Origin of the sequence: Leclercia sp. EC_58 (genome assembly GCF_019584355.1) — a bacterium.
Lineage (GTDB): Bacteria > Pseudomonadota > Gammaproteobacteria > Enterobacterales > Enterobacteriaceae > Enterobacter.
Map to the genome: position 1 here is coordinate 4,053,465 of NZ_VDAM01000001.1, position 57,671 is coordinate 4,111,135.

The 57,671-nt window shown below is 55.6% G+C and carries 46 protein-coding genes, 3 pseudogenes and 2 riboswitches (2 of these 51 cut by a window edge); of the genes and pseudogenes, 24 read left to right on the forward strand and 25 right to left on the reverse strand.

Going from position 1 to position 57,671, the window contains the following annotated elements; translation table 11 throughout:
- The 3 genes in view from wzc to FHC51_RS19875 are tightly spaced (at most 5 nt apart) and all read right to left on the reverse strand, a layout consistent with a single transcriptional unit that may run on beyond the window.
- Positions 1-832, reverse strand: partial view of a tyrosine-protein kinase Wzc gene (gene wzc / locus FHC51_RS19865; RefSeq protein WP_114386131.1) — the start only. 1,331 nt of this gene lie to the left of the window's left edge; only the first 832 of its 2,163 coding nucleotides appear in the window; its start codon is at positions 830-832; its stop codon lies off the left edge, out of view.
- A gap of 2 nt (positions 833-834) precedes the next feature.
- A complete protein-coding gene (gene wzb / locus FHC51_RS19870; RefSeq protein WP_220436419.1) occupies positions 835-1,278 on the reverse strand; it encodes a low molecular weight protein-tyrosine-phosphatase Wzb in 444 nt (147 codons plus the stop codon).
- A gap of 5 nt (positions 1,279-1,283) precedes the next feature.
- Entirely contained in the window at positions 1,284-2,420 is a 1,137-nt protein-coding gene (locus FHC51_RS19875) for a polysaccharide export protein (RefSeq protein ID WP_103825076.1), read from the reverse strand.
- 691 nt (positions 2,421-3,111) lie between these two features.
- On the opposite strand from FHC51_RS19875, the gene FHC51_RS19880 reads away from it, so the two are divergent.
- Entirely contained in the window at positions 3,112-4,695 is a 1,584-nt protein-coding gene (locus FHC51_RS19880) for a TerC family protein (protein WP_103825075.1), read from the forward strand.
- A 39-nt stretch (positions 4,696-4,734) separates the two neighbouring features.
- Here the strand turns inward: FHC51_RS19880 and asmA are convergent, their stop codons facing one another.
- From asmA to udk, 3 genes are all read right to left on the reverse strand, one after another.
- Positions 4,735-6,588 (reverse strand): outer membrane assembly protein AsmA, encoded by a 1,854-nt coding sequence (gene asmA / locus FHC51_RS19885; RefSeq protein WP_220436420.1) that lies wholly within the window; start codon positions 6,586-6,588, stop codon positions 4,735-4,737.
- A gap of 27 nt (positions 6,589-6,615) precedes the next feature.
- Positions 6,616-7,197 carry a dCTP deaminase gene (gene dcd, locus FHC51_RS19890; protein ID WP_103825073.1) on the reverse strand — a complete coding sequence of 194 codons (582 nt, stop codon included), beginning with the start codon at positions 7,195-7,197 and terminating at the stop codon, positions 6,616-6,618.
- An 89-nt stretch (positions 7,198-7,286) separates the two neighbouring features.
- Positions 7,287-7,928, reverse strand: a complete 642-nt coding sequence (gene udk, locus FHC51_RS19895; protein WP_032612454.1) for a uridine kinase — start codon at positions 7,926-7,928, stop codon at positions 7,287-7,289.
- 343 nt (positions 7,929-8,271) lie between these two features.
- Between udk and FHC51_RS19900 the strand changes: the two genes are divergently transcribed.
- Positions 8,272-11,601: a diguanylate cyclase gene (locus tag FHC51_RS19900; protein ID WP_220436739.1), complete on the forward strand. Its 3,330-nt coding sequence runs from the start codon at positions 8,272-8,274 to the stop codon at positions 11,599-11,601.
- On the opposite strand, the gene alkA is transcribed toward FHC51_RS19900, so the two are convergent.
- A complete protein-coding gene (gene alkA / locus FHC51_RS19905; RefSeq protein WP_220436421.1) occupies positions 11,569-12,435 on the reverse strand; it encodes a DNA-3-methyladenine glycosylase 2 in 867 nt (288 codons plus the stop codon). The genes FHC51_RS19900 and alkA overlap by 33 nt on opposite strands.
- Before the next feature lie 133 nt (positions 12,436-12,568).
- Between alkA and yegD the strand changes: the two genes are divergently transcribed.
- The 7 genes from yegD to baeR all read left to right on the forward strand — a co-directional run bounded on the left by yegD (position 12,569) and on the right by baeR (position 25,141).
- The gene (gene yegD, locus FHC51_RS19910; RefSeq protein WP_114314498.1) at positions 12,569-13,921 is read left to right on the forward strand and encodes a molecular chaperone; all 1,353 of its coding nucleotides are present in this window, start codon (positions 12,569-12,571) and stop codon (positions 13,919-13,921) included.
- Positions 13,922-14,162: 241 nt separating this feature from the next.
- Entirely contained in the window at positions 14,163-15,395 is a 1,233-nt protein-coding gene (locus FHC51_RS19915; RefSeq protein WP_103825069.1) for an MdtA/MuxA family multidrug efflux RND transporter periplasmic adaptor subunit, read from the forward strand.
- The gene (locus FHC51_RS19920) at positions 15,395-18,520 is read left to right on the forward strand and encodes an MdtB/MuxB family multidrug efflux RND transporter permease subunit (protein WP_220436422.1); all 3,126 of its coding nucleotides are present in this window, start codon (positions 15,395-15,397) and stop codon (positions 18,518-18,520) included. Before FHC51_RS19915 ends, FHC51_RS19920 begins: the two co-directional genes overlap by 1 nt.
- A complete protein-coding gene (gene mdtC / locus FHC51_RS19925) occupies positions 18,521-21,598 on the forward strand; it encodes a multidrug efflux RND transporter permease subunit MdtC (protein ID WP_220436423.1) in 3,078 nt (1,025 codons plus the stop codon). It abuts the gene before it with no gap.
- Positions 21,598-23,013, forward strand: coding sequence for an MFS transporter (locus FHC51_RS19930; protein WP_220436424.1), 1,416 nt, complete (start codon positions 21,598-21,600; stop codon positions 23,011-23,013). The genes mdtC and FHC51_RS19930 overlap by 1 nt, the downstream gene beginning before the upstream one ends.
- On the forward strand, positions 23,010-24,419 hold the full coding sequence (baeS, locus tag FHC51_RS19935; RefSeq protein WP_220436425.1) for a two-component system sensor histidine kinase BaeS: 1,410 nt from the start codon (positions 23,010-23,012) through the stop codon (positions 24,417-24,419). Before FHC51_RS19930 ends, baeS begins: the two co-directional genes overlap by 4 nt.
- Positions 24,416-25,141, forward strand: a complete 726-nt coding sequence (baeR, locus tag FHC51_RS19940) for a two-component system response regulator BaeR (protein ID WP_114314493.1) — start codon at positions 24,416-24,418, stop codon at positions 25,139-25,141. The genes baeS and baeR overlap by 4 nt, the downstream gene beginning before the upstream one ends.
- Before the next feature lie 37 nt (positions 25,142-25,178).
- On the opposite strand, the gene FHC51_RS19945 is transcribed toward baeR, so the two are convergent.
- Positions 25,179-25,922 (reverse strand): MerR family transcriptional regulator, encoded by a 744-nt coding sequence (locus FHC51_RS19945; protein WP_103825100.1) that lies wholly within the window; start codon positions 25,920-25,922, stop codon positions 25,179-25,181.
- 114 nt (positions 25,923-26,036) lie between these two features.
- Positions 26,037-27,257, reverse strand: coding sequence for a diguanylate phosphodiesterase (locus tag FHC51_RS19950; RefSeq protein ID WP_220436426.1), 1,221 nt, complete (start codon positions 27,255-27,257; stop codon positions 26,037-26,039).
- Between the two features lie 304 nt (positions 27,258-27,561).
- On the opposite strand from FHC51_RS19950, the gene ycgZ reads away from it, so the two are divergent.
- The 5 genes from ycgZ (at position 27,562) to yegS (ending at position 31,834) form a co-directional block, all read left to right on the forward strand.
- Positions 27,562-27,801 (forward strand): regulatory protein YcgZ, encoded by a 240-nt coding sequence (gene ycgZ / locus FHC51_RS19955; RefSeq protein WP_114314491.1) that lies wholly within the window; start codon positions 27,562-27,564, stop codon positions 27,799-27,801.
- A 137-nt stretch (positions 27,802-27,938) separates the two neighbouring features.
- On the forward strand, positions 27,939-28,256 hold the full coding sequence (locus tag FHC51_RS19960) for a hypothetical protein (RefSeq protein WP_220436427.1): 318 nt from the start codon (positions 27,939-27,941) through the stop codon (positions 28,254-28,256).
- A gap of 38 nt (positions 28,257-28,294) precedes the next feature.
- Complete coding sequence (locus tag FHC51_RS19965; protein WP_220436428.1) at positions 28,295-28,573, forward strand: biofilm development regulator YmgB/AriR family protein; 279 nt, start codon at positions 28,295-28,297, stop codon at positions 28,571-28,573.
- Positions 28,574-28,746: 173 nt separating this feature from the next.
- Positions 28,747-30,108: a tRNA 5-hydroxyuridine modification protein YegQ gene (gene yegQ, locus FHC51_RS19970; RefSeq protein WP_220436429.1), complete on the forward strand. Its 1,362-nt coding sequence runs from the start codon at positions 28,747-28,749 to the stop codon at positions 30,106-30,108.
- Positions 30,109-30,934: 826 nt separating this feature from the next.
- Positions 30,935-31,834 carry a lipid kinase YegS gene (yegS, locus tag FHC51_RS19975; RefSeq protein ID WP_114314489.1) on the forward strand — a complete coding sequence of 300 codons (900 nt, stop codon included), beginning with the start codon at positions 30,935-30,937 and terminating at the stop codon, positions 31,832-31,834.
- Between the two features lie 93 nt (positions 31,835-31,927).
- Here yegS and FHC51_RS19980 read toward each other — a convergent pair whose 3' ends face one another.
- The 9 genes from FHC51_RS19980 to thiM all read right to left on the reverse strand — a co-directional run bounded on the left by FHC51_RS19980 (position 31,928) and on the right by thiM (position 41,337).
- A complete protein-coding gene (locus FHC51_RS19980) occupies positions 31,928-32,701 on the reverse strand; it encodes an ABC transporter ATP-binding protein (RefSeq protein ID WP_220436430.1) in 774 nt (257 codons plus the stop codon).
- A gap of 9 nt (positions 32,702-32,710) precedes the next feature.
- Positions 32,711-33,574 (reverse strand): ABC transporter ATP-binding protein, encoded by an 864-nt coding sequence (locus FHC51_RS19985; protein WP_220436431.1) that lies wholly within the window; start codon positions 33,572-33,574, stop codon positions 32,711-32,713.
- On the reverse strand, positions 33,546-34,451 hold the full coding sequence (locus FHC51_RS19990) for an ABC transporter permease (protein WP_103825056.1): 906 nt from the start codon (positions 34,449-34,451) through the stop codon (positions 33,546-33,548). Before FHC51_RS19990 ends, FHC51_RS19985 begins: the two co-directional genes overlap by 29 nt.
- On the reverse strand, positions 34,448-35,485 hold the full coding sequence (locus FHC51_RS19995; protein WP_103180251.1) for an ABC transporter permease: 1,038 nt from the start codon (positions 35,483-35,485) through the stop codon (positions 34,448-34,450). Before FHC51_RS19995 ends, FHC51_RS19990 begins: the two co-directional genes overlap by 4 nt.
- Entirely contained in the window at positions 35,482-37,098 is a 1,617-nt protein-coding gene (locus FHC51_RS20000) for an ABC transporter substrate-binding protein (protein WP_220436432.1), read from the reverse strand. The genes FHC51_RS19995 and FHC51_RS20000 overlap by 4 nt, the downstream gene beginning before the upstream one ends.
- Before the next feature lie 36 nt (positions 37,099-37,134).
- Positions 37,135-38,289: a mandelate racemase family protein gene (locus FHC51_RS20005; protein ID WP_220436433.1), complete on the reverse strand. Its 1,155-nt coding sequence runs from the start codon at positions 38,287-38,289 to the stop codon at positions 37,135-37,137.
- Positions 38,290-38,598: 309 nt separating this feature from the next.
- Positions 38,599-39,651 carry a class I fructose-bisphosphate aldolase gene (gene fbaB / locus FHC51_RS20010; RefSeq protein ID WP_103180254.1) on the reverse strand — a complete coding sequence of 351 codons (1,053 nt, stop codon included), beginning with the start codon at positions 39,649-39,651 and terminating at the stop codon, positions 38,599-38,601.
- 118 nt (positions 39,652-39,769) lie between these two features.
- Positions 39,770-40,570 carry a bifunctional hydroxymethylpyrimidine kinase/phosphomethylpyrimidine kinase gene (gene thiD, locus FHC51_RS20015; protein WP_114314485.1) on the reverse strand — a complete coding sequence of 267 codons (801 nt, stop codon included), beginning with the start codon at positions 40,568-40,570 and terminating at the stop codon, positions 39,770-39,772.
- Positions 40,567-41,337, reverse strand: coding sequence for a hydroxyethylthiazole kinase (gene thiM, locus FHC51_RS20020; protein ID WP_220436434.1), 771 nt, complete (start codon positions 41,335-41,337; stop codon positions 40,567-40,569). The genes thiD and thiM overlap by 4 nt, the downstream gene beginning before the upstream one ends.
- 35 nt (positions 41,338-41,372) lie before the next feature.
- A riboswitch (TPP riboswitch) is annotated at positions 41,373-41,469 on the reverse strand.
- A 382-nt stretch (positions 41,470-41,851) separates the two neighbouring features.
- Between thiM and FHC51_RS20025 the strand changes: the two genes are divergently transcribed.
- Both FHC51_RS20025 and FHC51_RS23040 read left to right on the forward strand, forming a co-directional pair.
- Complete coding sequence (locus tag FHC51_RS20025) at positions 41,852-42,019, forward strand: hypothetical protein (RefSeq protein ID WP_220436435.1); 168 nt, start codon at positions 41,852-41,854, stop codon at positions 42,017-42,019.
- A 986-nt stretch (positions 42,020-43,005) separates the two neighbouring features.
- Entirely contained in the window at positions 43,006-43,299 is a 294-nt protein-coding gene (locus FHC51_RS23040) for a hypothetical protein (protein ID WP_255584933.1), read from the forward strand.
- A 530-nt stretch (positions 43,300-43,829) separates the two neighbouring features.
- On the opposite strand, the gene FHC51_RS20035 is transcribed toward FHC51_RS23040, so the two are convergent.
- Positions 43,830-44,444 (reverse strand): XRE family transcriptional regulator, encoded by a 615-nt coding sequence (locus tag FHC51_RS20035; protein WP_220436436.1) that lies wholly within the window; start codon positions 44,442-44,444, stop codon positions 43,830-43,832.
- A gap of 197 nt (positions 44,445-44,641) precedes the next feature.
- Positions 44,642-45,154: pseudogene (locus FHC51_RS20040) on the reverse strand (integrase); the annotation flags it as partial.
- Between the two features lie 67 nt (positions 45,155-45,221).
- Positions 45,222-45,317: riboswitch (TPP riboswitch) on the reverse strand.
- A 353-nt stretch (positions 45,318-45,670) separates the two neighbouring features.
- Here FHC51_RS20040 and FHC51_RS20045 point away from each other — a divergent pair.
- Positions 45,671-45,922, forward strand: a complete 252-nt coding sequence (locus tag FHC51_RS20045) for a hypothetical protein (RefSeq protein WP_220436437.1) — start codon at positions 45,671-45,673, stop codon at positions 45,920-45,922.
- A 25-nt stretch (positions 45,923-45,947) separates the two neighbouring features.
- Here the strand turns inward: FHC51_RS20045 and FHC51_RS20050 are convergent, their stop codons facing one another.
- Positions 45,948-46,232: a hypothetical protein gene (locus FHC51_RS20050; RefSeq protein WP_220436438.1), complete on the reverse strand. Its 285-nt coding sequence runs from the start codon at positions 46,230-46,232 to the stop codon at positions 45,948-45,950.
- A 544-nt stretch (positions 46,233-46,776) separates the two neighbouring features.
- Between FHC51_RS20050 and FHC51_RS20055 the strand changes: the two genes are divergently transcribed.
- The 6 genes and pseudogenes from FHC51_RS20055 (at position 46,777) to FHC51_RS20080 (ending at position 52,019) form a co-directional block, all read left to right on the forward strand.
- The gene (locus tag FHC51_RS20055) at positions 46,777-47,247 is read left to right on the forward strand and encodes a PAAR domain-containing protein (RefSeq protein WP_220436439.1); all 471 of its coding nucleotides are present in this window, start codon (positions 46,777-46,779) and stop codon (positions 47,245-47,247) included.
- A pseudogene (locus FHC51_RS20060) lies at positions 47,247-47,927 on the forward strand (PAAR domain-containing protein); the annotation flags it as partial. The gene FHC51_RS20055 and the pseudogene FHC51_RS20060, both read left to right, overlap by 1 nt.
- 110 nt (positions 47,928-48,037) lie before the next feature.
- Positions 48,038-48,136: pseudogene (locus FHC51_RS20065) on the forward strand (IS1 family transposase); the annotation flags it as partial.
- A 311-nt stretch (positions 48,137-48,447) separates the two neighbouring features.
- Positions 48,448-48,909, forward strand: a complete 462-nt coding sequence (locus FHC51_RS20070) for a hypothetical protein (protein ID WP_220436440.1) — start codon at positions 48,448-48,450, stop codon at positions 48,907-48,909.
- A gap of 242 nt (positions 48,910-49,151) precedes the next feature.
- A complete protein-coding gene (locus tag FHC51_RS20075) occupies positions 49,152-50,534 on the forward strand; it encodes a diaminobutyrate--2-oxoglutarate transaminase (RefSeq protein WP_103825048.1) in 1,383 nt (460 codons plus the stop codon).
- A gap of 18 nt (positions 50,535-50,552) precedes the next feature.
- Entirely contained in the window at positions 50,553-52,019 is a 1,467-nt protein-coding gene (locus tag FHC51_RS20080) for an aspartate aminotransferase family protein (protein WP_103825047.1), read from the forward strand.
- A gap of 42 nt (positions 52,020-52,061) precedes the next feature.
- On the opposite strand, the gene FHC51_RS20085 is transcribed toward FHC51_RS20080, so the two are convergent.
- From FHC51_RS20085 to FHC51_RS20095, 3 genes are read right to left on the reverse strand one after another with little or no spacing between them, the layout of a single operon-like run.
- A complete protein-coding gene (locus FHC51_RS20085) occupies positions 52,062-54,263 on the reverse strand; it encodes a polysaccharide biosynthesis tyrosine autokinase (protein ID WP_220436441.1) in 2,202 nt (733 codons plus the stop codon).
- Entirely contained in the window at positions 54,245-54,709 is a 465-nt protein-coding gene (locus FHC51_RS20090; protein ID WP_103825045.1) for a protein tyrosine phosphatase, read from the reverse strand. Before FHC51_RS20090 ends, FHC51_RS20085 begins: the two co-directional genes overlap by 19 nt.
- Positions 54,709-55,848 (reverse strand): polysaccharide export protein, encoded by a 1,140-nt coding sequence (locus tag FHC51_RS20095; RefSeq protein ID WP_114314455.1) that lies wholly within the window; start codon positions 55,846-55,848, stop codon positions 54,709-54,711. Before FHC51_RS20095 ends, FHC51_RS20090 begins: the two co-directional genes overlap by 1 nt.
- A 497-nt stretch (positions 55,849-56,345) precedes the next feature.
- Between FHC51_RS20095 and FHC51_RS20100 the strand changes: the two genes are divergently transcribed.
- Positions 56,346-56,678 (forward strand): RcnB family protein, encoded by a 333-nt coding sequence (locus FHC51_RS20100; RefSeq protein ID WP_114314454.1) that lies wholly within the window; start codon positions 56,346-56,348, stop codon positions 56,676-56,678.
- A gap of 85 nt (positions 56,679-56,763) precedes the next feature.
- Here FHC51_RS20100 and apbC read toward each other — a convergent pair whose 3' ends face one another.
- Positions 56,764-57,671, reverse strand: partial view of an iron-sulfur cluster carrier protein ApbC gene (gene apbC / locus FHC51_RS20105; protein ID WP_103825043.1) — the 3' portion only. It continues 202 nt past the right edge of the window; only the last 908 of its 1,110 coding nucleotides appear in the window; its start codon lies off the right edge, out of view — the gene reads right to left on this strand; the stop codon is at positions 56,764-56,766.

Sequence of the window (57,671 nt, forward strand, 5' to 3'; positions counted from 1 at the left end):
CCGGGAGCTGTTTTGCGAGGAAGTCGAGGCTTTTTGACGCCTCTTCCGACTTACGCTTCACGTTCTGCGCCTGGTAATTGCGGGTAATGCTGTTGAGAATGTCGCGGATCTTGTCCTTATCCTCGCCGGTAAAGGTCAGTCTCAGCACCCCGGTATCCTTTCCGGTTTCGGTGACCGACAGGTTGCCCTGCAGGTTATTGATCATCCCGAGCATTGAGAATTTGCTGACGGTGAACTCGCTGCCGCTCTGGGCATGGATGTCGCTGACCATCATGCTCACGCCATCTTTATTCAGCATCTCCCCCACCTTGCCGCGGGCGCTAAACCCGGCGTCGCTGGTAAGCTGATACTGGTCTTTCCCCAGCACCTCGAGGGTAAACTCCTGGCTGGCGCCCCCGGCAGGAAGCTGGAAGGTGGTCACTTTAACCGTGTCATTCTGACGGCCCATCAACCGGTCCCAGCCCGCACCAAACACCGGGAAGGTGTTTTTAGTAACGCCGATATCGAGGTCCAGATCGTCCACGGTTTTTCCCAGCACAAGGCGGGACTGGATCAGCTCAATTTCCGCCTGCGAGGCGGGCGGCTTGTTTGCCAGCGCCGATCCAATGTCCTGCACCAGGGAATTGCCGGTGTTTTGCTCTATTTGTACCAGCGCGTCGGCGCTGTAGATCGGAGTGGCAAAAAAGGTGTAAATCACCGCCGCAACGGCAAAGAGCGCGGTGATGCCAATCACCCACCAGCGCGCCTCGACCACGGTCCCGATCAGACGACCAATATCAATTTCATCACTGCCCGCGCTCGGGGCGGCAGAAGGTTTTACGTTTGCTGTCATTATTATCCCTGCTGAACGTTCAGTGCCTCTGCCCACTGGCGGGCAGACTGGTCGAGTAAGGTGTAAACCGCCTCAAACGCTTCATGGCTTTTGCGGTACGGGTCGGGGATCTCACGCTCGTTGTCCCAGTGACCAAACAGCATCACTTTGCCGCGCATCTCCGGTGCGATATCGCACAGGGCATGAATGTGGCGTTTTTCCATCGCGAGGATCAGGTCGTAGTCACGGCACAGGCCGGCCGTCACCTGACGGGCACAATGCCCGTCGAGTGAAAGCTGATGCTCCGCCGCAACCTGACTTGCACGCTCATCGGCCCCTTTGCCCACCAGCGCACCCAACCCGGCTGACGCCACGGTGAGCTGCGGTTGGTACTGCTTAAGTAGCCGCTCAGCGGTAGGGGAACGGCAGATATTCCCCACACAAACCACCAGAATTTTGTTAAACATCGTTATCACCAGTTGTGGTACTGATGTACCGTGTCGGTCATAGTATGGATATTGTTGATGGTCGGCATCAGCTGGTTCATCACACGGTTCCAGCGCGTTATCGGCGCGGTGGTGACATAGACCACGTCATACGGCTGGAGGCGGAAGCCGGTCGCCATCACCAGTGAGGTGGCATCAGACATATCCAGCTGGTAAACGTTGGCAATCTTGCCGTTCGCATTGTTTCCTGTAATCGGACGGATCACGAAGATACCGCTGGCATCGGAGGTGCTCATATCCAGCCCTTCCGCGTTGCCCAGCGCTTCGGTCAGGGTCATACCGCTCAGGTCCATCTTGAGGGTGCTCTGTTTCTTCACTTCACCCATCACGAACACTTTCAGGTCGTCATTGCGCGGCACAAACAGGATGTCGCCCGGATAGAGCAGACGGTTCTGGCTCAGATCGCCGTTCTGCATCAGCGCCTGCAGGGAGATACGCTCCTCTTTGCCTTTATGGGTCAGCACCACATTGCGCCAGTCGGCGCCATCAGTAAGCCCGCCCGCGGAGTTGATGGCGTCAAGCACCGTCAGCGGCACGTTGGTGATCGGCTGTTGGCCGGATTTATTCACCTGGCCGGAGACATAGACTTTCTGCGAACGGAATGCGGCGATATTAACGTCCACCTGCGGGTCAGCGATGTACTGCGCTAAACGGCCGGTAATATCACTACGGATTTGTGCGAGCGTTTTGCCCGCCACGCGAAGTTTGCCGACATAGGGATAGAACATGGTGCCATCCGCCTGAACCCAGTTGCCGGTATCGCTGGAGCTACGATACTGCCCCGCCGGGGTGGTCAGCTCCGGGTGATCCCAGACGGTGACGTTAATCACGTCCCCGGGCCCGACGCGGTACTGGTAGTTGGCGATCTCCTGGTCGAGATCGACATTCGGCCGTGCGACAATCGGGCGAGGGCGTAATTGTTCAACCAGCTGCGGGGTCATGGGATAAACGTTAACCATGCGGTTGATGTCAAAATCAGCATCCTGCTGTTTAATCACATCCTTACCGGAAGTTGAGATATTGCTGCCGGGGAAGATCGTACAACCACTCATCAAGGTCACAGAGACCAATAATGGCATCAATTTCATTTTGGATTTCATCATTGATTATTTATCACTATGGCAGAGTAATTATCCTGTGCATTTAAATAAGTGCGAAGGCGTATTACTTTTAGCATGCAGTCAATAAAAGAGAAATATAACTGGCATCAGTCCTAAAAGAAGCTTATTCGCTCTCAGGCTATTGACAGAATAATCGAGGCTGATTAACACGCTTTCAGGCACGCTACCGCCCTTGGCTTTCAGTTACCAATCTACTGTTTAAACAGCTAGTTAGGGGCAAGCACCCTCTTTGACAGGGTTTAATGAGAAAATATAACGGGCAGGATTAATCCGAACACGATATACATTTTTCAGGTCATTAAACCGACACAGAAATAGCACCAAAAACGACCGCTATTTGATGCTGAAAGAATTGTTGCAGCTATCCGAAAAGCAGGCAAGGAATCATCAACGAAGGCGTGGCTTTTAAGAATAATATTAACGGTCGCATTTCCGTATTTTTAGGAATAGCTTTATATTGACATTATTAAATAACGCCAGAGAACCTGCGATATTTCTTATTTTAATTTATTCGGAATTATTCCGATATTAACGTACAGAATGCAGGGTTTATTACCAGCCAGATAAGGAAAATCTATGCAGATAAATGCCAGGCTGGCATTGCATTTTTCTGGCGCAGTATCCATGATCGAAATGTGACAATTGTCATATAACGAAAGGTATTACTCTCACTATGGAATGGATAGCAGATCCATCAATATGGGCCGGTCTGGTCACCCTGGTGGTGCTGGAACTTGTGCTCGGTATCGATAACCTGGTCTTTATCGCCATTCTCGCCGAAAAACTGCCCCCTGCTCAGCGCGACCGCGCCCGCATCACCGGTCTGTTAATGGCGATGGTCATGCGCCTGCTGCTGTTGGCCTCTATCTCCTGGCTGGTGACCCTCACCCGCCCGCTGTTTACCGTCCACGGCTTTGGCTTCAGCGCCCGCGATCTGATCATGCTGTTTGGTGGTTTTTTCCTGATCTTCAAAGCCACTGTCGAACTCAACGAAAGGCTGGAAGGCAAGGACAGCGAGAACCCCACCCAGCGCCGCGGGGCGAAGTTCTGGGCGGTGGTGGCGCAAATCGTAGTGCTGGACGCCGTCTTCTCGCTGGATTCCGTCATCACCGCCGTGGGGATGGTCGATCATCTGCCCGTTATGATGGCCGCCGTCATTATTGCCATTGCACTGATGGTGATGGCCAGCAAGGCGCTGACGCGCTTTGTTAACGACCACCCGACCATTGTCATTCTCTGCCTGAGTTTCCTGCTGATGATCGGCTTCAGCCTCGTGGCGGACGGTTTTGGTTTCCATATTCCGAAAGGGTATCTCTACGCCGCAATCGGCTTCTCGGTGATTATCGAGGCGCTGAACCAGCTGGCGATCTTCAACCGCCGCCGTTTCCTCTCTGCCAATCAGACGCTGCGCCAGCGCACCGCGGATACGGTTATCCGTCTGCTGAGCGGCAAAAAAGAGGATGCTGAACTGGATGCCCAGTCCGCCTCGCTGCTTGCCGACCATGACAACAGCCCGATCTTCGCCCCTCAGGAGCGGCGGATGATTGAGCGGGTGCTCCACCTGAACCAGCGCTCCGTCAGCAGCATCATGACCTCGCGCCATGATATTGAGCACATCGACCTTAATGCCCCGGAGGCGACCATCCGTGCGCTGCTGGATAAAAACCAGCACACCCGCATTGTGGTCACCGGTAGCGACCGGGAAGAGGAGCTGCTGGGTGTGGTTCACGTGATTGACCTGCTCAATCAGCAACTGCGTGGCGAGCCGTTAAACCTGAGGGTGCTGATCCGCCAGCCGCTGGTCTTCCCGGAAGTGCTGCCGCTGCTGCAGGCCCTGGAGCAGTTCCGTAACGCGCGCACCCACTTTGCTTTTGTGGTGGATGAGTTTGGTTCCGTGGAGGGGATTGTTACCCTCAGCGACGTGATGGAGACCATCGCGGGTAACCTGCCGAACGAAGTGGAAGAGATTGACGCCCGGCATGATATCCAGAAAAACGCCGACGGCAGCTGGACCGCCAACGGCCATATGCCGCTGGAAGATCTGGTGCAGTATGTGCCGCTGCCGCTGGACGATAAGCGCGAATATCACACCATCGCCGGGCTGCTGATGGAGAACCTGCAGCGGATACCCCAGCCGGGCGAAGAGGTGCAGGTGGGTGATTACGCGCTGAAAACGCTGGAGGTGGAGAACCACCGGGTGCAGAAGGTGCAGCTGATCCCGCTGATCACGGAGGATGATGTGGATTACGAGGTGTGATGCGGTTCCCCTCACCCTCTCGGGTGAGGGGAGATAGCGCTACTGAAGCTTTTCCAGCAACTTCTTCACATCTTTCCCGTTCTTTGAATCTTTATTCTTCTCCGCCCAGTCGCTCAGACGACGTTTCGCTTCATCCTGGAGATGCTTACGCAGCAGCTGGTCCACCTGCAGGCTGTAGTTCAGTGCCTGCCATTTGCCGTATACGTTCAGCGGGATCGGCGTCGTTTTCAGGAAATCGACCAGCTTGCCTTCGCCAAGCCAGCCCTCCAGCACGCGAACTTTGAAGCGGGTGTCGGCGGTCTCCTTAATCAGATCCAGCGTGCCGTTGCCTTCGAGCATCAACATTGGTGATTCGCCCTGCATCCCCTCCAGCGTCACCTGCCCCTTATCCAGGGCCAGATCGGTGACAAAGCTGTCCAGACGGGTCGCATTGTCAAAGTTGTCTTTGACCTTCACGTTACTGCTGCGCTCTACCGCCTGCTGCACCAGCTGCTGGAAGTTAAGCCCTTCCATGCGGGTATTGTGCATTTCCAGATGCGCCTTACCCTGCCAGTTGTGGCGGAAGGCTTCCGCGTCAATCTTGCTGCCGGAGAAATCCCCGACCAGGTTCAGGCTACCGGTCAGCGCAATCGGATAATTAAAAGCCTTCAGGATGGTGCCGATCTCAATGTTATCAAGACGCGGCTGGAAGGTGGTCTGGGCGGTGGCTTTACGCACGTCGAGCGTGCCGGGCAAGGAGAGCTGCCCTTCCCCCAATTTACCGCTCAGTTCCGCAATGGTCAGAAGCCCGTTCTTGTTGCTCATCTGGCTGCTGACCTGAGTGAAGTCCATCCCACGCCAGCGAATGCTGTTGGCTTTGAGCTGGATATCGGCACTGAAGCCGCGCAGACCGTTGTAATCGGGCTGGTCCAGACTGGAGGCGATGACCGGGCGCTGGGATCTGGCCTGATTTTGCCCCTGCTGTACCGCCTGGTTATTTGCCGCTGCGGTCGCCTGCGCCGGGAGCAGATTTTCCAGATTGAGCCTGTCGAACTGCAGGTTCATGTTCCACTGCGGGTCGGTTCCCAGGATCACGCTGGCCTGCCCGGTAAGGGCGCTGTCATTGGCCTGCAGATTGAGCTGGTTAAGCGCGAGTTGTTTCTGCTCCTCGCGCCACTGAACCTGCAGCGTGCCCTGCCCGCTGATGCCCTGCGCCGGCAGATCGACGCCGGTCAGTTGCCAGGTGAGCTGCTGAATGTCGGCGCTCAGCAGATGCGGATAGTCAGAAGCGTTGACGTTAGCGCTAAACGCGAGGTTCAGATCGCGCTGATTGCGGTTCACGCGGGCGCTAAAATCGATTTTGCCTTTGTGATGTTCATCCTGCTCCATCTGCAGGTTGAGATTGCGAACCGTGACCTGCTCATCACCCTCGTGCTGGAACACCAGCACGCTGTCAGCCACCTTCAGACGGCCAATGTCAAATGACCAGCCCGCATCTTCCGCTTTATCGGGAAGGGTATTTTCCCGCGGTGCCACCGGGGCATCGGCATTACGAACCGCTTCGGTCTGCGGGGTCAGCTGGATCACCGCCCCTTTAAGCATCACCTGGTTGACCTGTAGCTGATGCGACAGCAACGGCATTAACGCCACGTCAAGGCGCATATTGTCGGCAGTCACCAGAGGCTCGGTGGCCCCTGGCGCGGTGAGCGACATGCGCCCGGACAGGATGCTAAGCTGCGGCCAGACGTGCCAGCGCAGCGGGCCATCCAGCTTCAGGACATAGCCGCTGCGCGCCTCCACCTGACGCACCATATAGGCGCGAAAGTCATTGGGATTGACCAGCAGAACCAACGCTGACAGGCCTGCAATCAGCACCACCAGCAAAATCATCAGCGTTGTCAGAACTCTTCTCATGGCTTCCTCAATGGACCGGATTTAAGCTCAATCTTTATCAATACGACTGGCGACAGCACCCTGCTGATCGCGATATTTAGCATCCTGGCGGCGGTTGTACGGACGTGCCGCCGGGCCGGTTAACGGCTCGAAACTCAACGCGCCAATCATCATGCCCGGACGCAGCGCCAGGGGCAGTTTACCGGCGTTGAAGAACTCCAGCACGATACGCCCTGACCAGCCCGGATCGATACGGTGCGCGGTCACGTGTACCATCAGCCCCAGACGCGCCAGCGACGAACGCCCGTCGAGCCAGCCGACCAGATCCGCAGGCAGGGTGATAGATTCAAAGGTGACAGCCAGCGCCAGTTCACCCGGATGTAAATAGAACGCGTCGCCGTCGTCCAGCACGATTTCGTCGCTCATCACCCGATCGAGTGCGGCGCTGACTTCATCTTTCGGCCCGCTGAGGTCGATAAAGGGCGCGGTATGGCCGCTAAAGGTACGAAACTTATTACCCAGACGGACATCGACAGTCACGCCGTTAATGCGCTCGACCGGCGGGCGTGGGGTAATGCTCAGACGTCCTTCGTCCAGCCAGGCTTCAATATCTCGATCACAAAGACGCATCACTTTCTCCTTTCGTGCAGCGCGCCCTCAGGCCACCAGAGCCGGAGGGCGAGCCCGGTTATCTTTGAACGGTACACAATTCGCGCGTGTTATTCAAAAAACTGGCTGATTTTCGCTTTCAGAATATCAATAGCGATGCGGTTTTTACCTCCGCGCGGAACGATGATATCGGCGTACTGTTTGGACGGTTCAATAAACTGCAGGAACATTGGGCGAACCGTTTTCTGGTATTGCGCCATCACCGAATCCATGGAGCGGCCGCGTTCGTTCACGTCGCGTTTGATACGGCGCATCAGGCAGATATCGAGCGGTGTGTCGACAAAAATCGAGAAGTTCATGGATTCGCGCAGACGGGCGTCGGTGAGCAGCAGGATCCCTTCGAGGATAATGACCTTTTTCGGCGCAATGCGCACCGTTTCCTGCAGACGGGTGTGTTCAACATAGCTATAGACGGGCAGCTCAATGGCGGTGCCGTTCTTCAGGGCCTGAAGATGCTGGAATAACAAGCTGTGATCCATCGCGCTGGGATGGTCATAGTTGGTCTTGACACGCTCTTCCATCGACAGATGGCTTTGATCTTTGTAATAGCTGTCTTCTGGAATAACGCCGATGTGCTCATCACCGACCTGTTCACGTAATTCACGGTAAAGCGTACTGGCAATGAGACTTTTACCTGAAGCCGATGCGCCGGCGATGCCTATAATGACGCACTGATGAGACTTATCAGTCATAAATTTTGCGACCTGAGTAACCTGGATGTAAGGAAGGACGACGCCTGAGCGTCAAACGCGGCAATTATAGGGATTTCATCGGCCTGATACCAGCCGAATAGAAATGTTATGCGAGACGCGTTCAAAGACAGTGCAGATTATTCCTGATACAAATTTTTTCGGCTACTTTTCCAGCGCCAAAGATGAATTTTTTGCAGGATAAGTATTTAATAATGCTGTGATGTCAATTTATGAGCGCATACCATATAAATTGTAAATTGTTTGTACTAGCATGAAGAAAATTAAAAAATGAACTCGTCCGGAGCAGACTCCTGGCGGCATGGCGTCTTCGGATAAAGCGGTAATGAATAAAAAATACCAGCGCGTTTTGGTCACTACGCCACATCCTTTACTACGGCTTGTCAGTCTTGGACTGGTTACCTTTATATTCACACTTTTCTCGCTCGAATTAACGCGTTTCGGCACTTTTTTGGCGCCTTTATGGTTCCCGACCTCTATTATCATGGTGGCGTTCTACCGCCATGCCGGAAAGATGTGGCCCGGCATCGCCCTCGCCTGTAGCGTCGGTAATATCTTCGCCACCTGGCTTATCTTCTCCTGGGATGCCATCAACCTGTGGTACACGGGCATCAACATTGTAGAGGCATTTGTCGGCGCGTTATTGCTGCGCAAACTGCTCCCCGGCTACAACCCTTTGCAGAATCTCGGGGACTGGATCCGTCTGGCGATCGGCAGCGCGCTGATCCCGCCCCTGCTGGGTGGCGTGCTGGTCTGGCTGCTGGTCCCGAGCGACGAGCCGCTGCGCAGTTTTATGGTCTGGGTGCTGTCAGAATCTGTCGGCGCGCTGGCGCTGGTGCCATTAGGGCTGCTGTTTAAGCCGCACTATCTGCTGCGCCATCGCAACCCCCGCCTGCTGTTTGAAACCCTGCTGACCATGGTGGTGACGCTGCTGCTCAGCTGGATCGCCCTGCATTTTTTGCCCTGGCCCTTTACGGCCATCATTGTCCTGCTGATGTGGAGCGCCGTGCGTCTGCCGCGTCTTGAAGCCTTCCTGGTCTTCCTGGTGACGGTAATGATGGTGTCGTTGATGATTGCCAAAAATCCGGTCCCGCTGACCACGCAAAATGTTGGTGCGATGACTAACGCTCCGTGGCTGCCCTTCCTGATGATGCTGCTCCCCGCCAACGTAATGACCATGGTGATGTATGCGTTTCGCGCCGAGCGTAAGCACATTACCGAAAGCGAAGAGCGTTTTCGCAACGCGATGGAGTATTCCGTTATCGGTATGGCGCTGGTCAGCACCGACGGACAGTGGTTGCAGGCGAACAAAGCGCTGTGCCAGTTCCTCGGTTACTCCCAGGCCGAGCTACGTTCCCTTAGCTTCCAGCAACTCACCTGGCCGGAAGATTTAGAGAGCGATCTGGAGCAACTGGACCAACTGCTGCAAGGCAAAATCAACAGCTACTCGCTGGAAAAGCGCTACTACACCCGCAGCGGCGAGGTGGTCTGGGCGCTGCTGGCGGTCTCCCTGGTGCGTCACGCCGATGGTACCCCGCTCTACTTTATTGCCCAGGTCGAAGATATTAACGACCTCAAGCATACCGAATGGGTGAATAAGCGCCTGATGGAGCGTATTACGCTTGCCAACGAGGCTGGCGGGATTGGCATCTGGGAGTGGGATGTCAAACCCAACGTCATCAGCTGGGATAAGCGCATGTTCGAGCTATATGAAGTGCCTCCCCACGTTAAGCCCACCTGGCAGCTCTGGCATGAGTGCATGCTGCCGGAAGATCGTGCCATGGCGGAACAGGTGGTACGGGATTCGCTGGCGGCTCGCGTTCCATTCAAGCTGGAGTTCCGTATCCGGGTGAAAGACGGTATCCGGCACATTCGCGCTCTGGCGAACCGGGTGCTGAATAAACAGGGCGAAGTGGAACGCCTGCTTGGTATCAATATGGATATGACCGAAGTCAAAGAGCTGAACGAGGCGCTGTTCCAGGAAAAAGAGCGTCTGCATATTACTCTCGACTCCATCGGCGAAGCGGTGCTCTGTACCGACGTGAATATGAACGTCACCTTTATGAACCCGGTCGCGGAGAAGATGAGCGGCTGGCTGCAGGAAGAGGCTTTGTCCCAGCCGATCCTCTCGGTCCTGCATATCACCTTCGGCGATAACGGCCCGCTGATGGAGAACATCCATAGCGGAGATATGTCCCGCAGCGACATCGAACAGGATGTGGTGCTGCACAGCCGCAACGGCGGCAGCTACGATATTCACTACAGCATTACCCCGCTAAGCACCCTCGACGGGCAGAACATCGGCTCGGTGCTGGTTATCCAGGACGTTACCGAATCGCGCAAAATGCTGCGCGAGCTGAGCTATAACGCCTCTCATGATGCCCTCACCCACCTGGCGAACCGCGTCAGTTTTGAGGCTTCCCTTAAGCGGATGCTGCACACCGTGCAGGAGACGCGCCAGCGTCATGCGCTGGTGTTTATCGATCTGGACCGCTTTAAAGCGGTCAACGACACCGCAGGCCACGCGGCAGGGGATGCGCTGCTGCGGGAGCTCTCCTCCCTGATGCTGAGCATGCTGCGTTCCACCGATATGCTGGCCCGTCTGGGCGGGGATGAGTTTGGCCTGCTGCTGCCGGACTGCAACACGGAAAGCGCGCGCTATATTGCCGGTCGCATCATCGACGCCATTAACGGCTATCACTTTATGTGGGAGGGCCGCCTGCACCGCATCGGCGCCAGCGCCGGGATCACCCAGATCGACGAGCGCAATAACCAGGCCTCAGAGGTGATGTCGCAGGCCGATATCGCCTGCTACTCGTCAAAAAACAGTGGCCGTGGCGTGGTGACGGTGTATGAACCGCAGCAGGAGCGAATGCTGAACGCGCCGGGTGCTATCTCGCTGGACGAGCAGTGGCATATGATCAAAGACAATCATCTGCTGATGATCGCCCGCAGCGTCGCCTCGCCGCGCACCCCTGAAAGCAGTACCTTCTGGATGCTTGCCCTGCGCCTGTGGACCAACGACGGCGAGATGCTCGAAGAGCAGGCTTTCCGGGCGGGGCTGGCGGAGCCGGAGTTAATCCATGCCCTGGACAGACGTATTTTGCAGGAGTTTTTCCGCAACTTCGCCACCCCATTGACCAACAAAGGCACCGGGGTCGCCCTGCAGCTCTCCATGGCCGGTCTTGCCAGCGCCACGCTGGTGGATGAACTGCTGGAGATGCTGCACGCCTGTCCGCTGCAGACGCGCCTGCTACATCTGATCGTTAACGTCAGCGTCCTGACGCAGGAGGATGACAATACCCACCACAATCTGCAGAAGCTGCGTGAAGCCGGATGCCGTATCATCCTGAGCCATGTGGGCCGCGATATGGAGGTGTTCAACCACCTGAGCGCGCAGATGGCCGATTATCTGCTCCTCGACCCCGAGCTGGTGGCGAACGTTCACGGAAATCTGATGGATGAGATGCTGGTGACCATTATCCAGGGCCACGCCCAGCGGCTGGGCATCAAAACAATCGCCGGGCCGAGCAACCAACCGATTATGATGGATACCCTCTCCGGCATTGGCATCGACTATATCTACGGCAATACCATTGGCGAGCCGCAGCCGCTGGAGCTGCTACTGAATACCAGCTACTTCGGCATCAACTGACGGCGTCCAGCCGTCGGTGTACCAGATATGCAGCAGGGCGTACGAGCGCCACGGCTGCCAGCGTTCCGCATAGCGGCGGATTTGCGCCGGCGTCATCCCGGCGAAGCGCTGCTTAATCAGATAATCATCCGCCAGAAAGACATCTTTTGCCTGCCAGCCGCGCAGGGCAAAGTAGTTCGCCGTCCAGCGGCCAATTCCGGGCCGGGTCTGTAGCGCTTTAATCGCGCTTTCAATATCGGCCGGGGCCTCTGTCGGGAAATCCCCCGCCATGACCGACCGGGCCAGATGGATCAGCGACTCTGCGCGTTTCAGCGGCATGCCCAGCGCTTTCAGCGCCAGTGGATCGGTTTGTGCTACCGCGGCAGGCGTCGGGAAACAGCGATAGCCCGGCGCCCCCGGCAGGGGTTCACCACAGAGCGCCACCAGCTTCGCGGTGAGCTTCGCGGCCATCGCCACGCTGACCAGTTGGCCGAGGATGGCGCGCACGCCCTGCTCCCAGGTATCCATGGATCCCGGCAGGCGCAGGCCAGGCCGCGCGGCGCCGAGCGAGCCCAGCGCCTGGGCGATCTGCTGCGGATCGCAGTGCAGATCGAACAGGCGGGTGACGCGCGCCAGGCAGAGATCGGCCACCGGCAACAGCCCGTCGCTAAGTACCACCTCCAGCGTGCCCCCGGGCTGCGGGGTGACGTGGATTAGCCCCCGGTGTCCCTGGCAGGCAAAGCTGCGGGTATAGTCGGTGGGGGTCACGATTTCAATCCCGGCGACCGCACGATCGCCAAGAAATTTCAACATCCATTGCCAGTCATAAGGCGGCTGCCAGGTGAGGGTAAACATCGTCGCTCCTTTTTTTATTCTGTCACAGCATAAACGGAGATCGCCACCTGCGCCTTGCTTTCATATTCCAGTTGTCGCCAGCCTGACATTTCGCTAAAGTCTCGCCCCTTCTCAATGGCATGGGGACGCTGACGTGTTTATCGGATTTGACTATGGCACCGCCAACTGTTCAGTTGCGGTGATGCAAAACGGGCAGCCGCAGCTGCTGAAAATGGAAAACAACAGCACGCTGCTGCCGTCGATGCTCTGCGCGCCGACCCGCGAGGCGGTGAGCGAGTGGCTGTACCGCCACCATCAGGTTCCGGCTACCGGCACGGAAACCCAGGCGCTGCTGCGTCGGGCGGTGAGCTTTAACCGCGAAGAAGATATCGACGTCACCCCGGCCAGCGTACAGTTTGGCCTCTCTTCCCTGGGTCACTACATTGAGGATCCGGAAGAGGTCTACTTCGTGAAGTCGCCGAAATCCTTCCTCGGTGCCAGCGGCCTGAAGCCGCAGCAGGTAGCGCTGTTTGAAGATCTGGTCTGCGCCATGATGCTGCATATTCGCCAGCAGGCCCAGACGCAGCTGACGGATACGATCACCCAGGCGGTGATTGGTCGGCCGATTAACTTCCAGGGGCTGGGGGGCGATGAAGCGAACCAGCAGGCGCAGGGGATCCTGGAACGCGCTGCGCAGCGTGCCGGGTTCCGCGACGTGGTGTTCCAGTATGAGCCGGTTGCCGCCGGTCTCGATTTTGAAGCGACCCTGAACAGTGAAAAACGGGTACTAGTCGTGGATATCGGCGGCGGGACCACCGACTGTTCGCTGCTGCTGATGGGCCCGCAGTGGCACCAGCGCCAGGATCGCGAGAGCAGCCTGCTGGGGCACAGCGGCTGCCGTATCGGCGGTAACGACCTGGACATCGCCCTGGCCTTTAAGAGCCTGATGCCGCTGCTCGGCATGGGCGGGCAGACCGAAAAAGGCACCGCCCTGCCGATCCTGCCGTGGTGGAACGCCGTGGCGATTAACGATGTGCCAGCGCAAAGCGATTTCTACAGCGTCGCCAATGGCCGTTTTCTTAACGATCTGATCCGCGACGCTCAGGATGGTGACAAAGTGGCGCTGTTGCATAAAGTGTGGCGTCAGCGTCTGAGCTACCGGGTGGTACGTAGCGCCGAAGAGAGCAAAATTGCCCTCTCCGAGGCCGCAGAACACGCCGTAACGCTGCCGTTCATCAGTGATGAGCTGGCGACAGCCATCAGCCAGCAGGGGCTGGAGGCGGCGCTGGCGCAGCCGTTACAGCGCATCCTCGAGCAGGTGCAGCTGGCGCTGGATAACGGCAACGAAAAGCCGGACGTGATCTATCTCACCGGCGGCAGTGCCCGTTCACCGCTGATCAAAAAAGCGCTGGCGCAGCAGCTGCCGGGTATCCCGATTGCCGGGGGCGATGATTTCGGCTCCGTCACCGCCGGGCTGGCGCGCTGGGCGCAGGTGGTCTTCAGCTAGGGTGGGAATGCCGGGCGGCGCTTCGCTTGCCCGGCCTACAATACCTTCCGCAGGGAGAGAATGTCGTTTGTGTAGGCCGGGTAAGGCGCAGCCGCCACCCGGCACGCAGACCGCACCGGCCTTGCCCCGCGCCATTCGGACAATTCCAGACAGTCTTTCATATTTCCTCCATTTTTCCGCTCAATTGCCTCACTAAACTAGTATTATTTTCCGCACTGTTTCAGGACGAGAACATATAACGATGAAAGGCCGCAATAAATCCCGCTGGGTAATCGCCGCTGGCATCATTGTGGTGGCCCTTGCCGCCGCGTGGTACTGGCATCAACACGCTTCGGCTCCTGCCGGTGCATCCAGCCAGGCGCAGCGCCCGGCAGGCGGTGGACGCCACGGGATGCGCGGCGGTGCGCTGGCGCCAGTGCAGGCCGCCACCGCGGTCAGTAAATCCGTACCGCGTTATCTCTCCGGGCTCGGCACCATTACCGCCGCCAACACCGTCACCGTGCGCAGCCGCGTCGACGGGCAGCTTATCGCCCTGCACTTCCAGGAAGGACAACAAGTAAAGGCTGGCGATCTGCTGGCTGAAGTCGATCCCAGCCAGTTCAAGGTTGCGCTGGCCCAGGCCCAGGGACAGCTGGCCAAAGATCAGGCCACCCTCGCTAATGCCCGCCGGGATCTGGCCCGTTATCAGCAGCTGGTGAAAACCAACCTCGTCTCCCGCCAGGAGCTCGACGCCCAGCAGGCGCTGGTGAGCGAAAGCATGGGGACCATTAAGGCAGACCAGGCCGCCGTCGCCAGCGCGCAGCTCCAGCTCGACTGGAGCCGCATCACCGCCCCTATCGACGGGCGGGTGGGGTTAAAACAGGTGGATATCGGCAACCAGATCTCCAGCGGCGATACCACCGGGATCGTGGTGCTGACTCAGACCCACCCTATCGATCTGGTCTTCACCCTGCCGGAGAGCGATATCGCCACCGTGATCCAGGCACAGAAAGCGGGTAAAAGCTTAACCGTGGAGGCCTGGGATCGGGCCAACAAGCAGAAGCTGAGCGACGGCACCCTGCTGAGCCTCGATAACCAGATCGACACCACCACCGGTACCATCAAGCTGAAAGCGCGCTTCAACAATCAGGACGATGCCCTGTTTCCGAACCAGTTTGTTAACGCCCGCATGCTGGTCGCTACCGAAGAGAATGCGGTGGTGATCCCAACGGCAGCGTTGCAAATGGGTAACGAAGGCAACTTCGTCTGGGTGCTGAACAGTGACAACAAGGTCAGCAAGCACCTGGTGAAACCGGGCATTCAGGACAGCCAGAGCGTGGTGATTGCCGCCGGACTGTCGGCAGGCGACCGCGTGGTGACCGACGGCATCGACCGTCTGACCGAAGGGGCCAAAGTGGAGGTGGTGGAAGCCCACGCCGACACCCCTGCCCAGCCGGCCAAACGCGAGCATAAAAAACAGGGAGAGAACGCCTGATGCAGGTGATGCCCCCGAGCTCTACAGGCGGGCCGTCGCGTCTGTTTATCCTGCGCCCTGTCGCCACTACCCTGCTGATGGTGGCGATCCTGCTGGCGGGGATCATTGGCTACCGCTTCCTGCCGGTCTCCGCCCTGCCGGAAGTGGATTACCCCACCATCCAGGTGCTGACGCTCTACCCTGGCGCCAGCCCGGATGTCGTCACTTCCGCCATCACCGCCCCGCTGGAGCGCCAGTTTGGTCAGATGTCGGGCCTGAAGCAGATGTCCTCCCAAAGCTCCGGCGGCGCGTCGGTGGTGACGTTACAGTTCCAGCTTAGCCTGTCGCTGGATGTCGCCGAGCAGGAGGTGCAGGCCGCCATTAATGCCGCCACTAACCTGCTGCCGTCCGACCTGCCTAACCCGCCGGTCTACAGCAAGGTGAACCCGGCGGATCCGCCGATCATGACCCTCGCCGTCACCTCCTCCGCCATGCCGATGACCCAGGTGGAAGATATGGTGGAAACCCGCGTGGCGCAGAAGATCTCCCAGGTCTCCGGCGTCGGGCTGGTGACCCTCTCCGGTGGCCAGCGCCCGGCGGTTCGCGTGAAGCTCAACGCCCAGGCGATCGCCTCCCTCGGGCTGACCAGCGAAACCATCCGCACCGCCATCAGCAACGCCAACGTCAACTCGGCGAAAGGCTCCCTCGATGGCCCGACCCGGGCGGTGACCCTCTCCGCCAACGACCAGATGCAGTCCGCCGATGAGTATCGTCAGCTGATTGTCGCTTACCAGAACGGGGCAGCGATCCGCTTAGGGGATGTCGCCACCGTCGAGCAGGGGGCAGAAAACAGCTGGCTTGGGGCGTGGGCCAACAAGCAGCAGGCGATTGTGATGAACGTCCAGCGCCAGCCGGGGGCCAACATCATTGATACCGCGGACAGCATTCGCGCCATGCTACCCACCCTTATCGACAGCCTGCCAAAATCGGTGAGCGTTAAGGTGCTGTCGGATCGCACCACCAACATTCGCGCCTCGGTCAGTGACACCCAGTTTGAGCTGATGCTGGCGATTGCGCTGGTGGTGATGATCATCTACCTGTTTCTGCGCAACGTTCCGGCGACTATCATTCCGGCAGTGGCGGTACCGCTGTCGCTGGTGGGTACTTTCGCCGTCATGGTGTTCCTCGACTTCTCGATCAACAACCTGACGCTGATGGCCCTGACCATTGCCACCGGCTTTGTGGTGGATGACGCCATCGTGGTGATCGAGAACATCTCCCGCTATATCGAAAAAGGCGAAAAGCCGCTGGCGGCGGCACTAAAAGGGGCCGGTGAGATCGGCTTTACCATCATCTCGCTGACCTTCTCGCTGATTGCGGTACTGATCCCGCTGCTGTTTATGGGCGATATCGTTGGGCGTCTGTTCCGGGAGTTTGCGGTGACCCTGGCGGTGGCGATTTTAATCTCGGCGGTGGTGTCGCTCACCCTGACGCCGATGATGTGCGCCCGCATGCTGAGCCATGAATCCCTGCGCAAGCAGAACCGCTTCTCCCGCGCCTCGGAGCGGATGTTCGAGCGGATTATTGCCGCTTACGGACGCCTGCTGGCCAAAGTGCTGAACCATCCGTGGGCGACCCTAAGCGTGGCGCTGGGTACCCTGGCGTTAAGCGTGCTGCTGTGGGTGATGATCCCGAAAGGCTTCTTCCCAATTCAGGATAACGGCATCATTCAGGGTACATTGCAGGCGCCGCAGTCGGTTTCGTTCGCCAGCATGGCCCAGCGCCAGCAGGCGGTTTCCGAGGTGATCATGAAAGATCCGGCGGTAGAGAGCCTGACCGCGTTTGTCGGCGTCGATGGTACTAACCCGTCCCTCAACAGCGCCCGCCTGCAGATCAACCTCAAGCCGCTGGACGATCGTGACGATCGGGTCAATACGGTGATCGACCGACTGCAAAATGCAGTGGCGAAGGTGCCTGGCGTGGAACTCTACCTGCAGCCGACGCAGGATCTGACCATCGACACCACGGTGAGCCGCACCCAGTATCAGTTCACTCTACAGGCCACCAGCCTCGATGCTCTCAGCACCTGGGTGCCGCAGCTGGTGGATGAGCTCCAGCAGCTGCCGCAGCTCTCCGACGTCAGCAGCGACTGGCAGGACAAAGGCCTGGCGGCATATATCAACGTCGATCGCGACAGCGCCAGCCGGCTGGGCATTAGCATGGCGGATGTGGATAACGCCCTGTACAACGCCTTCGGCCAGCGCCTGATCTCCACCATCTATACCCAGGCTAACCAGTACCGGGTGGTGCTGGAGCACGATACCCGGCAGACGCCGGGTCTGGCAGGGCTGGATTCGGTGCGCCTGACCAGTAAAGATGGCGGGATTGTGCCCCTGAATGCAATTGCCAAAGTGGAAGAGCGCTTTACGCCGCTGGCGGTGAACCATCTGGATCAGTTCCCCTCCACCACCATCTCGTTTAACGTGCCGGACGATTACTCGCTGGGCGAAGCAATTCAGGCCATTACCGATACGGAAAAACGTCTCAGCTTCCCGACCGATATCCAGACCCACTTCCAGGGCAGTACGCTGGCGTTCCAGGCGGCACTCGGGAGTACCATCTGGCTGATCGTGGCCGCGGTGGTGGCGATGTACATCGTGCTGGGGGTGCTGTATGAGAGCTTTATTCACCCCATCACCATCCTCTCGACCCTGCCCACCGCGGGCGTGGGTGCGTTGCTGGCGCTGATGCTGGCGGGCAGCGAGCTGGATGTGATTGCCATCATCGGCATTATCCTGTTGATAGGCATCGTCAAGAAGAACGCCATCATGATGATCGACTTTGCCCTCGCCGCCGAGCGCGAGCAGGGCATGCCGCCGCGGGAGGCGATCTATCAGGCCTGTCTGCTGCGTTTCCGTCCGATCCTGATGACCACCCTCGCCGCGCTGCTTGGTGCCCTGCCGCTGATGCTCAGCACCGGGGTCGGGGCCGAACTGCGCCGTCCGTTAGGGATTGGCATGGTGGGCGGTCTGCTGGTGAGCCAGGTGTTAACCCTGTTTACCACGCCGGTGATCTACCTGCTCTTTGACCGCCTGGCCCTGTGGAGCAAAAGCCGTTTCCCGAAACGTGAAGAAGAGGAGGCGTAAGTGAAGTTTTTCGCCCTCTTCATTTACCGCCCGGTGGCGACGATTTTAATCTCTATCGCCATCACCCTCTGCGGCGTGCTCGGCTTCCGGCTGCTGCCGGTGGCCCCGCTGCCGCAGGTGGATTTCCCGGTGATCATGGTCAGCGCCTCGCTCCCCGGTGCCTCCCCGGAAACGATGGCCTCGTCGGTGGCTACGCCACTGGAGCGCTCGCTGGGGCGCATTGCCGGGGTCAACGAGATGACCTCCAGCAGCTCCCTCGGCAGCACGCGCATCATTCTGGAATTTAACTTTAACCGCGATATCAACGGCGCGGCGCGTGACGTGCAGGCAGCGATCAACGCCGCGCAAAGCCTGCTCCCGAGCGGCATGCCGAGCCGTCCGACCTACCGCAAAGCCAACCCGTCCGATGCGCCGATCATGATCCTGACGCTCACCTCGGACACTTACTCCCAGGGGCAGCTGTACGATTTCGCCTCCACCCAGCTGGCGCAGACCATCGCCCAGATCGAAGGCGTGGGCGATGTGGACGTCGGCGGCAGCTCCCTGCCCGCGGTGCGCGTGGGGCTGAACCCGCAGGCGCTGTTTAACCAGGGCGTCTCGCTGGATGACGTGCGCAGCGCCATCAGCAACGCCAACGTGCGCAGGCCGCAAGGGTCGGTGGAGGATGGCAGCCGCCGCTGGCAGATCCAGACCAATGACGAGCTGAAGACCGCGGCGGAATATCAGCCCTTAATCATCCACTACAACAATGGCGCGGCGGTGCGCTTAAGCGACGTGGCGAGCATCACCGACTCGGTGCAGGACGTGCGCAACGCCGGGATGACCAACGCCAAACCGGCGATTTTGCTGATGATCCGCAAGCTGCCGGAAGCCAACATCATCGAGACGGTGAACAGCATTCGCGCCCGTCTGCCGGAGCTGCAGGAGACCATTCCGGCGGCCATCGATCTGCAGATTGCCCAGGATCGCTCCCCCACCATTCGCGCCTCGCTCGAAGAGGTGGAGCAAACGCTGATTATCTCAGTGGCGCTGGTGATCCTGGTGGTATTTCTCTTCCTGCGCTCCGGGCGCGCCACGCTGATCCCGGCGGTGGCGGTCCCGGTGTCGCTGATTGGCACCTTCGCCGCCATGTACCTGTGCGGCTTTAGCCTCAACAATTTGTCCCTGATGGCCCTGACCATCGCCACCGGCTTTGTAGTGGATGACGCCATCGTGGTGCTGGAGAACATCTCCCGCCACCTCGAAGCGGGGATGAAGCCGCTGCAGGCGGCGTTGCAAGGCTCGCGTGAGGTGGGCTTTACGGTGCTCTCCATGAGCCTCTCCCTGGTGGCGGTGTTCCTGCCCCTGCTGCTGATGGACGGGCTGCCGGGGCGTCTGTTACGGGAGTTTGCGGTCACGCTGTCGGTGGCGATCGGTATATCGCTGCTGGTGTCGCTGACGCTCACGCCGATGATGTGCGGCTGGATGCTGAAACGCAGCCCACCGACGTCGCAGCCGCGCAAACGGGGCTTTGGCCGGATGCTGATGGCGTTGCAGTCGGGCTACGGTAAATCGCTGAAGTGGGTGCTGAACCACACCCTGATCGTCGGGCTGGTGCTGATCGGCACCATCGCCCTCAACGTCTGGATGTATATCACCATTCCGAAAACTTTCTTCCCGGAGCAGGACACCGGGGTGCTGATGGGGGGCATCCAGGCTGACCAGAGCATCTCCTTCCAGGCGATGCGCGGCAAGTTGCAGGATTTCATGAAGATCATCCGCGAAGACAAAGCCGTGGATAACGTCACCGGCTTTACCGGCGGCTCGCGGGTCAACAGCGGGATGATGTTTATTACCCTCAAGCCCCGCGAGGAGCGTAATGAAACCGCGCAGCAGGTGATCGACCGCCTCAGGGGCGCGCTTTCGAAAGAGCCGGGAGCGAATATGTTCCTGGTGGCGGTGCAGGATATCCGCGTGGGCGGGCGTCAGTCGAATGCCAGCTATCAGTACACCCTGCTGTCGGACGATCTTGCGGCCCTCAGAGAGTGGGAGCCTAAGATCCGCAAGGCGCTGGCAGCGCTGCCGGAGCTGGCGGACGTTAACTCCGACCAACAGGACAACGGCGCGGAGATGGCCCTGATCTACGATCGCGAAACCATGTCCCGGCTGGGCATTGACGTCAGCGCCGCCAACAGCCTGCTGAATAACGCCTTCGGCCAGCGGCAGATCTCCACCATCTATCAGCCGATGAACCAGTACAAGGTGGTGATGGAGGTCGATCCCCGCTATACCCAGGACATCAGCGCCCTGGATAAGATGTTTGTGATTAATAACGACGGCAAGGCGATCCCGCTCTCCTACTTTGCCCGCTGGCAGCCTTCGAACGCGCCGCTGTCGGTCAACCATCAGGGGCTGTCGGCAGCCTCTACCGTGTCGTTTAACCTGCCAACCGGGAAATCCCTCTCGGAAGCCAGCGACGCTATCAACCGCGCCATGACCCAGCTTGGCGTGCCGTCCACCGTGCGCGGCAGCTTTGCCGGCACCGCCCAGGTGTTCCAGGAGACTATGAACTCGCAGGTGATCCTGATTCTGGCGGCGATCGCCACGGTCTATATCGTGCTTGGGGTGCTCTATGAGAGCTACGTCCATCCGCTGACCATTCTCTCCACCCTACCCTCGGCGGGCGTGGGCGCGTTACTGGCGCTGGAGCTGTTTGGCGCCCCGTTCAGCCTGATTGCGTTGATCGGTATTATGCTGTTAATCGGCATCGTGAAGAAAAACGCCATCATGATGGTCGACTTTGCCCTGGAAGCGCAGCGCAACGGCAACATGACGCCGCAGGAGGCGATCTTCCAGGCCTGCCTGCTGCGTTTTCGCCCGATTATGATGACCACCCTGGCGGCGCTGTTCGGCGCTCTGCCGCTGGTGATCTCCAGCGGGGATGGCGCGGAGCTGCGCCAGCCGCTGGGGATCACCATTGTCGGCGGGCTGGTGATGAGCCAGCTGCTGACGCTCTACACCACCCCGGTGGTCTATCTGTTCTTTGATCGCTTACGGGTGCGTTTTTCACGTAAACAGAAAGAGACGGTAAATGGCTAATGACGGATCTCCCCGCTAACGTTCGCTGGCAGCTGTGGATTGTCGCCTTCGGCTTCTTTATGCAGTCGCTGGATACGACGATCGTCAACACCGCCCTCCCCTCCATGGCGAAAAGCCTGGGGGAGAGCCCGCTGCATATGCATATGGTGATTGTCGCCTACGTGCTGACGGTGGCCGTGATGCTGCCCGCCAGCGGCTGGCTGGCGGACAAAGTGGGGGTGCGCAATATCTTCTTTACCGCCATTGTGCTCTTTACCGCAGGCTCCCTGTTCTGCGCCCGGGCGGAGACGCTCAACGAGCTGGTGATGGCCCGGGTGCTACAGGGCGTCGGCGGCGCGATGATGGTGCCGGTGGGCAGGCTGACGGTGATGAAGATCGTCCCGCGCGAGCAGTATATGGCGGCGATGACCTTCGTGACCCTTCCCGGCCAGGTGGGGCCGCTGCTGGGTCCGGCCCTTGGCGGGGTGCTGGTGGAATACGCCTCCTGGCACTGGATCTTCCTGATTAACCTGCCGGTGGGCATTATCGGGGCGATTGCCACCCTGATGTTAATGCCGAATTACAAAATGCAGACCCGGCGTTTCGATCTGGGGGGCTTTTTCCTGCTGGCGGCGGGAATGGCGACCCTGACCCTGGCGCTGGACGGGCAAAAGGGGCTTGGGATCTCCTCCCTGGCCCTCGCCGGGCTGGTGACCATCGGTGTGGTGTCGTTTCTCTGGTATCTGTGGCACGCCCGGGGCAACGACCGGGCGTTATTCAGCCTGACGCTGTTTCAGAACACCACCTACCGGTTGGGGCTGCTCGGCAGCCTGGCCGGACGCATCGGCAGCGGCATGCTGCCGTTTATGACCCCGGTCTTTTTGCAGATTGGCCTCGGCTTTTCGCCGTTCCACGCCGGGCTGATGATGATCCCGATGGTGCTCGGCAGCATGGGTATAAAGCGCATTGTCGTGCAGGTGGTGAACTACTTCGGTTATCGCCGGGTGCTGGTCGCCTCCACCCTGGGGCTGGCGCTGGTGAGCCTGCTGTTTATGGGCGTTGCGCTGCTGGGCTGGTACTACGTTCTGCCGCTGGTGCTGTTCTGCCAGGGGATGATCAACTCCATCCGCTTCTCCTCCATGAACACCCTGACCCTGAAAGATCTGCCCGATGAGCAGGCGAGCAGCGGCAACAGCCTGCTGTCGATGATCATGCAGCTGTCAATGAGCGTGGGCGTGACGATTGCCGGGCTGCTGCTGGGCATGTACGGGCAGCATCAGCTCACCGCCGACAGCCCCGTTGTCCATCAGGTGTTCCTCTATACCTACCTGAGCATGGCGTTGATTATCGCCCTGCCGGCCTTTATTTTCGCCCGGGTTCCGGATGATACCAGCAAGAATGTCGTCATCAGGCGGCGCAAAAGGAGTGAACGATGAAGTTCTGGCGACCGGGTATCACCGGCAAGCTATTTCTGGCCATTTTCGCCACCTGTATGGTCCTGCTGATCACCATGCACTGGGCAGTGCGGGTCAGCTTTGAGCGCGGCTTTATTGACTACATCAAACACGGTAACGAGCAGCGTCTGCAGGGTTTGAGCGATGCCCTGGCCGAGCAGTACGCCCTGCACGGCAACTGGCGTTTTTTACGCAACAATGACCGCTTTGTCTTTCAGATCCTGCGCTCGCTGGAGCACGACACTGACGACGATCGCCCCGGCCCCGGCCCCGGCATGCCGCCCCACGGCTGGCGCACCCAGTTCTGGGTGATCGACCAGGAGATGCGGGTGCTGGTCGGCCCGCGGGCTCCGGTGCCGCCGGACGGCACGAAGCGGGCCATCACCGTCAACGGCGCGGCCGTCGGCTGGGTGATCGCCTCCCCGGTCGAGCGGCTGACGCGCAATACCGACATCAATTTTGATCGACAGCAGCGTCAGACCAGCTGGCTGATTGTCGCCCTCTCCACCCTGCTGGCGGCGCTGGCGACCTTCCCGCTGGCGCGTGGCCTGCTGGCTCCGGTTAAACGGCTGGTGGAGGGGACGCATCAACTGGCTGCGGGCGATTTTACCACCCGGGTGGATACCCGCAGCCAGGACGAGCTGGGCAAGCTGGCGCAGGACTTCAACCAGCTCGCCAGTACGCTTGAGAAGAACCAGCAGATGCGCCGGGATTTTATGGCTGATATTTCCCACGAGCTGCGTACCCCGCTGGCGGTGCTGCGCGGCGAACTGGAGGCGATTCAGGATGGTGTACGCAAGTTTACCCCGGAATCGGTCGCCTCTTTACAGGCGGAAGTGGGCACCCTCACTAAACTGGTAGAGGATCTGCATCAGCTGTCGATGTCCGACGAAGGGGCGCTGGCCTACCAGAAAGCGCCGGTGGATGTGATCAACATTCTGGAAGTCGCCAGCGGCGCCTTCCGGGAACGCTTTGCCAGCCGCGACCTGCGCATTGAGCTTTCGCTGCCGGAGAACGCGGTGGTGTTTGGCGATCGCGATCGGTTGATGCAACTGTTCAACAACCTGCTGGAAAACAGCCTGCGCTATACCGATGCGGGCGGCGCGCTGCGTATTTCCGGCAAATGTGAAGGTCACCGTTTTGCGCTGACCTTCGCCGACACCGCGCCCGGCGTCTCTGACGACCAGCTCAACAAGCTGTTTGAACGTTTTTATCGCACCGAAGGTTCCCGCAACCGCGCCAGCGGCGGCTCCGGGCTGGGGCTGGCGATCTGCGTGAACATCGTTGAAGCCCACGGCGGCACCCTCCGCGCCGCCCATTCGCCTTTTGGCGGGGTTAGCATTACAGTAGAGCTACCGCTGGAACGCGATTTATCGAGAGAAGTATGACTGAATTACCCATTGACGAAAACACACCCCGCATCCTGATTGTGGAGGATGAGCCTAAACTTGGGCAGTTATTAATCGACTATCTGCGGGCGGCGAGCTATGCCCCGTCGCTTATCAGCCACGGCGATCAGGTCCTGCCGTATGTACGCCAGACCCCGCCGGATCTGATCCTGCTCGACCTGATGCTGCCCGGCACCGACGGCCTGACCCTGTGCCGCGAAATCCGCCGCTTCTCTGAAGTGCCGATTGTGATGGTGACCGCCAAAATCGAAGAGATTGACCGCCTGCTGGGGCTGGAAATTGGCGCCGATGATTACATCTGCAAGCCCTACAGCCCGCGCGAAGTGGTGGCCCGGGTGAAAACCATTCTGCGCCGCTGCAAACCGCAGCGCGAGCTGCAGGCGCTGGATGCCGAAAGCCCGTTAATCATCGACGAAGGCCGTTTCCAGGCCAGCTGGCGTAGCAAGATGCTGGATCTGACGCCCGCGGAATTTCGTCTGCTGAAAACCCTGTCGCACGAGCCGGGCAAAGTGTTCTCCCGCGAACAGCTGCTGAACCACCTGTACGATGACTACCGGGTGGTGACCGACCGCACTATCGACAGCCATATCAAAAATCTGCGCCGCAAGCTCGAAGCGCTGGATGCCGACCAGTCATTTATTCGCGCAGTGTATGGCGTGGGTTATCGCTGGGAAGCGGATGCGTGCCGGATTGGCGGATGAAGGGGAAAAATGTTACCCGCTGCGGCGGGTAATGGCATCAGACAGCCTCAGCTGCCCCATGTGCCGTAATGATATAACCCTGCTTTTGCCAGTGCTCCAGCTGCTGGCGCTGTGCGTCCGATAAGGTTTTACCCGCCCAGACGAGGATATGTTGTCCGGGGAAGAACTCCGGGTGAGGTAACTCAAGAGGTTCAGCAAAGACGTTGATGCGCCAACCCCGTTGCGAAAGGCGCCACGCCTCCAGCCACAAACGGGTACGATCCTCCACACCCCAGCCAATCAGTAACGCATCCCTGCCCGCTTTGGTGCGCGATTCGGTCAGGCTGCTCACCGCCTGCTCAATCAGGATACCGTCCAACAGGCTGCCCATGGCGCGCGCGGTGGCGTGATCAAGACTGAGCGTTTCCCGCACGGGGATAAACACATGATCGACCAACGCATCTACTGAGTGGTGCTGACAAAATACCGCGATCTGCGCGCGTGATTTTGCCGGGCTGACCTGGCGCAGCGTGCCAATCATCTCTTCCTGCAGCACACGCCAGTCTCCCGGCTCGGCGGGTTTATCCCCATCAAGGAGGGCTTTAACCTTACCAACCGGTACGCCACGTTCAATCCAGCGCTTGATCTCCTCAATGCGCTGTAGATCGTCGTCATCAAATTGACGATGTCCACCTTCACTGCGCTGCGGTTTGAGCAGGCCATACCGGCGCTGCCATGCCCGCAGGGTGACGGGGTTGATGCCGCAGCGTTCTGCGACATCGCCTATACTGTAAAAGGCCATCGCTTCCTCATACATGATCGATATATTCATTGTTCAAGGTAACGAATCTCACCGGGCTGTACAACTCGTTATATTGTACAACAGAATTGTATCATTGCCCGGTGAAGGCTAGCGCTAAATCTCCTCGCGCGGCTCAGGCCACGAAACTGGCGGGATGCCGGCCAGTTCAGGGTGAGCAAACAGATGCCCCTGGAACTGCGAAACGCCGGCAGATTCGAGCCACATCCACTCTTCTGGCAGCTCCACACCCACCGCGGAGATCAATATTTCCAAAGCTGTACAACATTTGATAATCGCGAGCACGATCGCCTGCCGTGGACCACTCTTGTGCACGTCGCGGATCAGGTCCCGGTTGATCTTAATCCGGTCTGGCTGGAACTGCGCCAGCAGCAACAGGCCGGCAAACCCTCCACCGAAGTGGTCGATCGCCACGCCGATGCCCGCCGCTTTTAACTCCCGCACCGCACCGGTAAACGCATCCAGACGGGAGATGACTTCATGCTCGGTGAACTCCACCACAATCTGCTCGGGCACCAGCCCGTGAACCTCTATCTCCTGAATGAGATAGCTGACGGCGTTGGGGATATTGACCAACGTCATCGGTAAAAGGTTCACTGACAGGCTCTGTTCCCCCAGCCCCAGTGCGCTTGCCATCGCAAAGGCGACGCTTTTGCTTTTAAGATCAGCTTCGTAGATGGCATCTTCCTCCAGCCCCGCAAACCAGTGCTGGGTAGAGCCCCCTTCCGGGGTGCGGACCAGAGCTTCAAGGGAGACAATTTCACGAGCCAGCGGATCGATAATCGGCTGGAAGGCGAAGTTGCACGAGTCACTGTAACGCCCCGACAGAGCACGTTCGCTGGGCGCCCCGGTGTCCGGGACAAAGACCCAGTGATCCCCTGACGGTAGCTCAAAGTAGTTCTCTTTCTCACTCTCTTCGACGAAGGTTCTGAAGAAGTGCAGTGCCCTGTCGTTATAGGTCATCTGGTACTTTGTGGTGCCCTTATCCAGGACGTTTTGCAGCACCTCGTGGCGGTCATAGTGCCGTAAATCAAACAGTTCCATGCCGTATTTACCGAAACGTCGGGCGGGGGAATAATCGCACAACAGTTCCACCACGTTGTGGTGACGCGGATCCTCACAAATCGCGCCGTAAATGGCTCTTACATTCTCCTCAGGTCCTTCGAGCAGCTGAAAAAAGAGCTTGCCAGTAAACAGAAGAATCCCGCTAACGCCGGCTTCTCTGTTTTTTACATTTGCTGCAACAACCATGTCTTCCAGCATAGTAACCGGTACGTCGTCACGAAGGTGACTACGGTAAATGATGGTAGTGAGCATAGGGTTTCCAATAAGAGGAGGTGAATGAATGTCCACAGTATCAGATGGTTGGCTTTACGTCTTATAAGCCTGCCCGGACGGAGCTGTACCCGTCACCTGTACTCGCAATAACGCCATTAATGGTCGGCAATGTACAACGTTTTAAGCTTATTTTACAAAATAAATTCTATGCAACGCATTGAATATTAATACTTAGCACATAATGATCAAAATATATTTGTTAACTTGTACAATTAGTATGTACAGTATTTACAACTTAACAAGATATTAACCTCTTTAATGCAGCGGATTTCAGGAGTGACATATGCGCGAGAACGGGTACACACCGAACACAGCCAATGCCATTGCCCATTATTTTAACAAAGCAAATCAACCTTCCCAGCAGGAGATGCTCGGACAGATTGTGGTAGAAATTTTACGGGAAGGAAAAATTCTTAATCGAAAAGCGATTTGCACCCGCCTGCTTTATCGAATGGAACAAGCATCAGATCGCGAAGAGGAGAGTCGCTATCAGACTCTGGTTGGCCTGCTGTTTGATCGTTAAGCGATACGTTACAGCGGCTAATTACCCTGTTTTTTGAGTCAGTTTTTTCTTTGAGACAGATTTTTTATACTGTCGCTACAGACTGACTTTATGCCGCATCTCTTCCTGCAGGAAGATGCGGCGACAGAGACGTAGTTATGAACAGAAGTGACCATGAACGACTGACTGATGAACTTATTGGTGAAGCCACCTTTTCTCTACTGAAAGATAACGGCCCCATCAGCATGAAGCTATTGCTGGAGAGGCTACAGCAGATGTTATCGGTAGAGCAGGACGGGCAGCTTCGGCACGTTCTTTCCCAAATCATTTCGGAAATTTCCAACGATGGGAAGGATTGTACCCGGCGTAATACCAAAAGTGAGCGGCAGGATTGGGATACGGATGGTCGACACAGCAGCAGCAATGTGTATCCCCTGTTTGGCAATAGCCCGCAAGCCAACAGGAATAAGCATTAACTGCACCACTTACTTATTAACTGAACCGGTGTGACACTATGAGCCAGGCTATGCTCCAGACAACTGACTTTTATGAAGAACTGTCCAATGCTGCATTGTCCAACTACTTTCGCAGCGCTGGCGCTATGCTGGCCGAAGAGTGGGCGTTGCTTCAGACTGTGACAGGCGCCATTCTGGATGCGAAGGAACCGCTGACTAACAAAGCGATTATTTTACGTTTGATCCGCGAAATCGAATCTACGCGCGATGTTGTCCGCGCCGATATCATTCGTAAGACCCTGGAAATTATTGTCGATCACACCCAGGACGACCTCTGATTACCCACGCCTGAGCCAAACACCGACGGTATTGTCCTGCCGTCGGCGTTTACTCACTCAATGGTTTACCTCCCCTTCCCGCAGCGCTACAATGCCCGCCCTTAATGTATGGGATCTCCTCCCGGCGCCCACCTGGTGTGCGCATCTGACCTGTCATCAGAACGAGAACTAACATGTTTAAACCGGAACTCCTCTCCCCGGCGGGAACGCTGAAAAATATGCGTTACGCCTTCGCCTACGGCGCCGATGCCGTTTATGCGGGCCAGCCGCGCTACTCCCTGCGCGTGCGTAATAATGAATTCAACCACGAGAACCTGCAGCTCGGCATCAACGAAGCCCACGCGCAGGGTAAAAAATTCTACGTGGTGGTTAACATCGCGCCGCATAACGCCAAGCTGAAAACCTTTATCCGTGACCTGAAGCCGGTGGTGGAGATGGGGCCAGACGCGCTGATTATGTCGGACCCGGGTTTGATCATGCTGGTGCGGGAGCACTTCCCTGAGATGGACATTCATCTCTCTGTACAGGCCAACGCCGTGAACTGGGCGACGGTGAAATTCTGGAAGCAGATGGGGCTGACCCGCGTGATTTTGTCCCGCGAGCTGTCGCTGGAAGAGATTGAAGAGATCCGCACTCAGGTGCCGGACATGGAGCTGGAAATTTTCGTGCATGGCGCCCTGTGCATGGCCTACTCCGGCCGCTGCCTGCTCTCTGGTTATATCAACAAGCGCGACCCGAACCAGGGCACCTGCACCAACGCCTGCCGCTGGGAATATAAGGTCCAGGAAGGTAAGCAGGATGAGGTAGGCAATATTGTGCATAAGCATGAGCCTATTCCGGTACAGAATATTGAGCCGACGCTGGGTATCGGGGCGCCAACCGACAGCGTGTTTATGATCGAAGAGGCCCAGCGCCCGGGTGAATATATGACCGCGTTCGAAGACGAGCACGGTACTTACATCATGAACTCCAAAGATCTGCGTGCCATCGCCCACGTTGAGCGCCTGACCCAGATGGGGGTGCACTCCCTGAAAATCGAAGGCCGCACCAAGTCCTATTACTACTGTGCGCGTACCGCTCAGGTCTATCGCCAGGCGATTGACGACGCGGCGGCAGGCAAACCGTTCGACAGCACCCTGCTGCAAACGCTGGAAGGGCTGGCGCACCGTGGCTATACCGAAGGTTTTCTGCGTCGCCATACCCATGACGACTACCAGAACTATGAATATGGCCACTCGGTTTCCGAACGCCAGCTGTTTGTCGGCGAGTTCACCGGTGAGCGCAAGGGCAACCTCGCGGCGGTGGCAGTCAAAAATAAGTTTCTGGTGGGCAACAGCCTGGAGTTGATGACCCCGCAGGGCAATATTAACTTCACCCTGGAACATATGGTGAATGGCAAAGGCGAGTCGGTCTCCGTAGCGCCAGGAGACGGTCATACCGTCTGGCTGCCTGTTCCGGAAGAGATTGCCCTGGATTACGCGTTGCTGATGCGTAATTTTGACGGCGAGAATACTCAGGCGCCGCACGCGAAATAATGAAAGCGGGTTATTTTTTGGTATGAGATGATTCTTAGAATTCGATCACATACCGCTGCGTTTGATGAGGGTATTATTACCAACGCTGAAAAACATAACCCATAAATGCTAGCTGTACCAGGAACCACCTCCTTAGCCTGAGTAATCTCCCTTACGCAGGCTAATTTTTTTGTCTGAAATCCCCCTTCCCCCTTTCCTGACGCCTCTTCGCCCTGCAAAAAACACTAATGTAAATTTATTTCAGTCTATAACCAAAAGTACGTGAATTTATAAATATATTAAAGTTAGGTTATATATTCACACAACCAATGCTATTCTTCTTTCGAATGAAATTTCACTTAAGGAGCAAGGAGGCAATATATGTACTGGGTGGTTGAAAACAGGATGGTTTGCCCTCGTACTGGAACAATTTTTATACACGTACTCACCGTTAAAAACCTCAGGCTGATAATTTGGTATAAAGGAGATTACTTTATCAGCATCGGATCCGTTCTTGTCACAAGTCCCTTCGGTATCGCCGTTGACGGCAAACTCAGAACACTACACATCCTTCGAACATTTCCCTATACACCTTCGTTCTGGTCATCATTTCTTGAGAATTCAGGCTGCCCTGGCAATGAAGAGGGGCTGATTACCCGCTGTGCACATCGTCAGAAATGTGTTTTCGCTTTATGCCCGTATGGGGCGATAACCGCCTGACCAGGCCTGCACGAGTGGCGTTCACTTTGGCTCGCCACTCATTTAATTTTCGCCTTTCGTCCTCTTCTTACCCGCTTTTCCCCGCGCTGCGATACACTTCTGGAAGATCAGCACAGGAGCAACGTGGATGGCGACCTATCCAGCAAGTTTATTAATTCTGAACGGCAAAGGGACAGGCAACGATCTGTTGCGTGAAGCCGTGACGCTTCTTCGTGAAGAAGGGGTGGTGATCCATGTTCGCGTAACATGGGAGAAAGGTGATGCAGCTCGTTATATCAAGGAAGCCTGCGACCTCGGTGTGGAGACCGTCATTGCAGGCGGCGGCGACGGCACCATAAACGAAGTGGCGACGGCGCTGATTGACCTGCCCGCCGCGCAGCGTCCGGCGCTGGGCATTTTACCCCTCGGCACCGCCAACGATTTTGCCACCAGCGCCGGGATCCCGGAGGCGCTCGATAAGGCCCTGCAGTTGGCTATCGCCGGAAAAGCCACGGCGGTGGATATCGCCCGGGTCAACGACGAAACCTGCTTTATCAATATGGCGACGGGCGGTTTTGGCACTCGCATCACCAGCGAAACCCCGGAAAAACTCAAAGCTGCGCTGGGTGGCGTTTCGTACCTGCTCCACGGTCTGGCGCGGTTAGATACTTTGAAACCCGATCAATGTGAAATCCGCGGCGAAAACTTTCACTGGCAGGGTAACGCCCTGGTGATTGGCATCGGCAATGGCCGTCAGGCGGGCGGCGGCCAGCAGCTTTGCCCGGAGGCGCTAATCAACGACGGGCTGCTCGGGGTGCGTATCATTACCGGGGATGAGCTGCTGCCTGCCCTGCTCACTACTCTGACCAAAGCGGAAGATAGCCCGCATCTGGTGGATGGCGAGTCGGCGTGGTTCGAAATCCAGGCACCGCACGGCATGACCTTTAACCTGGATGGCGAACCGCTGAGCGGCGACCATTTCCGCATTGCGCTGTTGCCAGAGGCGATCCAGTGCCGGTTGCCGCCGGATTGTCCGCTTCTGCGCTGATTTGCCCGACGGCGCTGCGCTTGCGCGGGCCTACGGGTTTTGTAGGCCGGGTAAGGCGAAGCCGCCACCCGGCAACAGCCCGCACTATACACACTAATAGACCGCCACCTCCCGGGCCATCTCGCGGGAGTACTGCTGGCTGGCGTTAACCAGCATCCGGGTGTAATCGGTTTTGGCCTGCCCCGCCACCAGGTCGTCCACCGTCAACGTTTCCAGGATTTTCCCGTACTGCATCACCGCCACCTTCTGGCACAGATGGGCGATCACCCCCAGGTCGTGGGTCACCATCAGGTAGGTGAGCTTCGACTCGCGCTGCAGCTCCGCCAGCAGGTTTAAGATCTCCGCCTGCACCGAGACATCCAGCGCTGAGGTAGGCTCATCCAGCAACAGCACCTGCGGCTCCAGAATCAGCGCCCGGGCGATGGCCACGCGCTGACGCTGTCCGCCGGAGAGCTGATGCGGGTAGCGGTCACGAAAGGCGCGGTTGAGGCCAACTTTATCCAGCAAGCCGTGAATACGCCGGTCCCGGTCGTTGATGCCGTGGATTTGCAGCGGCTCCTCCAGAATATCGCCGATGGTATGCCGGGGGTGCAGCGAACCGTACGGGTCCTGAAACACCATCTGTACCAGCCGACAGCGCTGGGGGCTGATGCGCCGCTCCAGCGCCTGGCCGTTAATCGCCAGCGCCCCCTCCCAGTGGGTGAATAACCCGGCCAGGCACTTCAGCACGGTGGTTTTGCCGGAGCCCGACTCCCCCACCAGGCCATAAATCTCCCCTGGCTGCGCGTTAATATTGACGTCATACAGTACCTGGTTGCGTTTCTCGCCTTCGCCGAACGCCAGATTCAGGTTTTTTACCTCGATCATCTTCGCTCCTTATTCGGTCAGCCAGCTGGCCTGGCGCTGCAATACCGGCAGCACCGAACGGCGGTGATTCATCTCCGGCAGGGCATTGATTAACCCCTGCGTATAGGGGTGCTGCGCGTTGTGCAGGTCGCAGGCGGCGATGGACTCCACCACCCGCCCGGCGTACATCACCAGCACCCGGTCGCAGAAGCTGCGCACCAGGTTGATGTCGTGACTGATAAAGATCAGCCCCAGCCCGCGGGACTGGACTAAATCGTCCAGCAGCCCCAGCACCTGCAGCCGCACCGAGACGTCCAGCGCCGAGGTCGGTTCATCGGCGATCACCAGCTCCGGGTCGGTGATCAGCATCATGGCGATCATGATGCGCTGCCCCTGCCCGCCGGAGATCTCATGCGGATAGAGCTGATAGACCCGCTCCGGCTGGCGGATGCGCACCACGTCGAGCATCTCCAGCACTTTGGCTTTCGCCTCGGCCTTGCGTCCCGGATGGTGGGTCAGCCAGGCCTCGGCAATCTGATCCCCGACGCAGACCACCGGGTTCAGGGAGTACTTCGGATCCTGCATGATCATCGAAATACGCTTGCCGCGAATGCCGCGCATCTGCGCCTCGCTGACGCTGCGTAAATCGACATCGCCAAACTGCATGCGGGTGGCGGTGATCTGCGCCTTTGCCGGGTGCAGACGCAGCAGCGCCCGCCCGACGGTGGATTTCCCCGAGCCCGACTCACCGACAATCGCCAGCTTCTCGCGCCCGAGCTGAAAGGAGACGCCGCGCACCGCGTTGGTGACCGCGCGTCCGTTGATAAAATCGACGTGCAGATCGCGCACATCGAGCAGCGGCACATCAGTTGCTGCGAGGATCGAGGATGTCACGTAAGCCATCTCCTAAGAAGTTGAACGCCAGGCTGTTAATCAGGATCGCCAGCCCCGGAATAGTCACCACCCACCAGCACTCCATCATGTAGGTGCGGCCACTGGAGATCATCGCCCCCCACTCCGGCTCCGGCGGCTGTGCGCCAAGGCCGAGGAAGCCCAGCCCGGCGGCGGTCAGGATGATCCCGGCCATATTCATGGTGATACGGATAATCACCGACGGCAGGCACAGCGGCACGATATGGCGCCACAGCACCCGCACCGGGGAGGCCCCCTGCAGACGCACGGCGGAGATAAAGTCGGCCTGGCGTAACGACAGGGTTTCAGCGCGGGCCAGACGGGCAATCGGCGGCCAGGCGGTGAGCGTAATGGCGATCACGACATGTTCCAGCCCCGGGCCGAGCGCTGCGACAAACGCCAGCGCCAGCACCAGGCTCGGGAAGGAGATAAAGATATCGGTGACGCGCATCAGCACTGCATCCACCTTGCCGCCAAAGTAGCCGGCAGTAACCCCCAACAGCAGCCCCAGCGGGCCGACGGTGACCGACACCAGCAGCACGATATAGAGCGTGATGCGCGAGCCGTAGACCAGGCGGCTGAAGATATCCCGGCCAAACTCGTCGGTGCCGAACCAGTGCTGCGCGTTCGGCGCCACCAGGGCGTTATTCAGATCCTGCACCAGCGGGTTGTACGGGGCGATCCAGGGCGCGAAGGCCGCCACGATCAACAGCAGCAGAATAATGCCGCCGCCAATGGCCGTCAGCGGGTTACGCGCCATCTGCCCGGCAAAGCCAAAGGTACGGCGGGCCATCCGCGCCAGGCGCTGGCGTCCTTCGCTGCGGGAAGCGCGCAGCGGTGTATCCAGAGAAACGGTCATGATTTCGTCCTCGGGTCAAAGAGTTGATACAGCATGTCGGAGAGCAGGTTGAGCATCACGAAGATCATCCCCACCAGCAGCACGCAGCCCATTACCGCATTCATATCCCCCAGCAGCAGGCTGCCGGTGAGATAGGAGCCAAAGCCCGGCCAGGAGAAGACGGTTTCAATCAGCACCGCCCCTTCCAGCAGCGAGCCGTAGGCCAGCGCCACTACCGTCAGCAGCTGCACCAGGATATTGCGAAACGCGTGATTCCAGATCACCTGGCGCTCGGTTAAGCCTTTTACCCGGGCGGTGATGATGAACTCCTGCGACAGCTGGGCCAGCATAAAGCTGCGGGTCATGCGGCTAATGTAAGCCAGGGAGTGGAAGCCCAGCAGCGAGGCGGGCAGCACCAGATGGTTAATGGCGTTCCAGAAGACCGCGCTGTTACCCGCCAGCAGGGCATCGACGGTCATCAGCCCGGTGCGGCGTGGCACCAGGCCATCCAGCCCTAAATCCAGCCGTCCGGCGCCCCCTACCCAGCCAAGCCAGGCGTAGAACAGCAGCAGCCCCATCATCCCCACCCAGAAGATTGGCGTGGAGTACCCGGCCAGGCTGATGATGCGTACCACATAATCCGAGACGCTGTTACGGCGCGCGGCGGCCAGCACCCCCAGGGGGATACCTAAACCGGCACCGACAATAATCGCCATGGTTGCCAGCTCGAGGGTGGCCGGGAAGACGCGCAGAATGTCATCCAGCACCGGTTTGCCGGTTAGCAGGGCATTGCCAAAATCGCCGTGCAGCAGGTTGTTCAGGTAGATACCGAACTGGGTCAGCAGGGATTTATCAAAGCCCAGCTGCTGATAGACCTGCTGATAGGTGCTGTGGTCGGCATCCGGGCCGACAATCGCCAGCACCGGATCCACCGGCATCACGCGTCCAATGAAAAAGGTCAGCACCAGCAGGCCGAACAGGGTCACCAGCACCTGGGTCAGGCGTTTTGAGAAACGCCGGGTGCGGGAGCCTGGAGCGAGGATCGCAACACTCATTTTTCACCTCCGGTTTTGTAGACTTCCCGCAGGAAGGTGGTGGCCGACGGATGCGACTGGAAGTTTTTCACCTCGTTACGCACCACCACCGAATCGACCATCTGGGAGAGCGGGATCAGCGCCGGGATCAGCTGGTCGTAACGCACCTGAATCTGCTGGTAGTCGGCGATCTGTTTTTGCGGATCGCGCTCCAGTAGCGCTTTATCGATCATCTCGTTCAGCGTTTTGTCGTAAAAACTGGTGCGCCAGCCCTGGAAGTTAGTTAACCGGGCTGCGTCGCTGTTGTCCGGGTTATAGACCAGCGCGCGCAGGCTGGAGTGAGGATGCGGTTCCACGCCGCTGCCGCCGCGCCCCACCAGCATGTCGAACTTACGCTCACGCATCGCGCCGTAGATCTGATTCCCGGTGCCGGTAATGATTTTGGCGTTGATGCCCGCCTGCATCAGCGTGGACTGTACGGCGATGGCGATATTGAGGAACGGCTGATCCGCCAGCACCCGCAGGGTGGTGTCAAAACCTTCCGGATAGCCCGCCTCCGCCAGCAGCTTTTTGGCGCGCGGAATATCGAGTTTGTAGCCCGGATCCGGCAGCGTCGACGGCATTCCCGCTTTGATGGGCCGCTGGTGCAGCACGCCGTAGCCCGGCATCAGCGCCTTGTTGATACCCTGATAGTCAATGAGATAGCGCACCGCCTCGCGCACTTTCGGGTTGGCGAAGTGTTTCTCCTTCATGCTCATCGCTACGTAGTAGACCGTACCCTTTTGCACGGCTTCAACCGTCAGCTGCGGATCCTTGCGCAGAGCGTTGATGTCAGCCACCGCCATGTTGCTGGCGATATCCAGATCGCCCTTCTCCACCATCAGGCGCAGGGTCTGCGACTCCTGGAAGTGGCGCAACACTACGCGGTTCATCTTCGGCTCTTCGCGCCAGTAGTGCGGATTGCGCTGCATGCGCAGCACATCTTTTGCCTGCCAGGTCTCCAGCATAAACGGCCCGGAACCGGCTTCGTTGGTGGTGAGCCAGCGGTTGCCCCAGTCGTTGTTCACCTCGTGGCTGAGCACCGTTTTACGATCCAGCACGCCAAGGTTGCCCAGCGCGCCGAGGGAGTAGATCACCAGCTGTGGGTCGTTGGCCTTAGGCAGGGTAAGCTGCACGGTGTAGTCATCCAGCGCTTTCACCTGCTGGTCGATGTTCTTCTTGCTGAAACCGTAAGATTTCCATACCGAGGCCTGAGCTAGGTTGAGGTGCAGCAGGCGGCGCATGGACCACACCACGTCTTCGGCGGTCAGCGGGTTACCGGAATGGAAAGTGACGTTATCGCGCAGGTGGAAGGTCAGGGTTTTGCCGTCCGGCGAGATATCCCAGGATTTCGCCAGCGCCGGTTTGACGTTAGTGAGAGTGTTGGGGTCCAATTCCACCAGCGAATCGTAGAGATTGACCACAATGCCGACCACTTCGTTGCCGGTCATCGCGGCCGGATCGAGGGTCAGCAGGTTGTTCATGTTCATACCGATGATGAGCTGATCGGGCGGCGTTTTCGCGTACGCCGCACCGCTCCCCATCATCAGCGAGAGCGCGAGTAAACACGCCCTCGTGAGGGAGTTTTTGTTCATCTGTGTATACCGTTTGTAGGGTAGAAATTTTATTTATCAGTCGTGGCTGACGGTATTGGCTTCGATATACGCAAAATTAATCTCTTCGCCGAGTCCCGGGCGCGTCGGCAGGCTGACCATGCCGTTTTCATCCATTGGGTCGATCAGGCTGTGCAGGTACGCAGCTGGCTCATCGTAATCGAGGAACGGGTGCAGCAGGCCGCGCTCGTACCAGCGGCAGTTCTTGATCGCGCCAATCACCGCCAGGCTCGCCGCGCCGTTGCCGTGCACTTCACAGTCCATACCAAACGATTCGGCCAGGTTCGCCACTTTCAGGGTTGGCGAAATGCCGCCCACGCCGTTGGCACCGGCACGCAGGATGTCGCAGGCCCCCGCCTTCACCCAGTCGGCGCGGCTGTGGTGCTTACCGCCCAGGCTTTCCGGCCCGATAATCGGAATGGAGAGGTTTTCCGCCAGCCAGGCATAGGAGGCCATGCTCTCCTCTTCCATCGGCTCTTCAAACCAGGTGAAATTCAGTTTTTCCAGCTCCTTACCGATCCACAGCGCTTCCGCGCGGCTGTACCAGTGGTAGCCGTCGATCATCAGGTCGATATCCGGCCCGACCGCTTCACGCACTGCGGCGCAGGCTTTGATATCCATTTTCGGGTTGGGGGCGAAAGAGACTGGCGGCATCCAGGTGTGGAGCTTGATCGCCTTATAGCCGCGGGCGACCAGCTTTTCGGCAAAGCTGGCGTACTCTTCCGGGGTAGAGAGGCCGCCCGGCAGGTCATCGCCGCACATGGTGCTGCCGTAGGCAGGGACTTTGCCGCGGTAGCCGCCGAGGAGTTTCCACACCGGCATATTGAGTTTGCGGCCAATCAGATCCCACAGCGCCTGCTCAACAAAGCCCAGCGCGCGCTCGGTCAGCTGATGAGCGCTGCCGCGCTGCCAGTGCGCCAGCTCCTGCCAGATCTTCTCGCGATTAAACGCATCCTGGCCGACCAGCACTTTACGAAAGAAGGTGTTGACCACAAAGGGGCGCACCACTTCCGGCGGTGCAAAGGCGTACCCTTTGGTGCCATCGTCTGCAGTAATGGTCAGCATCGCCATTTTTGCCAGGCTTTCCGGTCCCGGATGGGAGTGTCCGGCGCTGTCAGAGACCCGGCGGGTGGGATACTGAAAGACGGTGACGTTTACAGATTCAATTTTCATTTTTTATCCTTAAAACGGCGTAGGTTCAGCGTGTTCTTTCATTTTGAAAAGCTGTTTCGAAACTAACTTTAAGCGCAAAATTCATCCACTTCCTTAGACAAATTCCGCTAAGCGCTGACCATTTTTTGTGCATTTGCACGGGCAGAAGTGACACTTTTCACAAAAGAGAGGGGAAATGTGAAGTGGATCGGGAGGGTGATTTGAATGAAATGAAACAAGGTTTCGTTAGTAGTTCTCGTCGCTGTAGGCCGGGCAAACGAAGTGTTGCCCGGCATCTGCCCCTCTTCCAACGGAAGAGGGGCAGAATGGCTAGGCGATAGTGACTTTTTTATCGAGATAGACGTCCTGCACGGCGTTAATCAGCTTCACGCCGTCGGCCATCGATTTTTTAAACGCCTTACGGCCGAGGATCAGCCCCATGCCGCCCGCACGTTTATTGATCACCGCCGTGCGCACCGCGTCGGTGAGATCGGTCTCGCCCCCTGCCGCGCCACCGGAGTTGATCAGCCCCGCGCGGCCCATATAGCAGTTCGCCAGCTGGTAGCGTACCAGGTCGATGGGGTTATCGCTGGTCAGTTTGCTGTAGACCCGATCGTCGGTATAGCCAAACTTGACCGCCGTATAGCCGCCGTTGTTCTCGGCCATTTTCTGCTTAACGATATCCGCCCCGATGGTGGCTGCCAGATGGTTGGCCTGCCCGGTTAAATCGGCAGAGACGTGGTAATCCGTACCGTCTTTATTGAAGGCCGGGTTACGCAGATAGGCCCACAGCACCGTCACCATGCCCAGCTCATGGGCGCGCTCAAAGGCGGCGGAGATCTCTTCTATCTGGCGGCGCGACTGCTCCGAGCCGAAATAGATGGTCGCCCCTACCGCTACCGCACCCATGTTGAACGCCTGCTCGACGCTGGCATACAGGGTCTGGTCATATTCGGTAGGGTAGCTCAGGGTTTCGTTGTGGTTAAGCTTGACGAGGAACGGGATGCGGTGCGCGTAACGGCGGGAGACCGAGGCCAGCACGCCATAGGTGGAGGCCACGCAGTTACAGCCCGCCTCGATTGCCAGCTCGACAATATTCTTCGGATCGAAATAGAGCGGGTTAGCGGCAAACGACGCCCCGGCCGAGTGTTCTACCCCCTGGTCCACCGGCAGGATCGACAGATAGCCGGTTCCCCCCAGACGCCCGGTGTTATACAGGGTCTGCATATTTCGCAGTACCGCTGGCGGGCGGTTGTTGTCGACCATCACGCGGTCGACGTAGTCATGGCCAGGCAGATAGAGCTGGTCGGCTGGAATGGTCATACAACGATGCTGTAACAGGCTTTCGGCATCTTTGCCAAGCAACTGCGCAATATCAGTCATAGGTTTGCTCCCCTTAGTGCCGACGGGCTGTCGGCATGTTTTCTCCAGGCTCACAGGATTGCGAGCTCCCTAAGCCTGGTCCGTGGGTGGCGATTTTTCCAGCGATAAGCGCTAACCTTCACCACCACGCATGGAAATGATGGACTGGACCAATGCCCTGCCCCACTTCCAGCGTATCCGCCTCTGCCAGCGCGCAGGAGAGCCAGGCTTTGGCTTCGCGCACCGTATCCGCCCAGCTATTATGCCGCGGGCGCAGCGCCGCCAGCGCGGCCGAGAGCGTACAGCCGGTGCCATGGGTGTTTTTGGTATTGATGCGCGGGGCGGTAAAACGCAGGGTTCCATCCCGGGTGAACAGCCAGTCGGGGCTTTCAGGATCGTCCAGATGCCCGCCCTTCATCAGCACCGCTTCACACCCCATCGCCAGCAGGGCATCGCCCTGGGCTTTCATCTCCTGCTCATTGCGGGCATGGGGCGCATCCAGTAACGCCGCGGCTTCGGGTAAGTTAGGGGTAATGAGCGCCACCTGCGGCAGCAGTTTCTTGCGCAGCGTATCGACGGCGGAAGGTGAAAGGAGCGGATCGCCACTTTTCGCCAGCATCACCGTATCCAGCACTACGTTTTTAACCTGATGACGCAGGAGCTGCTCCGCGACGGCCTCGACAATATCGGCCTCCGCCAGCATGCCAATCTTGGTGGTGTCGATGCGTACATCGCTAAACACCGACTCCAGCTGCGCCGCCACGAAATCAGGTTCGATGCGATAGACCGACTGCACCCCGCGGGTATTCTGGGCTACCAGGGCAGTGATCACCGAGCAGCCGTATGCGCCGAGCGCGGAGAAGGTTTTCAGGTCGGCCTGGATCCCGGCCCCGCCGCTGGGGTCGGTGCCGGCAATGGTCAGGGCATTAATGCGTTTCATCGTTGTGCCCCCAGTGTCCACAGGGCATCAAGGAACGCTGCCGCAAAACTGCCCGGCCCGCGGCTTTGGGCAGCCGCAAGGGTACCGGCCCGTTTCATCCAGCCGCAGGCCGCCGCGATGTTATCCAGCCGATCGCCCGGCAACGAACAACTGGCCGCCACCACCGCCGACAGCGCGCAGCCGGTGCCCACCACCCGGGTCATCATCGGGTTGCCCCCCGTCAGGGTCTGGGTGCGCAGTCCGTCAGTGACGTAATCCACCTCCCCCGTTACCACCACAATCGCATTGGTTTGCCGCGCCAGCGCCTGGGCGGCGGGCAGCGCGCTGGCTGCCGTATCGGTGGTGTCCACGCCGCGTCCGCCCGCGCTCATTCCGGCGAGCGCGAGAATTTCCGAGGCATTGCCGCGAATGGCCGCCGGTTTCAGGGTGAGAATTTGCTGGCAAAAACGGGTCCGGTACGCCAGCGCGCCAACGGCTACCGGATCGAGCGTCCAGGGCTTGTCCGCCGCTACCGCACTTTCAATCGCCCGGCGCATCGCCTGGGCGCGCGGTGCGGTCAGGGTGCCGACGTTGATCAGCAGCGCATCGGCCAGCGCGGAGAATTGTTCGGCCTCTTCGGCTTCAATCACCATCGCCGGTGATGCACCAAGGGCCAGCAGGACATTGGCGGTAAAGGTCTGCACCACATCGTTGGTCATGCAGTGGGTCAGCGGAGAACGGGTTCGGAAATGGTGTAAGGCGTGTAGATTAAGCAGGTCAGGCTGCATGGTATCGCTCCTGCCTTGCGCGAAGAAGCGATAGCCCGGAGGGCATCTGACTTCCCTACGCTGGCATTATCCAGATCAGGTGGTACGGGTATTTCTCAGCCTTCACAAAGAAGGGCACCCCGAGTCATGAAGATTACATTTCTTTATCAATTAGTAGGTTACGTCAAGTCACGTGCTGATACAAGATTGATCTTATGAATATTACATTATCACGCTGTACCTCACCTTGTACCCCATTTTGTACCTCATAGGAAAACAATAGAACTTAATACTTTTCAAATCAACTTCTGACCTACTCCACCATCACAATCTCTATACTCAATATCAATCGATATATATACGGCATCAGATTAAATGTGCGAGGGGAGAAGCAGACAACTATTATTCCCCATTAAACATTAGCATGTAATTACCCATATAAAATACCCTCTTACATTAACAATTTATTTTTGTGAAACGGATTATTTTTATAACATATACTAAAAGCGACACAGACAATGAAACAGGTTATCAAATGAAAATGAAAGATCATTATGAAGATGAAATGCTATCTAAACTGAAAGCATTAGAAGAGGAATACGAGGTAATGATGCATTTTAACAATTTCCCATCCGGCCTATCAACTATTTCAGATGAATGGGTGAAAAGACGAATCTCCGGGAAAGATATAAAAGGACGATGAGATATAATATATGAAAACAAATGAAATACGTACCAATAGAAAGACGCTGAATAAATCAATTCGTAAAAAAACAATTGTATCAGACATATCACTTACTTTTGAACAATATGAAAACATTCTATGTAGCGATATGTCCTCAGCACGAATATGTAACATATTAAAAGTGCGATTGCCAAAAGGATACATAGAGAAGCTAAGAAATAACAAACTCACGAAATACAAAAACTGGTATCAAAAAGTAAAATTTAATCATTTACACAGGCCCAGTTAAACAACTAATCCATCTCCCCAAAAAAAGGCCGACTCACTCGCATGAATCGGCCTTTCTAAATTTATCAATATGGAGCGTATACAAATGATTAATCCTACATCTATTTTTACCAAGTTTAAGTATGTATCTGCTGAGTTTGGTTCAGGAAAAACATATATTTTATGCTATATAATTAATAATGGTGCTTAATGGAAAAATGTTTGAAACGATTAAAGCTTCTATCCTATATTAAGTATACTGCCTGATAATGCAATATAGCGTTATCAATAGCAAACAGCACATTAATTACTGAAAGATGACATTCAAGCTGGGTTAATGATATTGAAGCTGTAATAAAAAAACAGGTTCTTCGATTGTGATACTTTGGATAATGGCATTAATGCCATTAACTAATGAATTACAATTTAAGCAGATAAAAGAAATAGCTGATGGCGACAAAGAAATAAGACATACATTATAAACTTCTTTAATCATATTTACTAATTAATAAAAACCAACTTATATTATATTTGGTGGTTATAACAGGATTATTTATGGCAGGCAAAAAACAAACTTTTAACAACACTGAATTTAAAAATATAGCTGGTAACTTTAGTAGTTACAATGATCTTACATTAAATGGAAAAAAATTGTTACTGAGATTATTACTAAATGTTCTGGTAAGAAAGGATATCCACACAAGAAAGTATATTATGTACTTTTTAATATTTATGAAGTGAATACAGATGCTATTAAGTACTGGTTAGATTACTATTCAGCTAAGTACAAAGAGGATTCACCGCCAACTATTAATACTGTACGTAAGTTTCTTACAATCATTAAACAGTTATCTGTAGCATTGGTTACAGCACATAAGAAAGGTGTTAGACTGTTTAAGGCAGCTCAGGATGGACACCATTACTTAACGCCAGTCGATAAGTACGAAATTGATAAGATGTATGATAACGGAGCATCAGCACAGGAAATTATTGCAGTACTTCAGCATATGATTGATGATTCTGCGAAATAATTGCTTCGCAGAATGATAGCCTTACTTCGCAAGATGAGTACAGATACGACCCAAAAACACTATATAAAGACGCTAATTCATTGATTTTATTGAGGTATAGTGTACCTACCACTATCTTGCGACCTTATATTAATATTAACCGATACTCCGTGAATTCAAAGAATAATGTCTTACTGATATTCAGCCTCTGAAGAGGCTAACTTCGCTTCGCTCGTCAGCCTCTTAAAAACCAAATATTAGATCGTTACGTTGCGTTTTTCTCGCGGTACTCGAAAAGACGCAAGGCGTTACTTCTCGCTTTGCTCGATAGGTGTTAGTACATCAAGTGAAGTACCTAAAGTGAATTGGTAAGTGCGACGTGCCTTGTCAGTACTGACCCGAGCGAAGCGACCCCGATCCGATTAATCCCCCTTCATGATGGTGCTTCGGACAAAACGCACAGGGAGCCCCTGAAGTGGAAGTAGCTAAAAACAGTACTCACATATCTAATCTGTCAGAAAACGCCTCAGAGATGCACTGAGAGCGTTAAATTACAGTTGATTAAGTACTACCAGCACTTCTCCCAGCACATCAAAGGAAGATAGTGAACCCTGATTGACGGTTATCGCACAGTATTTGGTGTTATCACTGCTTAAATTGTATCCATCTGGCGCCACTTGGACTCGTTTGTACAGGTAGTTTCCTTCTTTGTGGAGTACTACTACTTTACCATCCCGTAGCTGCTTTTGGTTCTGGTTTATAAGCAAGACGCTACCAACCATGAATGTTGGCTCCATTACATCAGTCTTAACGCGAAGGGCTGCGAGGTTTGCCCTTTTATCCCGCAAATTGGGGAAAGCATTTGAGTCCAGTAAAAGGAAATCTTCGCCATCAATAAAAGGAATTTTTAACAGTTTCTCGACTTGGTCTGTGCTTGTCGTTTTTGAAAACTCTTTTCCTGTCGCCAGCCATTCAACCGACACGTCTCCAGCCTTAGCCAGTAGAACAAGATTTTCTAAAGTTGGGCTTGAAACAGCCTGAAGATAGTTATGTACAGTACTGTACCCTATGCCTGCTTTTTTGGCGAAATCTCGTCCTGTACCAGAAGGTACTATTGATTTTAGCCTTTCACTGAACTGTTCAACGCTTTCTTTTTTGCCAGCCATGCACAACCCATCAGATTTAAAGGAACTTTGTTCCTTATTTTTATTTGACGAATTCCTTTTAATGATCAATCATATTCTTAATGTTAGTAATGAGTGGTCATTATGAGTATTCACAATCAATCAGAATCGCAGATAAAGGAGCAAAATGCCAGTACTGAGAACTGGCACAGAGCGGATATTTTGGCGGCTATCAGGAAACGAGGAGGAACATTCTCAACAACTTCCATCACCTGTCTAATGTCCTGTTTGGTGATCGCAGTTACATCCGTATTTTCTCCTAACACTACAAGCAATACTTCAATGTAACGTTCATTCGCCATTGAGATCGATTTAGTCCAATTCATCCCCTTTTCGGCTTTGTACATAGCCCAAGCATCAGAGAGAGTTAATGCGTTTTCCGGCTCAACTTGTGCCGATGGATCCCCAATTTTAGGGGATACAGCAAGCGGCAGACTGGATAACAGCGGAAGTGTCACAGTCCTACGTTCTGACACGATCAGGTTTGAGATAAACGCATCAAACATCGGAGTCGGAGTTGCTAATGATTTAACAAATGGGATGTGCGGAGTGATGTTAATCATCAAAGCTGAGGCTTGGTGATAGCTATCTGTAAGGAGTGATTTTTTATACATCCTGCCATTTGAAAGCCGGATTTGTAGATAGTAATTACCGTTTCGTTGAAACGTGTATGGCAGAGTTTTGTACCTCATGATCACGCTCTTTTTGTACCTTAGGTGCATTACACACGGACAAAAAGAAATGTAACCACATGAATAGTAATCGGAATCTTGGCCCCCTACGCTGGCATTATCCAGATCAGGTGGTACGGGTATTTCTCAGCCTTCACAAAGAAGGGCACCCCGAGTCATGTAGATTGAATCTCTATACTTTTTGCCAGCTTATGGGAAGTTGCTCGCTGAAGCAAGCCCGCCCTTCCTGTTATCGCTTCTTCACGCTGTACCCCAGCTTGTACCCCACTAGATTCATGACTAAAGCTCAAATAACAATCAAAATAACCAGTGTAATCATCTAATTTATTGCATTTCCATACCGGTTATTCAGCAATAAACGCCGCACGTATTACAAACTGTGAATTTACCCAGTGAGATGATTGCGCATCATTGCAAAGCGAAACGGGGAGGGTTATCCTTAATACTACATGTTGCGTTTATTCATAAAAAAAATACAACATGTACTACATTTCACTTCCTGAATAGGTATTGAGAATGGCTAATAATTCAAAGCAAACATCAAGCAAAGTTGCATCAGTAGCTGCACAAACCCTGAACAACCCTAACGCATCTGAAATCCAAAAGAGCCTTGCTGGTTCAGCACTTTCTCAAAAGGGTTCTTCGAACCAAACAAGCGGAGCAATGGAACATAAAGCATCTGCTGCCCTCAACAACCCTCGCTCAAGTGAATTGACCAAAGAACTTGCCGCCTCTGTTCTGGCTCAGTCCAACAAAGGGCGTAAATGATAAAAGGGGCAAATGCCCCTGTATCTTAGTCATCTGTAGATAATTGACCGCTTAACGCTAATAACGTGAACGATTGCATAAAGCTGGTTTCTTGGAAATCGACGTAATCCGCAAGCCTGCTCGAATCGCTGGCGATAGTTAGCGGTACAGCTGCCTCAAGTTTTAGATTGAATGTAGGATTCACCCTGTACACTGGCGCATTGCCGCTGCTGAATGACATTGCAGAACCACGCGGAAAATCAACATTATGATTATGCCCATTTTGTACCCCAAGTGCATTCAGCACGGCCAAATAGAGAGTCAATCTCATGATAAATAGGCCGCATTTCGGCCCCCTACGCTGGCATTATCCAGGTGAGGTGGTGGTACGGATATTTCTCAGCCTTAACAAAGAAGGGCACCCCAAGTTATTTGGTACAGATTAGAAGCTTTTAACAAGCTTAGGTAAGGCGTTTGCTGTTACAAGCCTGGCGTCCCGGTTATCGTTGTTTCACATTGAAAATCCAAATAACCCCCTTTATGACACTTGCCTTGGATAGCAAAAAGGAACCGAAGCTCCTTTAATGTTTAACAGCCTGTACTGCTTTGGCCGCTGCTTACAGCTAATGTTAACAACTGTCGAAACTTGATACTGATTTTTTAGTATTAACCTGATATTTAGAGGTTGTCGGTGTAAAATCGTAAGTAACTCAAGGTCTGTACTCAATAGACCAAGCAATATTACAAAGCATCGCCCCACCTCCCAACCATCTGTTACGAAACGTAGTTTTACTTAAGTTCAATACTTGTTGCTCATGTGGTCATTGTTTGTAAAATAGCCACAGAATTCATTTCCACAACAAGCATAGGGATTTATGCAGCAATACACCATTGAGATCACGCCTGAACTCCGAGAATCCTCTTCACAGTCACCCTACTACGAAGATTTTTTAGAAAGCTGGGACAGCAAGACTCGCGAAGAGTTTGAAGATTTTAACAAACACGTTAGTCGCCAAATAACTTACATTTTTCGATTCGCTGTGGTGGGAAGCGTTACCCGCGACGGGGGAATGCTCTGCAATGTTTCGGGAGGTGGTACGGCTGGCAGTTATAGGATTGCACGAGTTGGAGATAAAGTTGTTTACGCTGACGGCAGTGAAGCCACTGTTATTTCCGGTGCAGGTGAAGCACGTATTATGCAGGGCGCATCTGCAACACTGGTTGGAAGTATACTTGATAATGGAGACGAAATAATCTCAACACCACAATCCGTCAGCAGGCTGATTTTCCCTGAAGGTGACACATTCCCGAAAGGATTTTTAACCATGCCAGGGAGTAAGCACTAATGGCAGCCAAAGGTTACTTTCTGTTCAGAGGTGATAAGACGGTATGCGGCGGTCGGATTATTGAAGGATGGAATGATCACCAGTTTTTCGGTAAAGACATGGCCTGTGAAGGTCATCAAGTGACCTGTGGTAAACATCCAGGTCGTTACCGTATCTGTGGCGGTCTTGATACTGACTCTATACATGGTAAAAGGATAGCTGGAACGCTGCACAGCTATAGCTCCTGCCCCTGCAAAGCGAAATTCGTCCCTTCAAACTTCGTTGATGATTACGAACTTGGTGGAGAAAAATCAGTAGCGCATACCGATCTGTCTTACCTCGTCAAAATGCCTGTATTCCCAGATCAGATTGAACCAGACCCTGAACAGTACGCTCAGACAGCGAAGAAGAAGCCTGGCATAGATGCAGGTTTTGCTGTTCTCCCTTATGGCGGCACCACAGAGGCCTGGCAGCGTCTGCTGTTTACGGAAAACCCACCTGCAGGAGCCAAAGAGTTATTCGTTACACTGAATGGGACAGGCAAAAGCTATAAAGCTGGTTCTATTATGCTTCTGGTTGATCCTGATAAGCAGGACGATGGGCAGATCGCCCATATGAAATCCGCGAAAGCGCAAGTTGATGCGGCATTGGCACCATTGACGCACAAGGAAGCTAACTTCCTACATACGCATTACGCTACTGGTAATGCTGCCAACTTACTGATTTAGTGTATGATGGTGATTTTAAGGTGCTTGCGTGGCTTCCATTTCCATCAGATGTCCTTCCTGCTCCGCTACTGAAGGCGTGGTGCGTAGCAAGGCTGGGACGGAAGTCACTGTCGTTCTCAAAATCGGTGGAGCTGCATGACAAGGTCATCGGGCATTATCTGAACATAAAACACTATCAGTAAGTTGGAGTCATTACCCAGCTTATAAATAATGTTTAGTGTTCCCCCGCTTTTCTCACGGCCCACCGTTTGCGTAAGATATAGTTTGTTTTTCACCCAACCTCCAATAATCGTCCCAGGATAACTCTCAAGTTTTTAGCTATTCGTGCTAAATGTGATCTTCATCAACCTGATAACGCGCCTCTTCCGCGATAGTCACCGCGAGCCATCGCTGCGTTTCTACTATAGACGCACGCATAGAATGGCCAGACCAACAATAATGAGCTTATCAACCCCGAGGAATATCGGTTCCTCAACTTATTTAAGGTTAATGTATGAAAAAGATTCTGTTAGTAGGGATGGTAGCTACGCTTCTTGCGGGCTGCGTCTCAGAAGAGCAGCGCTTAGCGCAGTGTCAGGCCAAAGGCGTAAGCCGCGACGCCTGCTACGTTGCCGATCAGAACCGTCAGGCCGCCATCAATGCCGCGGCGGAAAAACAGGCCCTTGAGAATGCGCACGAAGCCGTACAACACAGTCAGGCGGCACACGTCGCCGACCCGTTGCGTGAAGCGTCATTTAGCGCCAATGGCATCAAAGCCAGCGTCAATAACGGCTTTACTCAGGCGACCATCAACGGCAAAAAAGCCACGGTGAAACGCTTTAACGCTAACTTCTACGAAGTCAGAGGCGCAGGCTACGTCCTGTCGATCTCTCTGGATGCGGACGGCGTGACCGATGCCTCATGGAACAAAACCCATGGCCGCGACAACGGCATTCTGAACGTCGTTCAAAAGTAGTCCAAAAGTATTCTAAAACGCCCCTCTTTTTTACACGAAGCGCCCCCCACAAAACCTCAGCTACCATGCGGGGTTACGCCTTACGCGCGTTGATTCAACGCGCGTTACAAAACGATAAACAATTAACCATTGAGCCCCGGGCAAAAAGGCTCTATATTGGCCGCGTTTTTTGAGGCCCTTCTCATTTTTTTCATTAATTATTCAATCGGAGCCACGTGCTGAGCTGCGGTTGTAGGAGTGATATGATGACGGATAAAGTCCGTATTGATACTTTGAATGCTTCTTCTTTCAAAACCAACGAAACCTATCTGGCCCGTCAGGCCGAAATGGAATCCAATGTCAGGAGTTATCCGCGCAAACTGCCTTTAGCTATTACTAAGGCGGAAGGGGTGTGGATCACCGATGCGGATAATAAAGAGTATCTTGATTGCCTGGCCGGTGCGGGAACGCTGGCGCTGGGTCATAACCATCCTGATGTGCTGAAAAGCATTCAAAGTGTCATTACCAGCGGCTTGCCGTTACATACCCTGGATCTGACGACGCCGTTAAAAGATGCGTTCTCAGAATACCTGCTCTCCTTGCTGCCTGGTCAGGGTAAAGAGTACTGCCTGCAGTTTACCGGCCCATCCGGTGCAGACGCCGTTGAAGCCGCGCTGAAGCTGGCGAAAAAAGTGACTGGCCGTAGCGGCATTATCAGCTTCTCCGGTGCTTATCATGGCATGACCCACGGCGCACTGTCCGTGACCGGCAACCTCTCTCCGAAAGAAGCAGTTGACGGCATGATGCCTGAAGTCCAGTTCATGCCTTACCCACACCAGTACCGCTGCCCGCTGGGTATCGGTGGTGAAGCGGGCGTGAAAGCGCTGGCCTACTACTTCGAAAACCTGATCAACGACGTGGAAAGCGGCGTGCGTAAACCTGCTGCCGTGATCCTGGAAGCTGTCCAGGGCGAAGGTGGTGTGAACCCGGCGCCGGTTGAATGGCTGCAGCGCATCCGTAAAGTGACCGAAGAGCACGGCATTCTGCTGATCCTCGACGAAGTTCAGGCTGGTTTTGCCCGTACCGGTAAATTCTTCGCCTTCGAACACGCAGGTATCCAGCCAGACATCGTAGTGATGTCCAAAGCTGTAGGCGGCGGTCTGCCGCTGGCCGTTCTGGGTATCAAAAAGCAGTTCGATGCCTGGTCTCCGGGTCACCATACCGGTACTTTCCGTGGCAACCAGCTGGCGATGGCTACCGGCCTCACCACCCTGCAGATCCTCAAAGAGCAGAACATCGCCGATAAAGTTGCCGCCCAGGGCGAGTGGCTGAAAGCGAAGCTGGTTGAACTGCAGAAACGCTATCCGGTTATCGGTCACGTGCGCGGTCTGGGCATGATGATCGGTATTGAGATCGTCAAACCGCACGAAGCTGCCGACCATATGGGCTGCTTCCCGGGCGACGGCGAGCTCTCTGCGCTGATCCAGAAGAAGTGCTTCGAAGCGGGCCTGATTCTGGAGCGTGGCGGCCGTAACGGTAACGTTGTGCGTCTGCTGCCTTCCCTGCTGATCAGCGATCAGGAGCTGAATGTGTTCCTGGACAAATTTGAGCAGGCGCTGCTTGCTGCGGGCGTTCGCCCAGTTTAACCGGAGACAATGGATAGAATGTCAGATTTAAACCCGATTTTGTCGTCCTCGGCGCAAAGCATCGAAGCCTACCAGCAGGCGATCGAGCAGAGCACCCAGGCGGTCATGCAGTGGCTGAAACAGCCGGAAATGTATCAGGGTAAAACGGTCGCCGAACTGCGCGAACGTATTAACCTGGAATTCAGTCCGGAAGGGCTGGGCAACGAAACTGCTATTGAGCGTGCCGTTGAATATTTCCTGAAAGACAGCCTGGCGGTGCATCATCCGCAGTGTGTGGCGCATCTCCACTGTCCGAGCCTGGTGGTAAGCCAGGCGGCGGAAGTGATGATCAACGCCACTAACCAGAGCATGGACTCCTGGGATCAGAGCCCGTCCGCGACCATTATCGAGATAAAACTGATCGAGTGGCTGCGTACCCGCCTGGGTTATCAGGCGGGCGACGCTGGGGTCTTCACCAGCGGCGGCACCCAGAGCAACATGATGGGTCTGATGCTGGCGCGCGATGCCTTCTTTGCGCGTCAGGGCCACTCCGTCCAGCAGGATGGTCTGGTGGGCGATCTGCGTAAGATCCGGGTGCTGTGCTCCGAGAGCGCGCACTTCTCCGTGCAGAAGAACATGGCGCTGATGGGCCTCGGCTACCAGTCCGTTATCCAGGTAAAAACTGACGAATGTTCGCGCATGGATCTGACCGATCTGGCCGCGAAAATTGAGCAGTGCAATGCCAACGGCGAACAGATTCTGGCGATCGTTGCCACCGCAGGCACCACCGATGCGGGTGCTATCGATCCGCTGCGTGCTATTGCAGAGCTGGCGGCGAAGCAGAATATCTGGGTGCACGTGGATGCGGCATGGGGCGGCGCGCTGCTGATGTCCGAGAAGTATCGCGATTACCTCGACGGTATCGAGCTGGTGGATTCCGTTACTCTGGACTTCCACAAGCAGTTCTTCCAGACCATCAGCTGCGGCGCGTTCCTTCTGAAAGAGGCGCGTCACTATGAGCTGATGCGCTATCAGGCGGCGTACCTGAACTCTGAGTTCGACGAAGAGGCTGGCGTACCAAACCTGGTATCCAAATCTCTGCAGACCACCCGTCGTTTTGACGCGCTGAAGCTGTGGATGAGCCTGGAAGCGCTGGGCGAGAAGAAATACGCTGAGATCATCGATCACGGTGTCACCATGGCCCAACAGGTTGCGGCGTATGTCACTGAGCAGCCGCGACTGGAACTGGTCATGCCGCCGCAGCTGGCGAGCGTTCTGTTCCGTTTCCGTCCGGAGCATCAGCTGGATGACGCGGCCATCGCGCTGCTCAACCAGAAGATTGGCGATGCTCTGCTGGAATCAGGCCGCGCTAACGTGGGTGTTACCGAGCATAACGGTGTCACCTGCCTGAAGCTGACCCTGCTGAACCCAATTGTGACTCTGGAGGATGTTAAAGTCCTGCTGTCACTGGTGGAACGCACGGCGAACGAGCTGCTGGCTAAGTAAGTTGTCCCCCCCGGCAGCGCTCGCTGCCGGGTCTCTCTTTCGTTATCTCGCTTTACTCTTCTTGTTTCCGTGCTGCCCGGCAGAATAGCCATAAGCATCATAACCGGAAGCATAATAGCTGGCTGCCGATTTCACGACGTCGTTCAGAATCGCCCCTTTGATGTTGACCCCCATCTGCTGTAAACGATGCTGGCTGACCTCCATCTCGCGAACGCTGGTCACGTTAAACCGGGCCACCAGCAGGGTAGAGGCGGCGATCTGACCTACCAACGCAGCATCAGTGACCGCCAGAACCGGCGGCGCGTCGACAATCACTATGTCGTACCGTTCGCTGGCCCAGGCCATAAATTCACGAAGACGATCGTGCGATAGCAGCTCAGCGGGATTCGGCGGATACTGCCCGCAGGTCACAACATCAAACTGTCCGCTGGTGTAAGTCTGAATCGCCGCCTGGAAGGTCACTTTGCCTGACAGCACATCCGATAAACCGGCGTCATTGCACAACCCAAAGATGTTATGCACGTAGCCTTTACGCATATCAGCATCGATAAATAGCACCCGTTTATCGACCTGCGTCACCAGCGCCGCCAGTGAGGTACTGACCAGTGTTTTACCGCAGTCCTGAGTCGGGCCGCTGAACATGAGAATGTTATTTGCGGCATCCATCATCGCGAAGTGCAGGCTGGTGCGTAACCCGCGCACTGCTTCGACAAAATTATCCAGCGGCCTGTCGACGGGTAAGAATGGCACATCTTTAATTTTATGCCGCCTGGAGTAGTTGAAGAAATAGCGGCCGCCCGCCCGCGTTTTATTATGCAGCCAGACCGAATGGGGCAAGGTGGCATAAACGTTAATGCCCTCTTTTTCAAGCTGTTCCGGAGCGTTTATGCCGCGTCGTAGCGCCGCTTTCGCCAGCACGCACCCTGACGAGAGGAAGAATCCGAACAGGGTCATGAAAGCCACAATTGTCGCCTTGCGCGGCTTGATAGGCTCAGGGTGCGTAGCTGCCGAGTCGATAATGCGCGCATTGCCAATCGTGCTGGAACGGGAGATATTGAGCTCCTGCTGACGGGTCAGAAGCTGAAGATAAACCGCCCGATTGGTATCCACGTCGCGGCTCAGGCGCAAAACCTGCTGCTGCGTAGACGGCATCGTCTCCACACGTTTGTTCAGTCGTTCACGTTCGCTTTCTAAAGTCTGCCGCTTTTCACGCAGCGCCCGATAGGTTGGATGGTCCTTTTTAAAGTGCTGAGAGACCTCCGCCTCGCGGAAAGTGAGCTCGTTGAGCTGATTGTCAACGTTAACAATCTGTTCCAGCACTGACTTGGCTTCCAGGGTTAAATCCACCGAGTCACGCTGTTTACGATAGGCATTGAGACGCTCCTCGGCCTGCTCCAGCTCTTGCTGCACCAGCGGTAGCTGGCGTTGCAGAAAGTCGAGGCTCTGCGAATCCTGGGCGGCCTGGCGGGCAATATTCTGCTGCAGATAGTTGTGCATAATATGATTGAGCGTGCCTTTGATCTGCACAGGATCGTGGCCAGTCAGACTCAGCATCAGGATCCCGCTCTCTTTACCCTGCTCGGTCACGCTAAACTGACGGCTCAGGGCATTGATCACCTCCAGTTGCCCGCGTTGCCGAACCTTGAATTGTGTGCCAGGGGGTGCTGACAATTCGCGAACGGTAATGCTCACCCCGGCATGCTGCACGGGGGTACCTACCGTGCCGCGCGCGTTGATGCCCTCCCCTTCCAGCAGAAAACGTCCGTTATCTTCGGCGGTCAGGGTCAGTATCATCGGCTTGCCTGGAATTTCAGGGATCGTCAAATTATCCAGAATCAGCGTAGCGGCGGGTTGACCGGTAAGCTTCGCCCATGCTTTGCCTATCAGCGGCAGGCGAACCTGGGTTATTTCATCGCGTAAGCGCAGCGCCTCCACCGTTTTACCCAGGATCATTCGCGATTTCAGTATCTGAATTTCGGCGCTGGAATCTGATGAAAGCGTCGGTGTCAGCTGATCTAAGGTTTTAAGAATGCTGTTCTGCTGCTTATCTTCTATTTGCACCATCGCATCGGCGAGATAGACCGGTGATGCAAAGAGTGCATAAAACGTTCCCAGAAGCACAAAAATTAGCGTAATGCCGAGAATAGCAACGCGATGATCGATTAACTCTCCCAGAAGACGCGCCAGATCAAGCTCATGATGACTGTCAGCATGACCCTGGGTATTTACAATGTTCGACGGCATGTACGTAATCCCTTAACGGTAAGTCGGTTGGCCCATTCCTGGCTTGCTTCGCCAAGCAGGCGAAAAACATATTCAAAAGCTTCCATGCTTTTGCCGTACGGATCGGGGATCTCTTGTTCCCTCAGCCATTGCCCAAACAGCAAGGCTTTGCCACGCGCCTCCGGCGCGATAAGCGAGATCCGGTTTATTTGCTGTGACTCCATGGCCAGGAGCAGATCGTATTCACGCATCATCGCTGCCGTCAGCGGGCGGGCCACATGATCCGCCAGGGACAGGCCATGCATGGCAGCGACTTTTTGCGCATAACGATCCGCCGGGTACCCGGCAAGACCGCGAATACCTGCTGATGCGATGGTTAACGAGGGTAACTGTTGCTGTAACAGACGCTCTCCAATCGGGGAACGGCAAACATTTCCCGTACAAATCACCAGAATGGATCGGATCATTATTCAGGCCACGATTTAATAAAGCGCACAGTTTCGGTCAGATCATGCACACCGCTGATCGTCGGCACCAACTGCGTCAATACTCTGTTCCAGCGAGAAACAGGCGCGGTGGTGACATAGACGATATCGTAGGGCTGAAGCTGAAATTCAGTGCCAAGCACCATCGCAGACGCGTCGCGGGCATTGAGTTGATAGATACGCGCGATTTTGCCGTCCTGGCTGTTCTTGCCGTTGGAGCGTATGACGAAGATGCCGGTGGCATCGGCCATGCTCTGGTTCAGGCCACCCGCGTTCGCCAGGGCTTCTGCCAGCGTCATGCCGCTGCGATCCATCTTGAGGGTGCTCTGTTTCACCACTTCACCCATGACAAAAACTTTCAGGGCATCATTGCGTGGTACGAACAGAATATCGCCCGGCCACAGCAACCTGTTTTGCGTCAGGTCTCCGTGCTGCATCAGGGCATAGAGAGAAATCCGGGTATCCTTACCCTTATGCGTCAACACGACATTTCGCCAGTCTGCATCCGTCGAGAGGCCACCCGCCGCGTTGATCGCATCCATAATGGTCAGAGGGATATTGGTAATTGGCTGCTGCCCTGACTTCACCACTTCGCCAGTGACATAGGCTTTTTGCGAACGAAACGCCGCGATACTGACATCGACCTGCGGGCTTTCAATCACCCTGTCCAGTCGGGCGGTGATCTCTTCGCGCACCTGGGCGAGCGTTTTTCCGGCAACGTGCAGCTTGCCGACGTAGGGATAAAAGAGCGTTCCGTCTGCGCCGACCCAGTTTCCGGTGTCGCTTGCGCTACGGTATTGCCCGGCAGGGGTAGTGAGCTCGGGGTGATCCCAGACGGTGATCATCAACACATCTCCGGGGCCTATACGGTACTCCCAGCGCTTTAATTGTTCATCCAGACTCGGATTTGCCTGAGATTTCACCTGGCTTGTTCGAAGCTGTTCAATCACTGAAGGTGTTAATGGCCAGACATCCATTTTCTTATTTAAATCATATGGATTGTCGCTAACTGCAATATTATTTTTCCCAGAAGTGTTTATATGTTGACCGGGCGTAATGGTGCAGCCTGTTAATAATAATGCGCAAAAAATACTTACACTGGAGCGGAGTGGTGTTGTCATTAATAAGAGATACTCTAATATATTCCGTTAAATGCCCATCAATTTCCCTGTAGCTCCCATTAAATTTGCCACATCACTTAACTTAAAATTTTACTTTCGATCAAAGAGTTACAAGGAAACAACCTAATAAAAAAACACTAGCTGTACTGGAGATTGTCTGGTGATATCTTTGAAAAGAGGAAAACCAAAACAACACAAATTAATTAAAAAGCATCATAAACACTTCACAAAAAAATTAACATAGTACATTAACTGCTATTATGTCCGAACGCGTCATTTTCGGAATTTATAAATACAAAAATAAATAATATAAATTTAAATTAGGAAATAAATTCACTATATAAATAATTGAGTCTGGCCAGAGCAACTTAAGGATGTGTTGATTTGTTACATTTTTAACGCACTTAGCCAACCGGCAAAACATAAAATAGACTATCTGTTGCTCAGCCACGAAACGGCAGAACAAGAGTAATGGCCACGGTAAATCTGGAGATAAAATGACTAAAGGTAAAATTCTACTTCTGGGCGTATTGATGTCACTGGCGAGCACGGCATTTGCTGCGCCACAAGCCACAGCGGCCCCCTCTGGCATCCAGGCCTATGAGGAACAGGAATTTGTAGCCGATTTTACGAAATACAAGATTGGTGATTTCGCCCCGGCGCAGTACCTGACACCTGAGTACACCATCAAGCAGTATAAGCTGCGTAACCTGCCTGAACCGGATGCGGGAACTCACTGGACTTACATGGGCGAGAACTACGTGCTGGTAGGCGATACTGACGGTAAGATCTACAAAGCGTATAACGGCGATATCTTCTACCACCGTTAATCGCTTATTGCGCCGGGTGACGCTTCGCTTACCCGGCCTACCCTGACTTGTAGGCCCGCGCAAGCAAAGCGCCCCCGGCAAAGCCTTACACCGCGCGGAACGCGATATCGCCCGGGATCACCTCGCCCTGCCAGTAAAGCTGTGCGGCAACGCGATTTGCCAGCTGACGATACATCTCAGCAAACTCACTTTCAGGACGGTTGACGACGGTCGGCTTGCCGCTATCCAGATCTTCACGCAGCGTAATGTGCAGCGGCATCTGCCCCAGCAGCTGGGTGTGATACTGCGCAGCCAGTTTTTCTGCCCCGCCGGTACCAAAGATGGCTTCATGGTGACCGCAGTTGCTGCAGATATGCATGCTCATGTTTTCAACGATACCCAGCACCGGCACCTCTACCTTCTCGAACATCACAATGCCTTTTTTGGCATCAATCAGTGCGATGTCCTGCGGGGTGGTGACAACCACCGCACCGGTAACCGGGATGTTCTGCGCCAGGGTCAGCTGAATGTCACCGGTGCCCGGCGGCATATCCAGCACCAGATAATCGAGATCCGGCCACATGGTCTCCTGCAACATCTGCATCAGCGCCTTGCTGGCCATCGGCCCGCGCCACACCATGGCGTTATCGTCGGTGACCAGATAGCCAATGGAGTTGGTCGCCAGACCGTAAGCCATAATTGGCGCCATGTGGGTGCCATCCGGGGAGGTCGGACGCTGATTTTCCGCGCCGAGCATGTTCGGAATTGACGGTCCATAGATATCAGCATCCAGGATACCGACCTTCGCCCCTTCGGCGGCCAGCGCCAGCGCCAGGTTCACGGCGGTAGAGGATTTACCCACCCCGCCCTTGCCGGAGCTGATCGCGATGATGTTTTTCACACCATTGATGCCCGGATGGTTCTTCACCCGCTTCAGTGTGGCGATGGTATGGGTCAATTTCCAGTCGATGGCCTTCGCCCCGGTGATGCGGAGCAGTTCGGCGCTGGTTTGCT

Coding starts and splice junctions, on each gene's coding strand:
- wzb (WP_220436419.1), bottom strand. CDS start 1,278: ATGTTTAACAAAATTCTGGTGGTTTGTGTGGGGAATATCTGCCGTTCC.
- FHC51_RS19875 (WP_103825076.1), bottom strand. CDS start 2,420: ATGATGAAATCCAAAATGAAATTGATGCCATTATTGGTCTCTGTGACC.
- FHC51_RS19880 (WP_103825075.1), top strand. CDS start 3,112: ATGGAATGGATAGCAGATCCATCAATATGGGCCGGTCTGGTCACCCTG.
- asmA (WP_220436420.1), bottom strand. CDS start 6,588: ATGAGAAGAGTTCTGACAACGCTGATGATTTTGCTGGTGGTGCTGATT.
- dcd (WP_103825073.1), bottom strand. CDS start 7,197: ATGCGTCTTTGTGATCGAGATATTGAAGCCTGGCTGGACGAAGGACGT.
- udk (WP_032612454.1), bottom strand. CDS start 7,928: ATGACTGATAAGTCTCATCAGTGCGTCATTATAGGCATCGCCGGCGCA.
- FHC51_RS19900 (WP_220436739.1), top strand. CDS start 8,272: ATGAATAAAAAATACCAGCGCGTTTTGGTCACTACGCCACATCCTTTA.
- alkA (WP_220436421.1), bottom strand. CDS start 12,435: ATGTTTACCCTCACCTGGCAGCCGCCTTATGACTGGCAATGGATGTTG.
- FHC51_RS19915 (WP_103825069.1), top strand. CDS start 14,163: ATGAAAGGCCGCAATAAATCCCGCTGGGTAATCGCCGCTGGCATCATT.
- FHC51_RS19920 (WP_220436422.1), top strand. CDS start 15,395: ATGCAGGTGATGCCCCCGAGCTCTACAGGCGGGCCGTCGCGTCTGTTT.
- FHC51_RS19930 (WP_220436424.1), top strand. CDS start 21,598: ATGACGGATCTCCCCGCTAACGTTCGCTGGCAGCTGTGGATTGTCGCC.
- baeS (WP_220436425.1), top strand. CDS start 23,010: ATGAAGTTCTGGCGACCGGGTATCACCGGCAAGCTATTTCTGGCCATT.
- baeR (WP_114314493.1), top strand. CDS start 24,416: ATGACTGAATTACCCATTGACGAAAACACACCCCGCATCCTGATTGTG.
- FHC51_RS19945 (WP_103825100.1), bottom strand. CDS start 25,922: ATGGCCTTTTACAGTATAGGCGATGTCGCAGAACGCTGCGGCATCAAC.
- FHC51_RS19950 (WP_220436426.1), bottom strand. CDS start 27,257: ATGCTCACTACCATCATTTACCGTAGTCACCTTCGTGACGACGTACCG.
- ycgZ (WP_114314491.1), top strand. CDS start 27,562: ATGCGCGAGAACGGGTACACACCGAACACAGCCAATGCCATTGCCCAT.
- FHC51_RS19960 (WP_220436427.1), top strand. CDS start 27,939: ATGAACAGAAGTGACCATGAACGACTGACTGATGAACTTATTGGTGAA.
- FHC51_RS19965 (WP_220436428.1), top strand. CDS start 28,295: ATGAGCCAGGCTATGCTCCAGACAACTGACTTTTATGAAGAACTGTCC.
- yegQ (WP_220436429.1), top strand. CDS start 28,747: ATGTTTAAACCGGAACTCCTCTCCCCGGCGGGAACGCTGAAAAATATG.
- yegS (WP_114314489.1), top strand. CDS start 30,935: ATGGCGACCTATCCAGCAAGTTTATTAATTCTGAACGGCAAAGGGACA.
- FHC51_RS19980 (WP_220436430.1), bottom strand. CDS start 32,701: ATGATCGAGGTAAAAAACCTGAATCTGGCGTTCGGCGAAGGCGAGAAA.
- FHC51_RS19990 (WP_103825056.1), bottom strand. CDS start 34,451: ATGACCGTTTCTCTGGATACACCGCTGCGCGCTTCCCGCAGCGAAGGA.
- FHC51_RS19995 (WP_103180251.1), bottom strand. CDS start 35,485: ATGAGTGTTGCGATCCTCGCTCCAGGCTCCCGCACCCGGCGTTTCTCA.
- FHC51_RS20000 (WP_220436432.1), bottom strand. CDS start 37,098: ATGAACAAAAACTCCCTCACGAGGGCGTGTTTACTCGCGCTCTCGCTG.
- FHC51_RS20005 (WP_220436433.1), bottom strand. CDS start 38,289: ATGAAAATTGAATCTGTAAACGTCACCGTCTTTCAGTATCCCACCCGC.
- fbaB (WP_103180254.1), bottom strand. CDS start 39,651: ATGACTGATATTGCGCAGTTGCTTGGCAAAGATGCCGAAAGCCTGTTA.
- thiD (WP_114314485.1), bottom strand. CDS start 40,570: ATGAAACGCATTAATGCCCTGACCATTGCCGGCACCGACCCCAGCGGC.
- thiM (WP_220436434.1), bottom strand. CDS start 41,337: ATGCAGCCTGACCTGCTTAATCTACACGCCTTACACCATTTCCGAACC.
- FHC51_RS20025 (WP_220436435.1), top strand. CDS start 41,852: ATGAAAATGAAAGATCATTATGAAGATGAAATGCTATCTAAACTGAAA.
- FHC51_RS20035 (WP_220436436.1), bottom strand. CDS start 44,444: ATGGCTGGCAAAAAAGAAAGCGTTGAACAGTTCAGTGAAAGGCTAAAA.
- FHC51_RS20045 (WP_220436437.1), top strand. CDS start 45,671: ATGGCTAATAATTCAAAGCAAACATCAAGCAAAGTTGCATCAGTAGCT.
- FHC51_RS20050 (WP_220436438.1), bottom strand. CDS start 46,232: ATGAGATTGACTCTCTATTTGGCCGTGCTGAATGCACTTGGGGTACAA.
- FHC51_RS20055 (WP_220436439.1), top strand. CDS start 46,777: ATGCAGCAATACACCATTGAGATCACGCCTGAACTCCGAGAATCCTCT.
- FHC51_RS20070 (WP_220436440.1), top strand. CDS start 48,448: ATGAAAAAGATTCTGTTAGTAGGGATGGTAGCTACGCTTCTTGCGGGC.
- FHC51_RS20075 (WP_103825048.1), top strand. CDS start 49,152: ATGATGACGGATAAAGTCCGTATTGATACTTTGAATGCTTCTTCTTTC.
- FHC51_RS20080 (WP_103825047.1), top strand. CDS start 50,553: ATGTCAGATTTAAACCCGATTTTGTCGTCCTCGGCGCAAAGCATCGAA.
- FHC51_RS20085 (WP_220436441.1), bottom strand. CDS start 54,263: ATGCCGTCGAACATTGTAAATACCCAGGGTCATGCTGACAGTCATCAT.
- FHC51_RS20090 (WP_103825045.1), bottom strand. CDS start 54,709: ATGATCCGATCCATTCTGGTGATTTGTACGGGAAATGTTTGCCGTTCC.
- FHC51_RS20095 (WP_114314455.1), bottom strand. CDS start 55,848: ATGACAACACCACTCCGCTCCAGTGTAAGTATTTTTTGCGCATTATTA.
- FHC51_RS20100 (WP_114314454.1), top strand. CDS start 56,346: ATGACTAAAGGTAAAATTCTACTTCTGGGCGTATTGATGTCACTGGCG.